At 66.9% G+C, this 53,991-nt stretch carries 59 protein-coding genes and 1 tRNA gene (2 of these 60 running past the window's edge); 19 read left to right on the forward strand and 41 right to left on the reverse strand.

Annotated elements, in window-relative coordinates:
* The 3 genes from MHA02_RS09410 to MHA02_RS09420 all read right to left on the reverse strand — a co-directional run.
* On the reverse strand, nucleotides 1-268 hold the 5' end (the start) of the coding sequence (locus tag MHA02_RS09410) for a ligase-associated DNA damage response DEXH box helicase (protein ID WP_147078383.1). Its footprint begins 2,417 nt before the window's first position; only the first 268 of its 2,685 coding nucleotides appear in the window; it begins with the start codon at nucleotides 266-268; the stop codon falls past the left edge of the window.
* A gap of 149 nt (nucleotides 269-417) precedes the next feature.
* Nucleotides 418-1,581: a methyl-accepting chemotaxis protein gene (locus tag MHA02_RS09415; RefSeq protein WP_238180356.1), complete on the reverse strand. Its 1,164-nt coding sequence runs from the start codon at nucleotides 1,579-1,581 to the stop codon at nucleotides 418-420.
* Between the two features lie 261 nt (nucleotides 1,582-1,842).
* A complete protein-coding gene (locus MHA02_RS09420; RefSeq protein ID WP_147078385.1) occupies nucleotides 1,843-2,805 on the reverse strand; it encodes an alpha/beta hydrolase in 963 nt (320 codons plus the stop codon).
* 250 nt (nucleotides 2,806-3,055) lie between these two features.
* Here MHA02_RS09420 and MHA02_RS09425 point away from each other — a divergent pair, with 250 nt between their 5' ends.
* The 3 genes from MHA02_RS09425 (at nucleotide 3,056) to MHA02_RS09435 (ending at nucleotide 4,131) form a co-directional block, all read left to right on the forward strand.
* The gene (locus tag MHA02_RS09425) at nucleotides 3,056-3,406 is read left to right on the forward strand and encodes a DUF6460 domain-containing protein (protein WP_147078386.1); all 351 of its coding nucleotides are present in this window, start codon (nucleotides 3,056-3,058) and stop codon (nucleotides 3,404-3,406) included.
* 243 nt (nucleotides 3,407-3,649) lie between these two features.
* Nucleotides 3,650-3,724, forward strand: a tRNA-Gly gene (locus MHA02_RS09430).
* A 164-nt stretch (nucleotides 3,725-3,888) separates the two neighbouring features.
* Nucleotides 3,889-4,131 carry a hypothetical protein gene (locus tag MHA02_RS09435; protein WP_147078387.1) on the forward strand — a complete coding sequence of 81 codons (243 nt, stop codon included), beginning with the start codon at nucleotides 3,889-3,891 and terminating at the stop codon, nucleotides 4,129-4,131.
* A gap of 78 nt (nucleotides 4,132-4,209) precedes the next feature.
* On the opposite strand, the gene MHA02_RS09440 is transcribed toward MHA02_RS09435, so the two are convergent.
* Both MHA02_RS09440 and MHA02_RS22110 read right to left on the reverse strand, forming a co-directional pair.
* Entirely contained in the window at nucleotides 4,210-4,926 is a 717-nt protein-coding gene (locus MHA02_RS09440) for a hypothetical protein (protein WP_147078388.1), read from the reverse strand.
* A 7-nt stretch (nucleotides 4,927-4,933) separates the two neighbouring features.
* Nucleotides 4,934-5,077 (reverse strand): hypothetical protein, encoded by a 144-nt coding sequence (locus MHA02_RS22110; RefSeq protein ID WP_170249142.1) that lies wholly within the window; start codon nucleotides 5,075-5,077, stop codon nucleotides 4,934-4,936.
* A gap of 197 nt (nucleotides 5,078-5,274) precedes the next feature.
* Here MHA02_RS22110 and MHA02_RS09445 point away from each other — a divergent pair, with 197 nt between their 5' ends.
* The 3 genes from MHA02_RS09445 (at nucleotide 5,275) to MHA02_RS22115 (ending at nucleotide 8,148) form a co-directional block, all read left to right on the forward strand.
* The gene (locus tag MHA02_RS09445) at nucleotides 5,275-7,038 is read left to right on the forward strand and encodes a site-specific DNA-methyltransferase (protein WP_147078389.1); all 1,764 of its coding nucleotides are present in this window, start codon (nucleotides 5,275-5,277) and stop codon (nucleotides 7,036-7,038) included.
* Between the two features lie 383 nt (nucleotides 7,039-7,421).
* Nucleotides 7,422-7,622: a hypothetical protein gene (locus MHA02_RS09450; RefSeq protein ID WP_147078390.1), complete on the forward strand. Its 201-nt coding sequence runs from the start codon at nucleotides 7,422-7,424 to the stop codon at nucleotides 7,620-7,622.
* Nucleotides 7,623-7,977: 355 nt separating this feature from the next.
* Entirely contained in the window at nucleotides 7,978-8,148 is a 171-nt protein-coding gene (locus MHA02_RS22115) for a hypothetical protein (protein ID WP_170249144.1), read from the forward strand.
* Between the two features lie 54 nt (nucleotides 8,149-8,202).
* Here the strand turns inward: MHA02_RS22115 and MHA02_RS09455 are convergent, their stop codons facing one another.
* From MHA02_RS09455 to MHA02_RS09530, 16 genes are all read right to left on the reverse strand, one after another.
* Nucleotides 8,203-8,904: a hypothetical protein gene (locus MHA02_RS09455; protein ID WP_147078391.1), complete on the reverse strand. Its 702-nt coding sequence runs from the start codon at nucleotides 8,902-8,904 to the stop codon at nucleotides 8,203-8,205.
* Nucleotides 8,905-8,982: 78 nt separating this feature from the next.
* Entirely contained in the window at nucleotides 8,983-10,638 is a 1,656-nt protein-coding gene (locus MHA02_RS09460; protein WP_147078392.1) for a phage tail tape measure protein, read from the reverse strand.
* A 139-nt stretch (nucleotides 10,639-10,777) separates the two neighbouring features.
* Entirely contained in the window at nucleotides 10,778-11,101 is a 324-nt protein-coding gene (locus MHA02_RS09465) for a hypothetical protein (protein ID WP_147078393.1), read from the reverse strand.
* A gap of 354 nt (nucleotides 11,102-11,455) precedes the next feature.
* The gene (locus MHA02_RS09470) at nucleotides 11,456-11,863 is read right to left on the reverse strand and encodes a hypothetical protein (RefSeq protein ID WP_147078394.1); all 408 of its coding nucleotides are present in this window, start codon (nucleotides 11,861-11,863) and stop codon (nucleotides 11,456-11,458) included.
* 18 nt (nucleotides 11,864-11,881) lie between these two features.
* Nucleotides 11,882-12,136, reverse strand: coding sequence for a hypothetical protein (locus MHA02_RS09475; protein WP_147078395.1), 255 nt, complete (start codon nucleotides 12,134-12,136; stop codon nucleotides 11,882-11,884).
* Entirely contained in the window at nucleotides 12,133-13,203 is a 1,071-nt protein-coding gene (locus MHA02_RS09480) for a hypothetical protein (protein ID WP_147078396.1), read from the reverse strand. Before MHA02_RS09480 ends, MHA02_RS09475 begins: the two co-directional genes overlap by 4 nt.
* A 23-nt stretch (nucleotides 13,204-13,226) precedes the next feature.
* Nucleotides 13,227-13,679 (reverse strand): DNA packaging protein, encoded by a 453-nt coding sequence (locus tag MHA02_RS09485; RefSeq protein WP_147078397.1) that lies wholly within the window; start codon nucleotides 13,677-13,679, stop codon nucleotides 13,227-13,229.
* Between the two features lie 133 nt (nucleotides 13,680-13,812).
* Complete coding sequence (locus MHA02_RS09490) at nucleotides 13,813-14,046, reverse strand: hypothetical protein (RefSeq protein WP_147078398.1); 234 nt, start codon at nucleotides 14,044-14,046, stop codon at nucleotides 13,813-13,815.
* Between the two features lie 247 nt (nucleotides 14,047-14,293).
* Nucleotides 14,294-15,697, reverse strand: coding sequence for a phage/plasmid primase, P4 family (locus MHA02_RS09495; protein WP_147078399.1), 1,404 nt, complete (start codon nucleotides 15,695-15,697; stop codon nucleotides 14,294-14,296).
* Nucleotides 15,681-16,547 carry a bifunctional DNA primase/polymerase gene (locus tag MHA02_RS09500; protein ID WP_147078400.1) on the reverse strand — a complete coding sequence of 289 codons (867 nt, stop codon included), beginning with the start codon at nucleotides 16,545-16,547 and terminating at the stop codon, nucleotides 15,681-15,683. The genes MHA02_RS09495 and MHA02_RS09500 overlap by 17 nt, the downstream gene beginning before the upstream one ends.
* Nucleotides 16,544-16,924, reverse strand: coding sequence for a hypothetical protein (locus tag MHA02_RS09505; protein ID WP_147078401.1), 381 nt, complete (start codon nucleotides 16,922-16,924; stop codon nucleotides 16,544-16,546). The genes MHA02_RS09500 and MHA02_RS09505 overlap by 4 nt, the downstream gene beginning before the upstream one ends.
* 159 nt (nucleotides 16,925-17,083) lie before the next feature.
* Complete coding sequence (locus MHA02_RS09510; RefSeq protein ID WP_238180278.1) at nucleotides 17,084-17,368, reverse strand: hypothetical protein; 285 nt, start codon at nucleotides 17,366-17,368, stop codon at nucleotides 17,084-17,086.
* Nucleotides 17,369-17,429: 61 nt separating this feature from the next.
* On the reverse strand, nucleotides 17,430-17,936 hold the full coding sequence (locus tag MHA02_RS09515) for a hypothetical protein (protein WP_147078402.1): 507 nt from the start codon (nucleotides 17,934-17,936) through the stop codon (nucleotides 17,430-17,432).
* 163 nt (nucleotides 17,937-18,099) lie between these two features.
* Complete coding sequence (locus MHA02_RS09520) at nucleotides 18,100-18,351, reverse strand: hypothetical protein (protein WP_147078403.1); 252 nt, start codon at nucleotides 18,349-18,351, stop codon at nucleotides 18,100-18,102.
* A gap of 3 nt (nucleotides 18,352-18,354) precedes the next feature.
* Nucleotides 18,355-19,254, reverse strand: coding sequence for a hypothetical protein (locus MHA02_RS09525; protein WP_147078404.1), 900 nt, complete (start codon nucleotides 19,252-19,254; stop codon nucleotides 18,355-18,357).
* A gap of 12 nt (nucleotides 19,255-19,266) precedes the next feature.
* Nucleotides 19,267-19,449 carry a hypothetical protein gene (locus MHA02_RS09530; protein ID WP_244612413.1) on the reverse strand — a complete coding sequence of 61 codons (183 nt, stop codon included), beginning with the start codon at nucleotides 19,447-19,449 and terminating at the stop codon, nucleotides 19,267-19,269.
* 229 nt (nucleotides 19,450-19,678) lie between these two features.
* On the opposite strand from MHA02_RS09530, the gene MHA02_RS22970 reads away from it, so the two are divergent.
* Nucleotides 19,679-19,915: a helix-turn-helix domain-containing protein gene (locus MHA02_RS22970; RefSeq protein WP_147078406.1), complete on the forward strand. Its 237-nt coding sequence runs from the start codon at nucleotides 19,679-19,681 to the stop codon at nucleotides 19,913-19,915.
* Nucleotides 19,916-19,988: 73 nt separating this feature from the next.
* On the forward strand, nucleotides 19,989-21,473 hold the full coding sequence (locus MHA02_RS09540; protein WP_210245061.1) for an ATP-binding protein: 1,485 nt from the start codon (nucleotides 19,989-19,991) through the stop codon (nucleotides 21,471-21,473).
* A gap of 247 nt (nucleotides 21,474-21,720) precedes the next feature.
* Here the strand turns inward: MHA02_RS09540 and MHA02_RS09545 are convergent, their stop codons facing one another.
* A complete protein-coding gene (locus MHA02_RS09545) occupies nucleotides 21,721-22,911 on the reverse strand; it encodes a tyrosine-type recombinase/integrase (protein WP_147078407.1) in 1,191 nt (396 codons plus the stop codon).
* A gap of 332 nt (nucleotides 22,912-23,243) precedes the next feature.
* Here MHA02_RS09545 and MHA02_RS09550 point away from each other — a divergent pair, with 332 nt between their 5' ends.
* Entirely contained in the window at nucleotides 23,244-23,486 is a 243-nt protein-coding gene (locus tag MHA02_RS09550; RefSeq protein WP_147078387.1) for a hypothetical protein, read from the forward strand.
* A gap of 58 nt (nucleotides 23,487-23,544) precedes the next feature.
* Here MHA02_RS09550 and MHA02_RS09555 read toward each other — a convergent pair whose 3' ends face one another.
* Nucleotides 23,545-25,923 carry a hybrid sensor histidine kinase/response regulator gene (locus MHA02_RS09555; protein WP_147078408.1) on the reverse strand — a complete coding sequence of 793 codons (2,379 nt, stop codon included), beginning with the start codon at nucleotides 25,921-25,923 and terminating at the stop codon, nucleotides 23,545-23,547.
* Between the two features lie 31 nt (nucleotides 25,924-25,954).
* On the reverse strand, nucleotides 25,955-27,328 hold the full coding sequence (locus MHA02_RS09560; RefSeq protein ID WP_147078446.1) for a pentapeptide repeat-containing protein: 1,374 nt from the start codon (nucleotides 27,326-27,328) through the stop codon (nucleotides 25,955-25,957).
* A 182-nt stretch (nucleotides 27,329-27,510) separates the two neighbouring features.
* Here MHA02_RS09560 and MHA02_RS09565 point away from each other — a divergent pair, with 182 nt between their 5' ends.
* The 6 genes from MHA02_RS09565 (at nucleotide 27,511) to MHA02_RS09590 (ending at nucleotide 34,524) form a co-directional block, all read left to right on the forward strand.
* Nucleotides 27,511-27,885 carry a response regulator gene (locus tag MHA02_RS09565; protein ID WP_147078409.1) on the forward strand — a complete coding sequence of 125 codons (375 nt, stop codon included), beginning with the start codon at nucleotides 27,511-27,513 and terminating at the stop codon, nucleotides 27,883-27,885.
* 244 nt (nucleotides 27,886-28,129) lie between these two features.
* Entirely contained in the window at nucleotides 28,130-30,064 is a 1,935-nt protein-coding gene (locus MHA02_RS09570; RefSeq protein ID WP_147078410.1) for an AI-2E family transporter, read from the forward strand.
* A gap of 120 nt (nucleotides 30,065-30,184) precedes the next feature.
* Nucleotides 30,185-30,589, forward strand: a complete 405-nt coding sequence (locus MHA02_RS09575) for a PRC-barrel domain-containing protein (RefSeq protein WP_147078411.1) — start codon at nucleotides 30,185-30,187, stop codon at nucleotides 30,587-30,589.
* A 169-nt stretch (nucleotides 30,590-30,758) separates the two neighbouring features.
* Nucleotides 30,759-31,085 carry a hypothetical protein gene (locus tag MHA02_RS09580; protein WP_147078447.1) on the forward strand — a complete coding sequence of 109 codons (327 nt, stop codon included), beginning with the start codon at nucleotides 30,759-30,761 and terminating at the stop codon, nucleotides 31,083-31,085.
* The gene (locus MHA02_RS09585; protein WP_147078412.1) at nucleotides 31,082-31,552 is read left to right on the forward strand and encodes a tellurite resistance TerB family protein; all 471 of its coding nucleotides are present in this window, start codon (nucleotides 31,082-31,084) and stop codon (nucleotides 31,550-31,552) included. The genes MHA02_RS09580 and MHA02_RS09585 overlap by 4 nt, the downstream gene beginning before the upstream one ends.
* A 323-nt stretch (nucleotides 31,553-31,875) precedes the next feature.
* Nucleotides 31,876-34,524 (forward strand): MGH1-like glycoside hydrolase domain-containing protein, encoded by a 2,649-nt coding sequence (locus MHA02_RS09590; protein ID WP_147078413.1) that lies wholly within the window; start codon nucleotides 31,876-31,878, stop codon nucleotides 34,522-34,524.
* A 3-nt stretch (nucleotides 34,525-34,527) separates the two neighbouring features.
* Here the strand turns inward: MHA02_RS09590 and MHA02_RS09595 are convergent, their stop codons facing one another.
* The 7 genes from MHA02_RS09595 to mdcA form a co-directional block, all read right to left on the reverse strand.
* Entirely contained in the window at nucleotides 34,528-35,460 is a 933-nt protein-coding gene (locus MHA02_RS09595) for an acyltransferase domain-containing protein (RefSeq protein ID WP_147078414.1), read from the reverse strand.
* A gap of 24 nt (nucleotides 35,461-35,484) precedes the next feature.
* Nucleotides 35,485-36,339: a triphosphoribosyl-dephospho-CoA synthase MdcB gene (gene mdcB / locus MHA02_RS09600; RefSeq protein ID WP_147078415.1), complete on the reverse strand. Its 855-nt coding sequence runs from the start codon at nucleotides 36,337-36,339 to the stop codon at nucleotides 35,485-35,487.
* Complete coding sequence (gene mdcG, locus MHA02_RS09605) at nucleotides 36,336-37,010, reverse strand: malonate decarboxylase holo-[acyl-carrier-protein] synthase (protein WP_280177979.1); 675 nt, start codon at nucleotides 37,008-37,010, stop codon at nucleotides 36,336-36,338. Before mdcG ends, mdcB begins: the two co-directional genes overlap by 4 nt.
* A complete protein-coding gene (mdcE, locus tag MHA02_RS09610; protein ID WP_147078416.1) occupies nucleotides 37,000-37,716 on the reverse strand; it encodes a biotin-independent malonate decarboxylase subunit gamma in 717 nt (238 codons plus the stop codon). Before mdcE ends, mdcG begins: the two co-directional genes overlap by 11 nt.
* Nucleotides 37,703-38,620, reverse strand: coding sequence for a biotin-independent malonate decarboxylase subunit beta (locus MHA02_RS09615; protein WP_147078417.1), 918 nt, complete (start codon nucleotides 38,618-38,620; stop codon nucleotides 37,703-37,705). Before MHA02_RS09615 ends, mdcE begins: the two co-directional genes overlap by 14 nt.
* Before the next feature lie 3 nt (nucleotides 38,621-38,623).
* On the reverse strand, nucleotides 38,624-38,932 hold the full coding sequence (gene mdcC / locus MHA02_RS09620) for a malonate decarboxylase acyl carrier protein (protein WP_147078418.1): 309 nt from the start codon (nucleotides 38,930-38,932) through the stop codon (nucleotides 38,624-38,626).
* Between the two features lie 89 nt (nucleotides 38,933-39,021).
* Entirely contained in the window at nucleotides 39,022-40,668 is a 1,647-nt protein-coding gene (mdcA, locus tag MHA02_RS09625) for a malonate decarboxylase subunit alpha (RefSeq protein WP_147078419.1), read from the reverse strand.
* Between the two features lie 253 nt (nucleotides 40,669-40,921).
* On the opposite strand from mdcA, the gene madL reads away from it, so the two are divergent.
* Complete coding sequence (gene madL / locus MHA02_RS09630) at nucleotides 40,922-41,395, forward strand: malonate transporter subunit MadL (RefSeq protein WP_147078420.1); 474 nt, start codon at nucleotides 40,922-40,924, stop codon at nucleotides 41,393-41,395.
* Nucleotides 41,396-41,400: 5 nt separating this feature from the next.
* Nucleotides 41,401-42,168 (forward strand): malonate transporter subunit MadM, encoded by a 768-nt coding sequence (gene madM, locus MHA02_RS09635; RefSeq protein WP_147078421.1) that lies wholly within the window; start codon nucleotides 41,401-41,403, stop codon nucleotides 42,166-42,168.
* A 14-nt stretch (nucleotides 42,169-42,182) separates the two neighbouring features.
* Here madM and MHA02_RS09640 read toward each other — a convergent pair whose 3' ends face one another.
* From MHA02_RS09640 to dctP, 4 genes are all read right to left on the reverse strand, one after another.
* Nucleotides 42,183-42,467 (reverse strand): hypothetical protein, encoded by a 285-nt coding sequence (locus MHA02_RS09640; protein ID WP_147078422.1) that lies wholly within the window; start codon nucleotides 42,465-42,467, stop codon nucleotides 42,183-42,185.
* 134 nt (nucleotides 42,468-42,601) lie between these two features.
* Entirely contained in the window at nucleotides 42,602-43,954 is a 1,353-nt protein-coding gene (locus MHA02_RS09645) for a TRAP transporter large permease (protein ID WP_147078423.1), read from the reverse strand.
* A complete protein-coding gene (locus MHA02_RS09650; protein ID WP_147078424.1) occupies nucleotides 43,951-44,634 on the reverse strand; it encodes a TRAP transporter small permease in 684 nt (227 codons plus the stop codon). The genes MHA02_RS09645 and MHA02_RS09650 overlap by 4 nt, the downstream gene beginning before the upstream one ends.
* Nucleotides 44,635-44,785: 151 nt before the next feature.
* Nucleotides 44,786-45,808, reverse strand: a complete 1,023-nt coding sequence (gene dctP, locus MHA02_RS09655) for a TRAP transporter substrate-binding protein DctP (protein ID WP_147078425.1) — start codon at nucleotides 45,806-45,808, stop codon at nucleotides 44,786-44,788.
* 330 nt (nucleotides 45,809-46,138) lie between these two features.
* Between dctP and MHA02_RS09660 the strand changes: the two genes are divergently transcribed.
* Nucleotides 46,139-46,810: a GntR family transcriptional regulator gene (locus MHA02_RS09660; RefSeq protein WP_147078426.1), complete on the forward strand. Its 672-nt coding sequence runs from the start codon at nucleotides 46,139-46,141 to the stop codon at nucleotides 46,808-46,810.
* Here the strand turns inward: MHA02_RS09660 and MHA02_RS09665 are convergent.
* The 5 genes from MHA02_RS09665 to MHA02_RS09685 all read right to left on the reverse strand — a co-directional run bounded on the left by MHA02_RS09665 (nucleotide 46,807) and on the right by MHA02_RS09685 (nucleotide 52,523).
* A complete protein-coding gene (locus MHA02_RS09665; RefSeq protein WP_147078427.1) occupies nucleotides 46,807-47,661 on the reverse strand; it encodes a CheR family methyltransferase in 855 nt (284 codons plus the stop codon). The two genes, MHA02_RS09660 and MHA02_RS09665, sit on opposite strands and share 4 nt — an antisense overlap.
* Entirely contained in the window at nucleotides 47,658-48,806 is a 1,149-nt protein-coding gene (locus MHA02_RS09670; protein WP_147078428.1) for a protein-glutamate methylesterase/protein-glutamine glutaminase, read from the reverse strand. Before MHA02_RS09670 ends, MHA02_RS09665 begins: the two co-directional genes overlap by 4 nt.
* Nucleotides 48,807-48,909: 103 nt before the next feature.
* Nucleotides 48,910-49,293 (reverse strand): response regulator, encoded by a 384-nt coding sequence (locus MHA02_RS09675; RefSeq protein ID WP_147078429.1) that lies wholly within the window; start codon nucleotides 49,291-49,293, stop codon nucleotides 48,910-48,912.
* Between the two features lie 30 nt (nucleotides 49,294-49,323).
* Complete coding sequence (locus tag MHA02_RS09680) at nucleotides 49,324-49,806, reverse strand: chemotaxis protein CheW (protein ID WP_147078449.1); 483 nt, start codon at nucleotides 49,804-49,806, stop codon at nucleotides 49,324-49,326.
* 26 nt (nucleotides 49,807-49,832) lie between these two features.
* Nucleotides 49,833-52,523 carry a hybrid sensor histidine kinase/response regulator gene (locus tag MHA02_RS09685; RefSeq protein ID WP_147078430.1) on the reverse strand — a complete coding sequence of 897 codons (2,691 nt, stop codon included), beginning with the start codon at nucleotides 52,521-52,523 and terminating at the stop codon, nucleotides 49,833-49,835.
* A gap of 296 nt (nucleotides 52,524-52,819) precedes the next feature.
* On the opposite strand from MHA02_RS09685, the gene MHA02_RS09690 reads away from it, so the two are divergent.
* Nucleotides 52,820-53,362: a PilZ domain-containing protein gene (locus MHA02_RS09690; protein WP_170249146.1), complete on the forward strand. Its 543-nt coding sequence runs from the start codon at nucleotides 52,820-52,822 to the stop codon at nucleotides 53,360-53,362.
* A 145-nt stretch (nucleotides 53,363-53,507) separates the two neighbouring features.
* Here MHA02_RS09690 and chpT read toward each other — a convergent pair whose 3' ends face one another.
* Nucleotides 53,508-53,991: the 3' portion of a histidine phosphotransferase ChpT gene (chpT, locus tag MHA02_RS09695; protein ID WP_147078432.1), read on the reverse strand. The gene runs 248 nt beyond the window's last position; the window shows 484 of its 732 coding nt (coding positions 249-732); its start codon lies beyond the right edge, outside the window; it ends in the stop codon at nucleotides 53,508-53,510.

Here is a 53,991-nt window from a genome sequence, read left to right on the forward strand (position 1 = left end):
GCGTGTGCAGCCGGGGCTTCTTGCGCGGTCCCGCCTCGGAGAGGCCGACGAGCGACGGCAGGAAGCCCGCGAGCGTCTTGCCGGCCCCGGTGGGGGCGACGAGCAGGGCCGAGCGGCCGGCCCGCGCAGTGCCCAGGAGGTCGAGCTGATGCGCGCGGGGCTGCCAGCCCCGGCCCGCGAACCACGCCGCGAAGGCGGCGGGCAGCGGGCCGGCGGCCTCGCGCCGTGGCGTCCCGGAAGTCGTTGGCGACGTGGACGAACTCGGCATGCTCTCCGGCCATGGGCATGCGGTGCAGGCCGATCGGCCTGAGCAGACCCGCGTTGGCAGGCCAACGCTTCGTCCGCTCGGCCTTTCGTGTTCGACGCAGGGTTTGGTGGGAAAACCGCAGGGTCCCTTCCCGAACCCCGCCAACGCTATCAGATCTTCCGGACTTCCGTCAGGAACACCGAGACCGCACCCACGATATCGTTCATCTGCCGCTCGAGCCGATCGATGGCCGACAGCGACGTTTCCGCCGATTGCGAGGATTGGACCGCCGAGGCCGCGACGGCTGCGATACTGCTGCCCACCGACTCTGTCAGGCTGGCGGCCACCCGTGCGCTCTGCCCGATCTCCCCCGCGGCAGCGGCCTGCTCTTCCGCCGTGCTCGCGACTGCGATCGCGGTCTGGTTGATCCCGTCGATGACGGTGCCGATCCGGTCCATCACTGTCGAGGTCTGGTTCGTCGCATCCTGGATCAGGCCGATCTGATGCGCGATGTCGTCGGTGGCCTTGGCGGTCTGGCCGGCCAGCACCTTGACCTCGGAGGCGACGACCGCGAAGCCCCGCCCCGCCTCGCCGGCCCGCGCCGCCTCGATGGTGGCGTTGAGCGCGAGGAGGTTGGTCTGCGCGGCGATCTTGCTGATGATGCCGACGACGTCGCCGATGGTCTTCGATGCGGTCGAAAGGGCCGTGACCCGCTCGCGTGCCCGCCGTGCCTCGTCGACGGCCTCGCTGGTGGCGCGGTTGCTGGCGCTCATCTGCCGTTTGATCTCGGCGTTCGAGGCGTTCAGCTCCTCCACGGCGGCGGCAACCGACTGCACCGTCGAAACGGTGTCGGTGGCGCCGACGGTCGCCGCAGAGGCCGAACCCGCCGTCTGGCGCGTCGTGTCGAGGACCGCGTCGGCCGCGCTGCGCAGGGAACTGGTGGCCTGCTCGGCCTCTGCGACGGCCGCAGTCATCACGGCATCGAAACGCCCGATGGCGTCCGCCAGCGAGGTGACGTCGGCCCATGTCAGCAAGGCCGCGAGATACTCGCCCGATGTGGAGCGGACCGCCGTGACGTGCAGATCGAGGGTCTTCGGACCGAGCCGTATCTTCGTACGCCAGGGCAGACGGTCGGGGTTGCCGACGATCGCGCGTTGATGAGCCGGATTCTTGTGAAACACGTCCATGGACGACCCGACCATCGCCATCGGATCGACGGAAGCGGGCAGATGCTCGCGCAATCCCTGGAGCGTGTGAACGCTGTGGCGGTTCGCGTAGGTGATCTCGGCGGTGACCGGATCGAGCAACAGGACGTTGACGGGCAGAAAGTCCATCACGGCTGTGTAGTCTATCGCGCGCGCTGCGGCCGGCGAGGTCGAACGAGGCTTTGTCTGAAGAATTCGCGAGAGCGCCATGGTTGAACCTTTCGTAAAGCTCACGGCGTTTATGCGAAAACTATGGTTACGAATTTATTAATAGTCTTCGTCAGACTAGATTTTATTTTTTACTAAACTCATGATTTCATTGAGTTTGGAGCGGTTGTGGCGAAGCTCTGCCGGGCTCGGCGACGGCGCCTGCCTCGTTCGTAACGCCCGTCACGCCAGCGCCATCAAGAACCGTTCGCTCAGCTCCTGCGCCCGCTCGGTGAGCGGACCGGGATGGCGGATGAAGACGTGGCAGCCGCCGGGGTAGATCGCGGTGTGGCCGCCATTGCCCGCCGCGGCCCAGCGGGCGGACATGTAGAGCGTGTCGTCGAGGAGTGGGTCGCAGGTGCCGACCGAGAACAGCGCCGGCGGCAGGCCCTTGAGGTCCGCATAGAGCGGCGAGATTTCGGGCTGGCGGCGGTCGACCGCGCCGCCGCAGAAGCCGTCGGCGAAGGTTTTCAGGTCGCGGGTGTTGTTGACGAGGCGCTCCTCGCCCCAGGCGCGCACGCTCGGCGTCAGGCCGAGATCGAAGAACCCGCAATTCAGGTTGGCGCCGCGGAAGGCGCGGGGCTGATCGTGGTGGTCGCGCAGGCGCAGCAGCGTCGAGACGGCGAGATGGGCCCCGACCGACTCGCCGCCGATCGTCAGCGCGGTGACGTTCAGCGTCGCTTTGCCGGGGCCGGCGAGCCAGAGGGCGGCGGCCTCGCAATCCTCCAGGGCGGCCGGATAGGGATGCTCGGGCGCGAGCCGGTAGCCCACCGAGAGGCAGACGAAGCCGCAGGTGTCGGCGATGCGCTCCAACCAGGGATCCTGTTCGTCGGAGGCGCCGAAGACCCAGCCCCCGCTGTGCAGATGGAGATAGGCGCCGCGCGGCTTGCCGGCCGCCTTGCCCTGCGGGCGGATGACCCGCAGGTCGATGGGGCCGCCCGGCCCGTCGATGGTGATGGTCTCGGCGCGCGAGGAGCGCGGCAGCAGCGGAAACGCCTTCGAGCCCTTCGCCCGGAGCGCCCGCGCCTCGGCGACCGGCATCGACCACGGATCGGGCTGCGCGGCCTGATCCTTGCGGATCTCGTCGTTGATCCGCTTGGTCTCCGGGTCGATCGACGCCGGGTCGAACAGGGCGTGATCGATCATGGACTTTCCCCGGTCGAGACTGGCGCGCGGGCCGCGCGTCTCGATCGCATCAGATTGGACCCGCCCGATCCGGGTTGCATCTCGTACGGGTCCGCGAAAAGTCGTAACGCTCTGTCCTGCGCGCGGTTTCCCGGCGCTGTGTCGTGCGCGCCACGCTCATCGCGACCCCGCGCCCGCGATCCGGCGCCGTTGTGAATTGCGGCCGGGCGCATACCTCTTCGCTGTCGGGGCACGAGACGGGACACGAGGCATGATCGGCGATCAGGATCGACGGAGCCGGGCCACGCCCTACCAGGATCTGCCCGAGGTCGGCGACCCGCGCGCCTACGGGCAGCAACGCTCCGGCCTGCGTCGCTTCCTCGGCGGCTCGCCGCTGGCCGTCTTCGTGAAGCTGCTGTTCCTCTCGGTCCTCGTCGGCGCGGCGATGGCCATGCTCGGCCTCACCCCGGGCCTGCTGTTCTGGCGCCTCTACGACGCCGGCCGCGCGCTGATCGATCTCGGCCTCGAGACCTTCCACGATTTCGGCCGCTGGATCCTGGCCGGCGCCGTCGTGGTGGTGCCGCTCTGGCTGCTCTCGCGCTTTCTCGCGATGGGGAAGTGATCCTTGTCGTCGGTCCATGAAGCCGGCTCCTCACGGGCGGGCCGCCGCACGAGCGTCCGTGCGCCGCCGCTCGCCGACGGGCCGATCGCGGTCGAGTCGGCACGATTTTGCACCCCGGCCGGTGCGGTTGTGCCGCCCGAAAAGAATGATCCGAAGCCGTCGAAGCGAGGCTTGCAACGCCCCGCGGAATGGTGTTTAGAGAGCGCCGTTCGGGTCCGGCGGTCAGCCGCGGACCTGCTGCGAGCGGGTGTAGCTCAGGGGTAGAGCACAACCTTGCCAAGGTTGGGGTCGAGGGTTCGAATCCCTTCGCCCGCTCCAGTTTATCTTATGGGACGAACGACTTAGAGGCTGCCTTCGGGTGGCCTTTTTAGTTTCCAGGGATGTGCCGGAACCACTACGGAACCAGTCGGCGTCTAAAGCTGTCTATCGCACGGCGACGGCGTGTCGCACCGCTCTTCATTCCTGAAACGCAGGATTACGGCATGCCGATCAAAGCGCTCAACGACCGCAAGAAGCTGTCGAGCGATTTCAACGAGGCCAATGATGCCTTCATCGACGAGGTGCTCGGCGCGCTCCAGGCGGGCCGGATTCCCGTCGATCTCGCCCGGGCCTATCTCGCGCATCCGGTGGCGATGATGCACTCGGAGGGCGCACAGGCGGTCGCCGGCTATTTCGACCGGATGCTGGCGCAGCGCCCGAACATCGACTGGACGCCGGGGGAGTAGGCGGCCTGGTCTACCGAAGGCCATCTGTAGCGATTGCAGGGCGCTCTGGCCTCACGGCGCGGCGGTTGTCGGACACGTTTACTCAGCGGCCGAAGAAATGAAGCGTAGGAAGGCTTTTCCTGCAGGCTTCAGGGTTGAGGCCGACTTTGAACCCTGAGCAACAGTGACCGCAAAGGTTTCTGCCGTCATTCCTGCGTTTTCTAAGTCGTCAAGGACGCGGTCCAGAGCCTCCTGCGAGGCGATCCCCGGCACGAGCTTTTTTCCTATCAAACCCTTGATCGGCCCTTGAAGTGTGGCGTTCGCTCCAGCCAACGAAGCCAAGCGTGAAGGGTCATCAAATATTCGTAGAACTTCTATGTGTAGCGCGCTAAATGTTTCCACATAGCCCATGAAAGCGCCGCGCAATACCTCGTCTAATTTGAGACCGGCGGCGATATTTAATACTACATTACAGAGCGCGTCGCGTTGAGTCTCTGAGGATGATCGCATCGCAGCTTGTGTTGCCGCAAAAACCGCTGCAACAAAATCCTCATTATTTTCGAGGCTATTCGGATCGAAGTTTTCGAATTTTGCTTCTAAACGAGCAAGCCCTTCGGCGATCCTCGTGTGAAAGTCGGCCCTCTTTCGCTCAAGAGGCCCACGTACGTAACGGTCCAGCATCCTTTCCTTGAGGTAGCCTACTACTGGCAGGCCATCACCAATTATCTCAACGACCGTTGCGGCGCCGTCTGCAAAAGCCGGCGCCTCGCTTTCCGCGGGATACTTCGGGATCGGCTTAGGCTTCTGATCGGACATTCGACGACTATGCTGCCAACTTCGCCTTCTTAAAAGCCCCCGCCCCCCGCCGCCGCAACTCGGCCAGCGTATATTCGGCGCCGGTGCGGTCCACAAACCGATCGATGGCGAGCCCAGCCTCACGGAACAGCTTGCCCTTCGTCGCGGCCAAATGTCGTCCTGTGGGGCGGGGGCATCCGTGCTTGAGGCAAGCCCAAATCCGCAAAACCGAGGGTGTCTGTGGGAATCCGGCTCGACCCGACGGCGGTTTAACTATAATCGCGTCTCTAAATTGACTCGATCTCACGCGCACAAACTGAGCAAGGGCGAATCATATCACTAACCGCCCAGATTTATGGGGCGGCGGCTATGACGAATTCGCTATATTTTGGCGACAACCTCCACGTTTTGCGAAAGTATGTGCAAGACGAGACAGTCGATCTTATCTATCTCGATCCCCCCTTTAATTCGAATGCCGATTATAGCGTTCTCTTCACTGCCAAGAGCGCTCGGGGACATCGAGCACAGATCCAAGCTTTTGAGGATTTTTGGCGCTGGGGTGATGAAGCTGAGGAGGCCCTGGACGAGATAAGAGCGCGCGGCGGTTCATGTGCGGCAATCGTACGAGCACTGAGGGAGGCTCTCGGGCCGACTGATATGATGGCCTATATCGTGATGATGGCTGTGCGGTTGATTGAAATGCATCGTGTTTTACGCGCGACAGGCTCGCTGTACCTGCACTGTGATCCAACAGCTAGTCATTACCTAAAACTTATACTTGATTCAATATTTGGAAAACACAACTATATTAATGAAATAAGTTGGCGGCGGACAACAGCAAAAGCTGATTATCAGCAAGGAGCCAAACATTTTCCCCGAACAAGGGATATAATTTATAGATATTGCAAAGATTCTTCATCGGAATACATATACAATCAGACTTTCCGTCCATACGATGCCTCTTATATTGCCAGCAAATATCGACATCGCGATTTAGACGGCAGGCTGTATAGGTTAGATAATCTTACAGGACCTGGCGGAGCATCAAAGGGTAACGCCTTTTACTCAGTCATGGGAGTGGAGCGTCACTGGCGATATAGTAGAGATAAAATGCAATCATTGATTGAAGATGGGCGTATTATTCAAACCAGGCCGGGTACTGTGCCCCAATACAAGCGCTATCTAGATGAAATGCCGGGTGTTCCTGTGAGTGATGACTGGGATGACATCCGGCCCGTCAATTCTCAGGCTCATGAACGGTTGGGCTATCCAACACAGAAGCCCGTTGCTCTTCTGGAGCGCATAATCGAGACTTCGTCTAATCCCGGGGACGTTGTGTTAGACCCCTTCTGCGGCTGCGGCACGGCTGTTCACGCCGCGCAGAAGCTTCAACGAAAATGGATCGGCGTAGACATCACTCATCTAGCAATCCACGTGATCGCAGACCGACTGTCGCGATGGATGCCCCTGGCGCGCTTCAAGATTTATGGGCAGCCGCGCGACGTTGCCGGTGCTCAAGCTTTGGCTGACCTCGACAAGTATCAGTTTCAGTGGTGGGCGACCTGGCTCGCTGGTGGTCAACCGCACGGTGGCGGAAAAAAGGGTGCCGACGGAGGGATCGACGGTACGCTGGAATTCGCAACGGGCCGAGGCGAGCAGAACTGGGGTGTGGTTTCTGTGAAAGGCGGGAAGAACGTCGGAGTCGATATGGTTCGACAACTCGACGCCGTGATCAGAAATGAAGGCGCAGCCATGGGCGTTCTTGTCACCATGGCTGAGCCGACGAGAGAGATGGAACGCTGGGCGGTCACAGCCGGCCATGTCGTCCTAGGCAACGTTCGCTACCGTCGGATCCAGATCAGGACGATTGAGCAGCTACTGGCCGGCCAGGCGATCGACGCTCCGCATCTCTTGACCACGGTCCAAGAAGCGCCTGCGAAATCGACACGCGGGGCCGGCAACAAGGTTGCGCTTTCGCCAGCCGATGCCCTCGCCCAGCGTAATATGCTTTTGGCCATCACGGGTGGCAAAGCAGCGGGGCGCCAGGGAGCGCTTGACCTCGATGAGCCTGCCTTGGTTTCTCCGCGGGCCCTTGATGCCGTGAAGTTAAGCAGAACTCGGCGCAGCGCCTGAGGGCCCCCTATTACTAGGCCGGTGCTTTGACAGCTAAAGTCTCAGCGATTTGCCTAGCTACCCAGTCGGCCTCGGCGGCCTGGGTTGGCATCTTCGATACGTGGATCTGCAATTCCCGGCTCGCAAGAATCGTCTGTCGCTGCACTTTTACGTCGCGCATGCTCTGCCCTTTAGCGTCCGGTCGCCGCGCGAAAAACCGGCGGTCGGCCTCCGTTACCGCCTCGAAGTCATCGCAGGCGACGGACGGAGGCGCTGAATTGGCCGCCCGTTGGCGGCGTCGTTGTCTCGGCATAGCTCGTCCCGAAGGTCTGCGTACGGCGCGCTTGGCCTCCGACGCTGCGGTCCATAGGGTCCAGTGCCCGTCACACGAAAGGGCCGCCGTCATGGCTGATTATACGTGCGAAGAATGCGGTACGCCGCACGATGCAGATTACGACAAGCAACCTTACGGCTTCGAAAAGCACGACGTGGATTGTCTCAAATGCGGCAATCGAATGGGTACTGACAGTGTCTTTGGTATGAGCCTGCGCATCCATCGCGAAGGCAAAAAGCCGAGAGAATGGGTTCGGTTGGTGCCGCGCTAATCTAGAGTTTATATGCAGATACTAGGCTTGGCCATCGCTCGTTCGTTCCGGGTGATGGTGGCCCTGAAGGCGGCAGCGGCTGGCGAGCCCGGATCGACGCTGGCGAGTGCGGCGCGCAGCCGTTCAATTGCGGCGCGCGGGTCCGCATCCGCCCGGCATGGTGCCTCCGGTTGTCACGGTCGGGTCGCTGCGATCGGCGCGAGGGTCACGGGCGAGCTCGCCGTTCGCCGTGCCGCCGAACCAGTACTGCCGTCCCGCAGTCGTAGGACTGACGACAGGGCTGGGATCGAGTAGGGTGCGCTGTCGGCGAGCCCTTGATCTGATTTGAGATGCGCCGCTATGCAGGGAGAACGGCATGTCCGTTGAGCAGAACTTTCGCGAGCTTGAGTCCAATATTCAGAGATACATTACAACTGAGAGTGCAGATCATGAGAAAAAGGCGCTGCTGGCGTGTCTGGTCGCAATAGCAAAGGATATGGCAGAGCGCGCCAACAAAGAGCGCGAAGAAAAGCTCACGAAGCCCTAAGTCAGCCCCTCACCCCGCACCCGCCAGCCGCCGGGCCGGAGCAGTGAGTTTTAGCTAATCCCGCCCGCCCTTGCCGGCGTCGGGGCTGCTCTTGCCCGTGGAGCCGGGGCCGTTTGAGCCGATCGACGAGACCTTCCCCGAGAGCTGCATGATCTGCTGCTTGATCCCATCGAAGGTGGCGGTGAACAGCGGCGACGGTGCGATCGTGAAGCTGCCGGTGAGCGTCGCCTGTCCGGTCACATCTCCGGAGACCGAGACGGGCACCGGGCTTTCCACCTTCGCCGTCACCGGACCTGAAGGACCAGCACCGGGGCGGCCGGCATTCGGGCCGAGCACGTCGTGGATGGATTCGATCTCTCTCGGCATGCTGGCCGGGCGCTGCGGCGGTAGCGGAACCACCCTCGGCTTGGCCCGCCGGGTCAGGTCGATCGGATAGGCCTGCTGGAAGCTCGTGACACCGGGGCCGACCTCGCCCGGCACGCCCTGGATCGGCGCCAGCGGATTCACGCCCATCATCAGCGGCTTCTTCTCGGCCAGGGCCGGATCCGCCTTGGCTTTCTCGACGGCGCCCTGCCGGCGACGCGCCCGGTCGACGTCGCGCTGGCGCAACTGCATGGTCTTCTCGATCGCCGCCGGGGACTGGCCTTCCTTCTCCAGCTTCTCCCGGAAGCGCTTGTTGTCCGCCTCCAGCTCGGCGACGCGGCCGGTCTCCTGCTTGCCACGCTCGTCGAGCCAGGCCTTCTGGTTCTCCTTCATGTGCTCGGAGGCGTCGCCGGCCGCCTGGCTGATCGCACCGGAGAGACCGCCCTCGGCATAGGCCTTGTTGATCCGCTCCTACGCGATGGCGATGCTCTCGAATTCCTTGCCGGCGCCCCCGAGCCCGGAGCTGATCCCACCTGCATCGGCCAGCCGTGATAGGGCCTGCGTGAAGCGGGCGGTGGAGTTTGAGAGCCGGTCGAGGGAGGCCTGCGCATCCTTCGTCACCTGGACGAGGTCGCGCATCACCGTGCCGCCGGAGTTATCGCGCAGGGAGGCCGAGAGCTTCTGCCACTCGCCACGGTAGCTCATCAGGGCCTGGACGCCGCGCTTGAACTCCATGTCGTCGATCAGCTCGCCGAGCCGGGAGCGGTCGCCCTTCAGGCCCTTCTGGACGAGCTCTTCGAACACCTCGACGAGGTTTCTGCCCTCCTTGCGTGCCTTCTTGAACGCGGCCTCGGCGTCGATCCCGAGCGCCTTGAACCCCTTGATCGTCTTGTCCGACTCCATCTTGGCGAGGATGTTGTTCATCGACGCCACGGCTTCCTCGGCCGTGCCGGAGCCCTTGCGCATGGTCTGAAGCATGGCGACGAGATCGGAGAGGCCCTTCTCGCCCTTGAAGCCGATCGCGGATGCCGCCGGTCCAAGGCTCGGCAGGTAGCGGGCCATGTCCTTCAGCTCGAACTGCCCGGCCTTGCCGCCGGCCGCCATGATGTCGAACGCCTTCTGCATCTGCTTGCCGGCGATCTCGAAGTTCGTCCCGACCGAGTCCGCCGTCTTGGCGATGTCGTCGACCTCGGATCCGCTGGCCGCAGCCGTGCGGGCGACCGACGGCAGGAAGTCGAGGGATTCCTTCAGGCTGCGGCCCTGCGCGACCAGCGCCTCAAGGCCACCGGCGAGCTTGTCGACCGGCGTGGCGGTCTGCTGGGCCAGCTCGTGAACGCTGGAGCCGAGCCCGTCGATCTGCTCGCGCGTCGCGTCCGCAGTCTGGCCGATCATCGTCAGCCGACGATCGAAGGCGGCCGCCTTCCTGTACTGGTCCGCAGCCTCATAGGCGCCGATCGCACCTGCCAGCGGACCGAGCGAGCGCTCGCCGCGTTCCATGCGTCGTGTCGGTGTCGGGATCGGCCGAGGCCGGCTCGGCATGGCGGCTTCCAGGGCTTCCTGCCGCCGCTGCAGCTTCAGCGCCTTGGCCTCGGCAAAGCGCTCGCGGTCCCGCTGGGCCAGGGACTGCTTGCGGATCGCGGCCGTGGTCTGGTCGACGGAGGCCCGAAGTGCCCGCTCGTGCGCGACGAGGTTTTCGACCGGCACGCCGAAGCCGGCGAAGGCGCGGCGGGCATCAGCGACCGCGCTGGTCTGACGTTCAACGGCACTCGTGGCCTGGGCCACGGCACGCTGGGCCACACGGTTGCGGGCCGTCAGCTCAGCCACCGCCTTCACGTCCTTGACCTGCTTGGCAGTCGCCAGGGCCGAGCCGATGCGATCGGCCTCTGCGCGGGCGCCGGTGAGACCAAGCCGGGCCGACGAGAGCCGAGACTGCGCCGCGTTGATCCGGTCGAGCGCTTCGAGCTGGCGCTTTGTGCCGCTGAGGGACTTGTTCAGCCGGTCGACGTCGGCCGAGACCTTCGCGCCCTTGCCGACGTCGCGCAGCTTCTTGTTGACGCCGTCCAGGACTTTCGAGAGCCGATCCTCGCCGCTGATGACGGCTTTGGCTTCAATGACGCGACCGGCCATGCCGTTCTCCGCTTGCTCTAGTCACGCCGGTTCGACCAAGCGACCGCCCGAGAGTGCCAGTGATAGATTTCGCCGATCGTCAGATCGCTAAGGCCGCCGGGCTCCCAGCCGAGGACGAAGACGAGCTCGTCTGCGATGTCTACGAGTCCCCGCCCACCGGCCCTCCGGGCACGAAAAAATCCCGGATCACCTCTTTCGCCTTGATCGTATCGGCAGGGCCGACCTGGGACTCGACCAGCGAGTATTCCTTCGGCTCGACGAGGCAGACTTCGAGATAGTGGGCAAAGCTCTCGGGGTTGTCGGCGAAGAACACGACGCCGTCGGCCGAGCGGTGAACGGTGAAGGGCTCGCCGCCCACCTTCAAGATGTCCCGCCAGACCGGCGGCCGGAACACGAGCTGCGTGATGGGCGTGCCGTGGCCCTCGATCGGGGCGCTGAGGGTGATGGTGACGTTCTGAGGCATGGCGGCGGCTCCGGTCAGTTCAGGTGGATGCGGGACGGGACGAGGGATGGCTCCTCAAATCTGAGGAGACCGGCTTGGCGCTGGCTTCGGGCTCCAAAGTCGCCGAAAGCCGCGGATCATGTCGGAGCGCCAAGCGGTCGAAGGGGCTCGGCAGTGCCAGAGCGCGGTCGAGGAACTTGGCCTGGCGGGCCGTGGCTGATGCGATGGCTGCGGATCGGTCGAACATTCCTGGCCTCATGGTGCTGGTTGAAGGGTGCGGCCGTCCAAGCCTTGACCGGGGATGCCTCGGGGGCCGGAGACTCAGTTCCCGTTGTTCGGCGGGCCGCGGCGCCGTCGAGGAGTTCCCCCCGAAGATCAGCGAGCGCCGCGGGCGAGCTGCCGCGCCATGTTCGCCTGCATAGGCGAGAGCCCGGCGCCGGGGTCGTCGCGCGGAGTCATGCCGGAAGCGCGGAGTTGCTGGCGCATACTTGCTTGGCCGATCGCAGGGTTTGCGGGGTCCGGGCGCGGCTTGAGGCGCACGGTTTCCACCTGCTGCTCTTCGGCCTCGCCGCCCCCGCTGGTCGCATCGGCTTTTGCGGTTCGGGGTGCCCCCGGCAGGAACGTGTCGATCTGCGCGTTCAGATCATCACGCTTGGCGGCAGCGGCATCGAACCTGCGCTGCTCGTCATCCGTCATGGATCGGCCGCGCGCCGCTTGATAGATGTCCTCCACTTCGTTGCCGGCGGCTCGCTCAGCGGCGACAAGATCAACCAATTTCGCCATGACTCGTCTCCGTCTGTGTCAGTGAATGGACTGGGCGCAGTCCTTGAGGGCGATTGAGCCGACCCACGCGAATGCCGTTGCAACCGCCGTAGCGGTCGAAGGGGCTGCGTCGAGCAACATGCGCGCGTCGTCTTCGGTGAGGTCGGGACGGAGGATGGCGATGCAGAAGCCGACGTTGCCGCGGTCGCGATCCGACGCCATGCGCAGGATCGCGTGACCACGCTGCAGGCGCGGGGTCCGGATCTCGATGTGCTGGGCCTCGACGTGGATCATCCGGCGAGCCTGTCAGCGGCCATGATCTTGGAAGGCGTATGCTGCGCCCTTGTCTCGCGCGCGCTTGGCGTACGAGGCGCCGGATCCGGCTCACGCTTCGGGAACGGGACAACGGCTTCGCGCTCGGCCGGCGGCTCCGGGATCAGCTCGAAGCGCTCGACCACCGGCCTCGCGATGACGGGATCGGCCGGGCGTTCCCGCGACAGGTGGGCGAGGGCCGTATCCGGACTGCGCCACGTCTCGGATGTGACGTAATGCTCGGCGAGATGGTGCAGGCCCGGCAGATGGACGGCTTGTAGAAGGCTGTCGGCCGTCGAGGAGCGCGACGCCTCCCGGACCACGACCCGACGATACTGGCGCTGCGTGCATTCCCATTGCCCAGCAGTCGGCGAGCACTGGCCGCTAGCAGTCGACGGCAGCAGACCGCGGTGGAGTTCGCTGTTCCCCCGCGGGCGCACGTCCCGCTGTTTGTCGGCCGGCAGCGGCTCGGTTCGGCCATCCATGCACCACAGGGTGACGACCTCCGAACTGACGATCTCCTCCGGCTCCCACTGCGCGCCGCGGATCGCGTCTTCGACCGGCTCGATGCGCCCGAACTCCTGCTGAAGCGGGTTGGCCTGCAGGCGGGCCGTCTCGGCCTCCGCGAGGTCGCGCAACAGATTGCGGATCGCGCCGGCGTGGTGGCGATACTCGTCGGCGAACCGCGCCTTGATCGCATCAGCCTTGGCGACGGCGTCGCGGTGGACGGCCTCGCGCTCGGCCCGGCTCTCGGCTGCGCGGGCTTCGGCAAGCCGGTTTTCCAGGGCCTTCACCAGCGCCGCTGCGCGGTCGCGCTCGATCACTGCCGATGCCTTGCGGTCGAGTAGCTTGGCGAGCGCTGCCGCGGACTCGTCGAGCAGGCCGCTCTCATAGGCGCGTTCAGCGGCGTCGTGCTCGCGGTTGGCGCTGGCCACCTGTTCGCGGGCCTCGATCAACGCAGCCTCGACCTTCGAGACCGTGGTCTCCTTGGCGCGCGCAACACCGACGAGTGCGGCGAGGGTCGACGCCAACTTCGCAGTGGCTTTCATGGCAGATCCCTTTCTGATGTCCGTCATGCGTCACCGTCGGCGACGGCCGTCATCGCGTCGCGCAGGACGCGGTCGATCTCGTAGACGTCGTGTTTCGTCAGGTGCGGCAGCACGAGGGAGACGTCGCCGGGCACCGCGAGAAGCCGGCTGCGCAGCTTCACCATCTCGCCGGCCCAGCGGGAGCCGGCCTCGGTCGCGTCGAGCATGCTTCCGCGGATGGTCGCGTTCTTCAGCGCATGCCCATCGGCCTGCTCCTTCGCCAGACGGGCGCGCTCAGCCGTCAGATCCGGAGCACCCTCGCCGCGACCGGCAGCAACCTCGCGGAGGTGGCGGATGTAGTTCAGGGTCGACGCATCAAGGTCGAAACGGCCACGGCCGACCCGAACCACGATGCCCTTCTCGGCAAGCTGCGAGACCCGGCGCGACGACAGGTCGAAGGCCGCCGCGATGCGCTCCATGGTGACCGGCTCAGTCACGGCCGCCCCCAAAAGGAAACGGAAGCCCCAACAAAAAGTCTGCAGCGATCGGAGGGCCGGGGTGTCTCCCCCGCAACAGGTCGGACGGGGTTGCAGGACCCGCTGCGCCTGCCCGGGGCTCTGGCCATCCCCATCACGCTGCGATCCGTGCTGCGGCTGCGGGTGCAGGGGTGTGATCGTCGGGGCCGTCGAGCGGCGGCAGGTTCACCCCGTCCGCGACAAGCTGAGCGCGCAGGGCACGCCTCAGATACTCGCCGGCGCTCGTGCGCTGCTGGCGGGCTGCGCCGACGATGGCTCCGGTGAGACCGGGCTCAGCACGGAAGCGGACGATCTCCGGGAAGTTCTTGGCGCGACGATATGCCGACACGATCAATCTCCGGTGAAGGCGACGCACGTTGCCGTTGCGTGTCACTAGCATTGGATCAGTCCGGTCGAGCGAGCAATATTTCGCGTTATTGCTCGTGCGTGCTTGTCGTTGTTTGCCCGCGATTACGGCTTTGGGCCACCGCCGCGCTGATGACGCATGACGCTTGATGACGCGTCATTGCCAATAGGCGTCTTACGGGTGCGCGCACGCGTGTACGGGTAGAACGAGGATGACGTGTCATAATCCGTCATGCGTCATTCGATCCGTATGGCTCATCGAGGCGCAGGCGCAGACCCGAGAAGCCGCGGGCATGCATGGTCCGGCGCGGCATGAACCCCTTCCGCCGCATCGCCGGGCCGAACGCCTTCACCGTGCCCGGCGTGTCGCCGGCGGCCTTGGCGTAGGTGCTCCACGACTCGAACAGGTCGGTCGTTCGATCCCAGACGTTGGGCTCGCCAGTCCGCACATCGCACTTCTCAGCGAGCCATTGGGCCATCAGGTCCTGCTCGGAGAAATAGGCGTCGGTCGCGTCCACCACGCTCTCAGGCCTGACCAGACCGTTCTGCTGCCAGTCCAGCCCGCCTTCGATCATCCATCGCAGGATCGCCGGCCACTCGGCCTTCAGCTTGTCCTCAAGCTCGCGGTCCGGGCGCTCGGGCTTCCGGATAAAGGGGATGATGTTGAACCGGCGACGGGCGGCGTCGTCGACGTTCCGGAGCATCGGCTGATGGTTGCCGACGATCGTCAGCTTGAAGGTCGGCGTGAAGGTGAAGAAGTCTTGGCGCATGAACCGCGCGGTGACGGGGTCGCCGCCGGTGAGCGATTTGATCCGCGCCTCGGCCCAGGATCGATCCTCCTCGGTTTCCGAAGCGGTGACGAGCCGAGCTCCCCGAAGCATCGCCATGTCGGTCGGATGCTTATCGGCCTTGGACGCGGTGAACGTGTCCATCGCCGCGGTCTTGGCATAGGCGCTCAGGATCGCGGTGAGCACGTTCAGGAACACGCTCTTGCCGTTGCCGCCCGGCCCGTAGACGAACACCAGGGCATGTTCCCGGGTGAGCCCGGTCAGCGCGTAGCCACACCATTGGCGCAGGAACCGGATCAGGCCTGCATCACTGCCGGTGGCCTGATCCAGGAACGCGAGCCAGAGGGGGCATTCCGGTGTCGCGGCGGGCGCGACGGCCGTCAGTTTCGTGATGCGTTCCCCTCGGTTAGCCGCGCGCAGCTCGCCGGTCCTCAAGTCGACCGTCCCGCCGGGCGTCCCGAGCAACCAAGGATCCGGATCCCAAACCTCGGCTGTCACCGCGAAAATGGGATCGGCCCTGCAGAACCGTTCGACGCCGCTGGCAAAGCTGGTCTTGCTGGCGATGAACCGGGTCTTCGGATCTTCGTGTGCGCAGAGCTCCCGGGCCAACTCCCGCGCCCAGTGGAAGGCTACCTGCACCCGGTTGGGTATCCAGGCTGCACCGTCCCATCCGAACCACCCGCCGGTGTCGTGGCAGAACAGGAGCTTGCCCTCATGCCGCTCCGCAAAGGTGCGAGCCGCCCAATCCTCGGTGAGTAGGTCGCCGTTCCGCTTTGGTCTGTCCTGAGACTGACCGTCCTCTTGGAACGCTAACAGTCGATGGATGTCTTCAACGCCGGCTGCCATCGCGAGCCTCCCTGCGCCGCAGTTCCTTTCGCGCGATCGATCCGACCGTCTTCGTGACCTCCTCCGGCTTCAGCGGCGGACGGCACCGTGCCTGGTTCCAAGCCTGGACGAGTTCGTGAGCTACGCCGGGATCAACGTACCGGCGCAGTAGGTGACCGGTGAGCTGCGCCACGGAATGATTGCGGGCGCCGTCACCGACCCCTTCAATGACGAGACGCCGCCATTCCGATGTCTGACGGCCGCCGCCAGCTCGGTCTCGGGTGAGCGCCTGGACGAGCCACAGCGGCATCTCCGCCGGCACTACGTCGTCGGGGTGATGGTCCACCGACCACGCATACGACCGCCCCGAGGCGTGCAGGCTCGGCGGGGCGACGACGTACCCGCCTGCGCCGCGGATATCGAGACCGGGGGCGAGACCGCCTTTGTCGCCGGCGCTGTTCCGGATCTCGATGCCGGCGGGAGGCCGGAAGAAGATGTGCTGGCCTCCGCCACCGGTGAGCGCTCGCGTGGTCTCGGGCAGCGGACCGTGCTCGGCCTCCAGAGCGTCCAAGCTGGCGTCGCCGCCGTGTCGCGGGTCGACGTCGAGCACGACGGCCGGGCCAGTCGCCAAACCGATGTTCGCGAACGGCGCCGTGGTGAACCAGTGCCGGACGATGCCCTCGTTGCTGGTCGCGTTGGTAAGACCGCGCGGCGCGAGCTTCGCCATGGGATGCTTGCCTGCATCTTCGCAAGTCGGGTTGCCGCAGGTGCAGACGAGGCGGCCGGACGCACCTTCCCGTATCCCATGAAGCGGGAAGACCTTGGCCCCGCGCTTGATCAGGTAGAGGGCGGCGTCGAGGCGATCCGTCATGCCGCCCCCTTGGTCATCGCCCGAGCAAAATCACGCTCGATCTGCAGCCCACGGTCGGTCTGCTGGCGTTCGTAAACCTCGCGGCAGACGTCTTCAGGCTGATCGCAGTCGAGGTCGGGTAGGCCGCAGGCGAAGACCCGGAAGCGAACACCCGGCGCGAGCTGCCGCACGGCCACGTACCAGCGGAGCGTCGTCATCCGCGGCCGCCCCGTGAGGTGATGGATCTCGACCTCGGCTCGGGACGCCTGCCGAACTCGATGGTTGCGATCCGGCCGGCGCTCGAAGAACCGGGCATCCGCGGCGATCGTCAGCTCGTTCTCATGCGTGAGCCGCTGAAGCCGACGGCGGTCGGCGCGCGCCAGGGGCTGGGGGCTCATGCGTAGGCTCCCCGGAGAAAGGCACGCGCCGCCACACGACTGGCGACGATGCCAAGGACGGTGCCTTCCCGATCGATCACCGCAACACAGGTCGTGGCGGCGTTCGAGGATGAACGGACCGGATTGCGAGGCTGTGGGACCGACCGTCCGCTCTGAGCTTCAGGCATGCCCGTCCTCCGAGGTCGATCGCACCACCTTTCCCAGCCGGGCCACCGCCCATTCGTCGAGCAAATCGGTCGGGTAGAGCGGCACGCGGCCGTTCTTCTGGAACGGGGGGCCGCCGCCGAGACAGGCTAGCTTGGCGAGCGTCGCAATCGCCATCTCGATCCCGTAGCGGTCGAGCAGATAGCGGCTGGCTTCCCAGCGACGCAGCCGGGGCTTTCCGGCCTTCGGCGGGCAAGGCTCCGCCGGTCCCCTCGAAAGGGGCTGCTGCAGATCTGTCATCTTCGATGCTCCTGAGACGCCCGCGTGAGCCTACGACCTGAGGCCGGAGCGGGTCGGGCTGCTATTCGCCGTCGTCTTCCGCAGGCGCCGGCACTTCGGTTTCGTCGGTCACGTCGAGCACACGGAAGAGCGAGCGCGGCGCGAGCATGATGACGTTCGGTGCCGAAGCGACCACGCCCTCGCTATACGATTTTTGTTTCGTCAGCTTGCCGCCCCAGATCTCGCCGTCTTCCGTAAAATACAGAAATAGACGCCAATCTCGGTCGCCAGTATTGTATGCCTTGACGACTTCTTTGATACGGGTGCCGTTTTGAAGGCACGCGTTTACTGTTTTAAGTTGCGGTCCGGTCATTCCCAGCATTGTGAGGAAGCCATAGATCTGCGCCATCACAAGGTGATGTTCTTCGAAGATTTGCGCTGCTGTCCGACCTGAGCCACGGACGCCAGCGTCGGGGAACAGATCAGCCTGCGCCCACCCCCGGATCTGCCGGGCAATGTAGGCGGCAGACAGCGACGGCTTAGCCACCGACAGCCGTTCTGCCATCTGCCCGACCGTGAACGTCGTCATGCCTACTCTCCGCTATACGTAGAGCTACTATGGTGGCCTCTACGTCTTACGTCAAGCGGAATTCGGAGCGACTGGGCATAATAGGGGTGGGAACACTGGTCCCACCCCTGAGGGGCCACGCCCAAAAAGCGGACCCTCTTGTAGCGAGCGGCGGGGTCGCCGCTCACTCGGCCTCAAGGTCCCGATCCCCGCCCCGCATCCAGAAGACCTGAGAGCCCTGGTTCTCCAAGGCTGCCAGCGAAGGCTCGGCGTCGCCACCGTCTTCGCGGTCCGGATCGCCGTCGATGTCGTCCAGGGCGGCGACGAGCTGGTCAACGGCGTCAAGGGCGAGGGCCAGGGCGCCCTCGATGCGGGTTCGGGTATCTGGCGCAGGTGGCGGAGGCTGCCGCGGTCGGAAGGGTATGATGTCGGCCATGGCTCAGCCCGGGCGCTTGCGCGAGCGGATGCCGACCACCGTGCCGATTAGCTTCTCCTGAAGCAGGTCGACCGTGTAGGGGCCGTCGCTGGCGTAGAGGAGGCGGCTGCGCTTCTGTCGCAATTCCATCATGCCCGGACCTTGCGGTCGGTTGATCGGGTCGACCCACCAGCGCGGACCGATGCCGCCGATGTCGCGATAGTTCGTCTGCAGGATCGAGCAGGCGCCGCTGTTCCACTTCAGCAGAACGAGAGCGCCCTTCATCAGCTCGGTCTTGGTTATGTCGACGAGGGCGATGTCACCGGGACGAAGGACCGGCCAGTTCGTGGCATCCTCGACGACATGCTCCAGGCAGCCTTCCGGATTGTCCGATAGCAACGGCAGATCCGCAGGGGCCGGCCCGAACTCCTCCAGAACGTCGATCGGGACCGTGACGCCGTGGACACGATGCAGCTTCTCGATCTTCCGGCAATCGACGAAGCCTCGGCGCCCGTCGATCGGATCGAACAGCTCGATCATAGGGAACACTTCGCTACCCTCGCCGGCCTGCAGGAACGCCGGATCGAAGCTCTCGCCGATCTGCCAGATGCTAGGTCCCCTGCCGTTCACGAAGTAGGCGACGCAGAAATCCCGGCCGCGGGGTGGGATCGGCTCGACGAGCACGCTGGATCCCGGCGGCATCTTCACGCCGGCGCCGTTCTCATCGACGCGCAGGCCGTAGCTGTTCGGATGGACGCCCGGCGGCCGCAGCATGTAGCCGAGCTTGGGTCGCTGGGCCTTTGAGGTGTCGGCGTCTCGCTTGGTGAAACGCCCGGCGGCATCCCTGAGCAGGGTGGCTCGATGGCACAGGGATGCGCCCGTGTCGGGCTTGGGGGCAGTGAGCTGAGTGGTGCGCTTCGACATCTCGTCCTCCCCTCACAGACCGCGGGCGATGCCGTAGGCGAAGACGCCCCCGGCGATGATCAGGACGCCGGAGACAAGGTCTCCACCGAGGTCGAGGAAGCGCAGGGCTCGGACGTGGGGCGTGTCGGGCCGGACCGGAGCGATGGCCTCCCAGGGCTCGACGGTGCCGGGTACGTGCTCGTTAATGTCCAGCATGGGTGCAGGACGGGCGTAGACAGTTGCAGTGGTCCGGCGCTTGGCCGGCGAATGGGCGAGCGGGGGCATTGCCATAACCGGGATCTCCGGGGCTGAAGGGATCGGGATGTGTTTGAGGCTGCGCTTTCGCGCAGGCGTCAGGCGCCGGCTGCGTTGCTCCTGCATGCCGCGTCTGATACCATTCGTATTAATGCACGACTGCCTGGGTCGTCAATACCGAAAGTATCAAATGCCGATAACGACGCGTCAGGCTAAGGCGGCTCGCGCACTACTCGCGTGGTCCCAGGACGATCTGGCTAAGGCGTCTGGCGTCTCAATCCCGACGGTAAAGCGCCTGGAGGCAGACGACGGCCCGATTGGCGGCCGAGCAGACACTGGCGCAAAGCTGCAGGCCGCCCTTGAGGCTGCCGGCGTCATCTTCATCGAAGAGAATGGTGAGGGGCCGGGGGTAAGGCTGAAGAAGTAGGAACTGCCTCAAGCTTCAATGCTGCCTCGGCTATATTGTGTAAGTTACACACTGAGTCGAACAAGAAAAATCCTTGGCCAGCAGTGGCCGCACCAACCTAGTGGCCAGGATGTTTGAAGATCGATTGCAGGCGCTCGTGGAAGATTTGCGGAATCTTCCTGCCGAAACGACGTGGGTCGAGTTCAAGAAAAATAACTACACACATCAACTGATAGGAAAATCAATATCAGCTCTCGCAAACTCCGCACGTTTATCCGACAAAGAAGTTGCCTATCTCGTGTGGGGTATTCAGGATGAGACTCACGACATAATTGGAACTGATTTCGAGCCATCTAGAGAAGTCGTCAGTCGAGAGCCGCTGGAGATGTGGCTCGCCAAAATGATAGATCCGTGTCCACACTTCACATTCTACATTCTTGCAACAGACGCTGGCCGAGTAGTTCTTCTCGAAATTCCAGCCGCTAGTCATGCCCCCGTGACCTTTAACCGCCAGGCTTATATTCGTGTAGGAAGCGCCACAACTTTGCTATCTGATCATCGAGACAAAGAAAGTGCTCTTTGGTCAAAAATTCAGGCTTTTGCTTGGGAGAAAGGCATTGCTAAGCATTTTCAGTCTTCGGATGAAGTTCTCGATTTGCTTGACTTTAGATCTTATTTCGAGTTGACTAGGCAGCCTGTACCTGGTGATGCAGCTGGCATTTTGCAGAGACTTTCCGACGATCTGCTTACTTCACCTGATGTAGGGGGAAGATGGAAAATCACCAATCTTGGTGCAATTCTTTTTGCAACTGCGTTGGATAAGTTTGAGGGTATCGATCGCAAGGCCGTCCGCGTCATCGAATACGAAGGCAAGGACCGTATTCGCACGAAGCGTCGAAGCACCGGCAACCGAGGATATGCCTCAGGCTTCGAAGGCCTCATGCTCTACATCAACCGGTTACTGCCACTAAATGAGCATATTGGACAGGCGTTCCGCGAAGAGAGGCGCATCTACCCAGAGATTGCCGTGCGTGAACTTGTTGCTAACGCCGTGATCCATCAGGACATGACCATCCGGGGATCGAGTCCAATGATCGAGATTTTTGAGGATCGGATGGAGATCACAAACCCTGGTCCCAGTCTGAATGATCCTCAGCGCATCATCGATCTTCCGCCCCGGTCTCGGAACGAGAGCCTAGCTGCCCTCATGCGACGGATGAATATCTGCGAGGAACAAGGAACCGGTATCGACAAGGCCGTCAACGCGGCCGAGTTTTTTCAGCTGCCCCCACCGGATTTCCGAATTGAGGCAGACAATATGAAGGCCGTTCTGCTGGCGCCGCGCCAGTTCGGCGATATGACCCAGGTCGAGAGGGTTCGAGCGGCCTACCAGCATGCGTCGCTCAAGGTGCTCGCGAACTCCAAAATGACGAACAGCTCGTTGTGTCAGCGACTCGGAATTGCGAAGCAGAACGCGGCTCAGGCTTCGCGGATCATCAAAGATGCTCTGGCGGCAGGCTTGATCCGCCCTGCGGATCCGGATGCACCTCGGGCCGGATATGTCCCTCACTGGGCTTAGTTCTTGATCGTGTTTTGATCGGGATCCGATCCCAAACGCCAACCCCCTGTTCCTGAAGCCGTTTTGACGGTGTTAGTGCCGATTTTCCCCTTGATCGTGTTTTGATCCGAGGTGAAGGCTTTGGATACGTCCACAACATGCTGTGGTAGGATCGGCGGAAAGCGAGCTGCCCGTGTATGCCGTCAAGTGGCTGCGATGACCCCTGGGTCTGCGGCTGCCTCGGATGTGCATGACCTTGTCCCTGTATCTAGGCAGCCAGCCTCTCAGCAATCCTAGCAGACACCTTTTCCGCCGCAGCGACGAGCGCCGGATCCGGCATGTGTGCGTACCGCACGGTGACGCCGGAAAGCTTGTGGCCCAGCAAGCCCCCGATCATCAGTTCGGAGTATCCCATCTCAGCTGCGGTCGCTGCGAAGGTATGCCGCAGGACGTGAATGGTCACGCCTTCCAGGCCAGCACGCGCGCACATCCTGGCCAGCACCTTCGGCAGGCCTACGAAATGGTTCTTGCCTCTGTCGCCGGGGAACACCCACTCCGAGGCCTTGGGCTTAGGAAGTCCTTCGAAGGCGACCGTACCGATAGCGCGGAGCTGTCGACCGCCCTTGGTGTCTACGAACCGGATGCAGTTGCATCGCACGTCCAGGGATTTGCGAGGTAGAGATGCTGCTTCGACCCGACGGAGACCGGTGAGTAAAAGAAATTTCAGCGTGGCGATCCCCGTCGCCGTCTCGCCATCGTCTAGCGCGTCGCGCAAGGCTTGGCCGAATCGTGCGATCTCGGCAGGGTCCAGGAAGCGATCCTGCTTACCATCCGGCTTGCGCCACACTCCGCGGGCTGGGTTCGTCACGATGAACTTCTTCCGGATCGCGAACTCCATGATGGTGCCCAGCATGCCGATCGTTCGGGATGCCACGCCTGCGCCGCCAGTCGTGACACCTCCGTTTCCCATCCTGGGCTTGGCGGTCTTCCCGGCCTCGATGTCCGTTCGCATTTTTTCGACGTCGTCTGACGTGAGAGCCGGGATCTTACGGGCGCCAATGAGCGGCTTCACGTGGCATTCGATTCGGCTACGGTCCATCGCGAGTGTGGAGGCTTTGATCCGAACAGCAGCATCCGCGAGGTAGAGGTCACACAACTCGGTGACTGTCGGCGCGTGGCGGATTCGATTGCGGTCCGCAGATGGGTCCTCACCTTTGGCCGCCGCGCCCAATTTTTCGGCGGCCGTCTTCCTGGCCTCGTCGGGGGTGACGGTGCCGACACGAGCGAAAGCTAGCCTCCGCTGTCGTCCCTCGGCGGTTCGGTACTTGACGATGTAGCTTGCCACGCCGGAGGGCATGACGCGCACACCGAAGCCCTTGATCTCGGTGTCCCAGGTGAACACCTCACCGGCTGGATCGGGCTTCAACCCGTCCACGACGCGCTTTGTGATCTTCGGCAAGGCGCCCTCCCCTAATGAGGCGCCGGAACCATCGCGGAACCAAATGGGCGAAAATCGAGGTCAACCGGCGCAACCCGTAGAAAACTCGGGTTTCGGCATTCCACAAGGCCGCTCAAGGCTTTAGCAATCACGCGAAAGCCCGGGGAATGACGGGAAAAGGTCTGAGCCTAATCTTGCCAAGGTTGGGGTCGAGGGTTCGAATCCCTTCGCCCGCTCCAGTTTCTCTTCGGCGAGACGAACGATGAGGAGGTCGCCGCTGGGCGGCCTTTTTCGTTTCTGCCGTGTCGTGAACCACCCGGCACCGATTTCGTCTCCACGCAGAGGATCACGGCATGCCGATCAAGGCGCTCAACGACCGCAAGAAGCTGTCGAGCGATTTCAACGAGGCCAACGATGCCTTCATCGACGAGGTGCTGGGCGCGCTTCAGGCGGGCCGCATTCCCGTCGATCTCGCCCGGGCCTACCTCGCGCATCCCGTCGCGATGATGCATTCGGAAGGCGCACAGGCGGTCGCCGGCTATTTCGACCGGATGCTCGCGCAGCGGCCGAACATCGATTGGACGCCGGGGGAGTAGTCAGCCGGGATCGCCCCCGTTCGAGACCGCTTGCCGGCGTCGGGTGGTTGGCCTGCCGTCACGGCACGATCCGGTCCAGCACCCCCTTCAACGCCTCCGACACCGGCTGGCTGCCCTGGCGATCGTAGAGGTCGCGGAGCTGGCGGCCCATCTCGGCGAGGCTGAGGGAGCCCTTGATGATGAGGCGGTCGGCCTGATCGTCGAGGCTGGCCTTCTCCGCCGTGGTGATCTCCTTGGCCGTCAACACCACCACGGGGACATCGCCGTCGGGGCGGCCGCGCAGCGCCCGCAGGAAGGCGAAGCCGTCCATCACCGGCATCATCAGGTCGAGCAGGATCAGGCTCGGGCGCGCCTCGTCGAGGCGCTCCAGGGCAACCGAGCCGTTCTCGGCCTCGCGCACCTGCCAGCCCTCGCGGCTGAGGGTCCGCCGCAGGCGCTCGCGGGCGTCGGAATCGTCGTCGACGAGGAGCACGCTGCCGTCGCGGCCGGTGGGCCGGTAGCGCTCCATCGTCTCCTTGAGGGCGTTCCAGTTGATTGGCTTCACGAGATAGTCCGTGGCGCCGAGGACGTGGGCGAGGCTCATCTCGTTGACGACGCTGGTAATGATCACCGGCGTGTCGGCGATCTCCGGGTCGGTGCGGATGGCGTGGAGCACCGCCCAGCCGTCCATGCGCGGCATCTCGATGTCGAGCAGGATCGCGCGGGGCTTGAGAGCGCGGGCCAGCGTCAGCCCGGCGCGGCCATCGTTGGCGGTGCGCACGCGAAACCCCTCGCGTTCGAGGAAGCGCTGCAACAGGTCGCGCGCGGCCGGGTCGTCGTCGACCAGAAGCACCACGTCCTGCCGGACGCTGTCCTCGGCGGTGATCCGCCGCACCTGTTCGGTGACGCTCGCGGCCTGGGCGTCCTCCTCCTCGGCGGCCAGCGTCGCGGGCACGCGGATCGTGAAGGTCGCGCCCTGCCCAAAGATGCTCTCGACGCCGATATCGCCGCCCATGCGCTCACAAAAGGCGCGGGTGATGGCGAGGCCGAGGCCCGAGCCGCCGAACTGGCGCGTCGTCGATTCATCGGCCTGCGAAAATCGCTCGAACAGCCGGCCGGCCTGTTCCGGCGTCAGCCCGATGCCGGTGTCGATCACCGAAAAACGCAGCCAGTCGGCGCCGTCGACGGTGGTGCGCTCGGCCCGCAGGGTGATCTCGCCGTCCTGCGTAAATTTCGCGGCGTTGCCGATCAGGTTGATCAGCGCCTGGCGCAGCTTCAGCTGGTCCTGGTGCATCGCGCCGAGATCGGGGGCGAGGTCGAGGCTGAAGGCGTTGCGCTTCTTCGCCGTGAGGGACTGCGTCGCGGCGGTGACGTCCTCGATCAGGTCGGCGACGGCGAAGGTTTCGGCCGAGAGCGTCATGCGCCCGGCCTCGATCTTCGAGATGTCGAGCACGTCGTTGATCAGGCCGAGGAGATGGCGCGCCGAGGCTTCGATCTTACGCAGGTCCGGCAGCAGGCGGGCCTCGTCGATATCCTCGAGCTCCTCCGCCAGCATCTCGGAATAGCCGATCACGGCCGAGAGCGGCGTGCGCAACTCGTGGCTCATGTTGGCCAGAAACTGGCTCTTGGCGAGGTTGGCGGCCTCCGCCGCGGCGCGGGCGCGCTCCGACTCGGCCTCGGCTTCCTTGCGGGCGGTGATGTCGATGTTGATGCCGACCCATTCGCGGATGCTGCCATCCTCGGCGAGGACCGGCACGCCGCGCACCTCCGTGTCGCGCCATTCGCCGTCGTGGCGCAGCAGGCGGTAGTCGATCTCGTAGGGCTTGGCCGCCTCGACGCTGCGCGCCCAGACCTCGGCGGCCTGCGCCCGGTCGTCCGGGTGCACGGCGTCGACCCAGCCCCAGCCCTGATACGCTTCCTCGCTCTGGCCGGTATAGGCGGCCCAGCGCGGTTGCGGCGGCAGCAGCTCGCCCTCGGCGTTGGTGTTCCAGATGACCGCGGCCGAGGCGTCGATCAGGGCACGGAAGCGCTCTTCTGAATGGCGCAGGCGCTCCTCCGCTTCCCGGGTCTCGGTGATATCGGTGTTGGTGCCGTACCAGCGCCGGATGTTGCCCTCTGCGTCGCGCACGGGCACGGCGAGGGACAGGAACCAGCGGTAGCGCCCGTCCGCGGCACGCAGCGGAAAGGTGTCCTCCCACGGCTCGCCGCGCGCGATCGACTGCGCGAAGGTGTTCGCGGCGCGCTCCAGGTGATCGGGATGGTGGACCTTGCGCCAGCCCGAGCCCTGCATCGCTTCCGGCGTGGTGCCCGTGTAGTCGTACCAGCGCCGGTTGTACCAGATGAGGGCGCCATCGGCTTCCGCGATCCAGGCGAACTGCGGCATCGCGTCGGCGAGGTTGCGGAAGTCTGCCTCGCTCGGCGCGAAGGGGGCCGCCGGGTCGTTCGATCGCGCCGTCATGGACAGGTCCTTGTCTCCGCGAGCCCGATACTCACCGCCGCAGCCGGTTGCCGAGCACGAACCCGAACAGGCCGAGCAGCACGATGCCGAGCGCGCCTTCGATGCCGACGAGGAGGTTCGTCACCCGCCCGACCGGCTTCAGGCCGATCTCGGGCGGGTTGGCCGTCAGCATGTTGAGGGCGCTGTAACTCACGAGGTCGACCACATTGTAGGTCGGCCGGTGCTCCGGCCCTTCCAGCAGCAGGCCTCCCGTGAGCCAATAGCCCGCCGCGAACAGGCCGATGGTGAGGGCGAAGGCCCGCGCGATCCGCGAGAGGCTCTCGCCGTAATCGCAGAGCCACTCGACGAAGCGGTCGGCGAGCCAGCGGTAGCCGAAGCGCAGGAGCCCGCTTCCGTCGCGGCGCTTCCAGGCCGCACGGGCCTGCGCGCCGGCATGGCGCCGGCCCATGCGGCGCCCGCGCTTGTAGGCCCAGCTCGCGCCGTCATGGCTGCCGATGCTCTTGAGGTTGCGCTCGATCGCCAGATAACTCGACTGTGCCCCCTCGTACTCCCCTGCGATCTCTTCGCCGACCGCTCCGCCGAGCTGCTCGATCCGAAAGCGGGTGCCCTCCAGCCACGCCCCGGCGAAGCGGGCGTGGCGCAGCTTGCAGGTGGAGAGGTCGAGCCGCACCAGGGTCGTGTCCGAGAGATCGGCTTCGGAGAGGTCCGCGCCGTCGAGCTTGGACCCCGAAAAGTTGGCGCCGCGCAGCCGGGAGCCGACGAACCGGGTCTTCTTCAGGCTCGCGCCCTCGAAGTCGGCATGGGTGAGGTTCACGTCGCTGAAATCGGCCTCGTCGAGCCGGGCGCCACGAAACACGGTGTAGTCCGCGTCGGCCCCGGTCAGGTCGGCACCCCAGAGGTCGGCTTCGACGAAGCGGGCACCGTCGAGGAGCGCCCGGTGCAGCTTGGCGAAGCGCATGGTCGCGCCGCCGAAATCGGCGTCTTCCAGCATCGCGTCGCAGAAGCTCGCCTGCCCGGCCGCGATGCCCACGAAGCGTGCGCCGCTGAGATCGGCTCCCGACAGGTCGGCCTCTTCGAGGTTCACACCCTCGAACCGCGCCGAGCGCCCGAGCGCGCCCTTCAGCGAAGCCTCCTTGAGGGTCGCGCCCGACAGGTCGGTCGCTTCGAGATCGGCTTCCGCGAGGCTGGCGCCGGTGAGATCGAGGCCGCCGCCGGCCGTCGCCCACCAGCCCGGCGCGGCCGTGGCGGGGTCGAGCCGAGCCGCGAGTGCGTCCTTGCCGAGGGACAGCCGTGCCAGGGCCGGCGGCTCGGCGGGGCTGAAGGGTGCGCCGCCGAGGTCGCCGATCAGCGACAGAAACGCCGCGACGCGGTCTTCTCGGCCCTCCGGGGCGTCATCCTGTTGCACCGCCACACCCAACGCCATATCGCGACACGTCGCTCCCGTCCGTCTGCCACATGTCGCGCGAAGGTGCCGGATCGAACCGGGCCTGCCAACCGATACAGCCGCAACGCGATGGATGGCGAGCCCATTGCGACCGGAATGCCGTGGCGCGCGTTGGGCCGGTGCATGAGAAGGGGGACTGGACGGTGTCGGGCAAGATCTTGCTGGTGGAAGACCACGAGGAGATCTGGGATTTCCTGTCCCGGCGTCTGAGGCGCCGGGGCTACGAGGTGATCCTGTCTCACGACGGAGAGGCCGGGGTGCAGCAGGCGCGGGCCTCGCAGCCCGACGTGATCCTGCTCGACATGAACCTGCCGGTGCTGGACGGCTGGTCGGCGGCCCGCGCCCTCAAGGCCGCGGCGGATACGCGCGGCATCCCGATCATCGCCCTGACCGCGCACGCCATGTCCGGCGACCGCGACAAGGCGATCCAGGCCGGCTGCGACGACTACCACCCGAAGCCCATCGATTTTTCGAAGTTGCTCAGCCAGATCGCTGCTGCTGTCGGCACGTCCGCTTGAGCGCCGCGGGCGGGATGCCGGGAGGCAGGGCATTGCTCGGGCATATCTCTGCTCAGGGCCGCAACACCCTCCCCCGTCATTCCGGGGCTCGCCGCAGGCGAGAACCCGGAACCCACTCGATACGCTGCGGCCAGTCGTGGGTTTCACGCTTTGCGCGCCCTTCGGGTCCGGGTTCGGCTGCGCGACCCCGGAATGACGGCGTTAGGGTCGAAATCGATCAGGACAGGCCAGACAGGCTACCGGCATGACCGACGATCCCGTCACGACGCGCCTGCTGAGGCGGGCGCTTCCGACGATCATCATGCTGGCCTCGCTGCTGACCGTGGTGACGCTGGCGAGCGCGCTCTATCTCGGCCGCACCATCCTGGTGCCGATCGCGCTGGCGATCTTGCTCAGCTTCGTGCTGCTGCCGGCGGTGCGCGGCCTGCGGGCGTTGCGCGTGCCGCGGGCGCCGGCGGTGCTGATCGTCGTGCTGCTGACCTTCGGCCTCCTCGGCGCGGTCGGCTCGCTGATCGCGCGCGAGGCCGGGCAGCTCGCTGCCGACCTGCCGCGCTACTCGATGACGCTGCGCGAGAAGGTCACGGCGCTCCGTACCGCCACCGGCCAGGAGAACGGGCTGTCTGCTACCTTCTCGGGCCTGTTCGACATGGCCGACGACATCGGCAAGGCGCTTCAACCCGCCGCGACGACGGCCCCGGCAGATGCCGAGATCGGTTCGCTTCAGCGCCCGATGCAGGTGGAGATCCAGCCCGCCCGGACCAGCGTGGTCACCACGCTGACGAGCGTCGCCGGCGACATCCTGCATCCCCTGGCCACCACCGGCCTGATCCTGCTCTTCACCGTATTCATCCTGCTCCAACGCGAAGACCTGCGGAACCGGGCGATCCGCCTCGCCGGCTCGAGCGACCTGCGCCGCACCACCGCCGCCATCGACGACGCGACGGCGCGTCTCAGCCGGTTCTTCCTCGCCCAGCTCGCCCTCAACGTCGCCTTCGGCGTCGTGATCGGGATCGGGCTCTGGCTGATCGGCCTGCCGAGCCCGATCCTGTTCGGCGTCATCGCCGGCCTGCTGCGCTTCGTGCCGTATATCGGCGCGGCGATCGGGGCCGTGCTGCCGCTCGGCGTGGCGGTGGCGATCGATCCGGGCTGGTCGATGGTGATCGCGGTGGCGGTGCTGTTCGTCGTCGTCGAGCCGATCGCCGGCCATGTGCTCGAACCGCTGCTCTACGGTCACTCGACCGGGCTCTCGCCGATCGCCGTCATCATGGCGGCGACGATCTGGACCTTCCTGTGGGGGCCGATCGGGCTGGTGCTGGCGACGCCGCTCACCGTCTGCCTCGTCGTGCTCGGGCGGCACGTCGAACGGCTTTGGTTCCTCGACGTGCTCCTGGGCGACGGGCCGGCCCTGGACCCCCAGGAGACGTTCTACCAGCGCATGCTGGCGAGCGACCCGGCGGAGGCGATCGAGCAGGGCCGCCAGTTCCTGAAGGAGCGGGCGCTGATCACCTATTACGACGAGGTCGTGCTGGCCGGCCTGCGGCTGGCGGAGGCCGATCTCGCCCGCGGCAGCCTCGACCGCTCACGGCAGATGAAGCTCGGCGAGAGCTTCCGCACCGTCGTCGACCGCCTCGGCCAGCCGAAGCGCAGCTGGACCCGCAGCACCGTCGGCGCCGAGGCGGCCGCCACCCTTGCCTTGGTCGGACCCGACCCCAAGGCGGCGATGGTCGTGCTGAAGCCCGACGATCTTGCCGCGAACTGGCGCGGCGAGGCCCCCGTGCTCTGCGTATCGAGCCGCGGCGTGTTCGACGAGACGGCAACGCTGATGCTGAGCCAGATCCTCAGCCGGCACGGGATCGGCGCATGCGCCCGGCCGTCGAAGGGGCTGACCGAGGCGGATGTACGCGACCAGAGCATCGCCATGGTCTGCTTCTCCTATCTCGATCCGATCAGCCTGTCGCAGATCCGCCTGACCATCCGCCAGACCCGCCGCGCCATCCCCGGGGTGACGATCCTCGTCGGCTTCTGGCGCGAGCGCGATCCGGCCTCCCTGGAGCGCCTGCGCCGCGCCACCTCGGCCGACCTGCTCGTGACCTCGCTGAGCGACGCGCTGCAGGCGGCTCTCGATCTGGCCCAGGCCGCTTCGCCGGAGCCGCCGGTGGCGAAGGCCGCCGCCGAATAGGCGCAGCCGGCCTTGAGTGCGACCGATGTTGCGTGAATTAACATTTTTCCCGTCCTCAGCGGAACGATGCCGGTGCCTCGGCTCTTCCTTGCCGCCCATCACGGGCTGAGGAGACAAACCATGCGTTCCATTGCTTTCGCCGTCATGGCTGCGACCCTGTTCGCCGCGCCCGCTTTCGCCGAGAGCGCCAAGCCCGTCGCGCCGCCGGCCGCGGTCAAGTTCGCGCCCGTCGCCCCCACCGCTGTGCTCAGCTACAACCTGATCGGCCTGACCGTCGTTGACGGCTCGAACAGCACCGTCGGCGAGATCAAGGATCTCATCATCAACGACGGCAAGCTCACGGGCTACATCCTGTCTGTCGGCGGCTTCCTCGGCATGGGCGAGCATTACGTCGCCGTCGAGCCCTCCTCGGTCGGCCTGACCTACGACGAGAGCGCCAAGAAGTGGGTCGCCTCGGTCAATGCCACCAAGGACCAGCTCAAAGCGGCTCCCCAGTTCAAGTACGAGGGCAAGTTCAAGCACTGACGCCCGACACGCCTTTACCCGGGAGCGCCCCGGCGCTTCCGGCCCTGAACGCATTGCCGCACCATGACGTTGCGCGCCTCTCGTTTACCCTCTGGAAACCATAAGCACCCGATGCTCTCCGCTTAATGAAACGTGGAGACCGCCCGTGACGACGATCCTGAACGAGGACATGTGTCCGGTCCCCCTGGAGCTGCTCGGTGCCCTCTACCGGGCCGACCCGGAACAGCTCGACGAGATCCTCGACGGGATCGCCGAGCCGACGCGCGCGCGCCTCGCGGTCTACCTCTACGGACGCAGCCACACCCACGGGCTCGGGCTGAAGGTTGCAGCGGGCTGCGAGGGCTCGACGCTGCGGCGCGCCTGCGGGCTGATCGGCAACGTGCTGTTCGAGCAGTCCCGCCGGAACCCGGTCATGCAGAGCTTCGGGAGCCGCATCCTGCCCTCGAAGCGCGTCAGTCTCGGCGGCTCGCGGAATGCGGTGGGCCTGCGGGCATGAGCCTGCTGCACAGCATGCTCAGCCGCTTCAACCTGAGCGTTGCGGCCTATGCCGGGGACGAGCCGCTGATGCAGGCCTCGGTCTCGGCAGCGGCCAACATCATCGTCGCCGACGGGGAGATGTCGGGCGACGAGTTCGACGCGGCGATCCTCGGCATGACCTCCAACCCCATCCTGGAAAAGGGCTACGATGCCCTGATGCTGGAGAGCGAACTCTACGACGGCATCGCCCGGGCCCGGACGCGAGCGGGGCGTGTGGAGAACCTGCGCCGCATCGCGGCCATTACCGAGCGCCCGCTTCAGCAGCGCCATGACGTCTTCCTGATCGCGGCCGACGTCGCCGACCAGGAGGGCATCAGCCCGATCGAGGACCGGGCGCTCGTCGAGATCGCCGCGGCGCTCGATGTCGACAAGGCGGCCCTGCTGCAGGTCGCCCTGGCCAAGCCGATGGCCGCCGCGCTGGCGTGATGCGCGTCCGTCGCCCGCGGGCAGATTGAGTCCACTCCTCATTTTCGACCGTCATTCCGGGGCTCGCCGCAGGCGAGAACCCGCAATCCACCCGTGAGGCCTCGCATTCCGTTGCGCCCAGTCGTGGGTTTCACGCTTTGCGCGCCCTTCGGGTCCGGGTTCCGCTGCGCGGCCCCGGAATGACGATGAGAGATTAACACCCCACCCCAGCTTGGCGCTGAAGATGCATGGCGCCCGGCGCGCCGCGGCGGTCCGGACGGGCGACGCATCCTGGCGCGAGAATCTGCCGGACGTGCGGACACGTGCCGGCTCATGAGGTGGATTTGAGCGACATCGACCGGTGGGCCGAGCGCCGCCGCATTGCCGAGCAGGGGCGCGGCGAGCGGGCCTGGTCGCTCTGGGGCCCGTATCTCAGCGAGCGGCAATGGGGGACGGTTCGCGAGGATTACAGCGCAGACGGCAACGCCTGGCGCTCGCTGACGCATGAGGATGCGCGCTCGCGGGCCTATCGCTGGGGCGAGGACGGCATCGCCGGCCTCAGCGACGACCACGGCCTGCTCAACCTGTCGCTCTGCCTCTGGAACGGGCGCGACCGCATCCTCAAGGAACGGCTCTATGGCGTCACCAACGAGGAGGGGAACCACGGCGAGGACGTCAAGGAGGTCTACCATTACCTCGATGCCGTCCCGAGCCATGCCTACCTCAAGTACCTCTACAAGTATCCCCACGGCCCCTTTCCCTACGACGACCTTCTGCAGGAGAGCTGGCGGCGGCGGCGCGACGAGCCGGAATACGAGATCGAGGACACGGCCGCCTTCGACCAGGACCGCTTCTTCGCGGTTACCGTCGAGTACGCGAAGGAGGATGCCGACGACATCCACATGACCGTGACCGCGGTGAACCGCGGCGCGGAGACGGCCGAACTGCACCTCGTGCCGCAGCTCTGGTTCCGCAACACCTGGGGCTGGCGCGACGGCGCCATCGCCTGGAAGCCCTGGCTCGAACGCGGGGCCGACGGGCGCGTCGCCTGCAACCATTCCCGGCTCGGCTCCTACCGCCTGTCCTTCGACGGCGAACCGGAGCTTCTGTTCTGCGAGAACGAGACGAACCTGCGCCTGCATGGCGGCCGGGCGGAGGCTCCGGGGCCGTTCAAGGACGGGCTCGACGCGGCCATCGTCCGGGGCGACCGAGCCGCCGTCTCGTCATCGAAGGGCACCAAGCTCGGCCTGCACTACCGCTTCACCCTGGAGCCCGGCGCGCGTGCCGTGGTGCGCCTGCGGCTCTATGCCGGCACGCGGCCCCGGCCGGTCGACGGTCAGGGCACGCTCACACGCCGGCGCGTCGAGGAGGCGGATGCCTTCTACGACATGCTGCAGGACGGCATCGTCTGCGCCGATCGCCAGCGCATCTTCCGCCAGGCGGCGGCCGGACTGATCTGGACGAAGCAGCTCTACCGCTACGACGTGCGCACCTGGCTGATGGGCGACCCGCTCCAGCCGGCCCCGCCCCCGGACCGCCGGCACGGGCGCAACGCCATCTGGAAGAATTTTGCCGCCGCCGACGTGCTCTCGATGCCGGACGCCTGGGAGTACCCCTGGTTCGCCGCCTGGGACCTCGCCTTCCACTGCCTGCCGCTGGCGTTGCTCGACCCGGACTTCGCCAAGAGCCAGCTGCTGCTGCTGACCCGCGAATGGTACATGCACCCGAACGGCCAGCTCCCCGCCTACGAATGGGAGTTCGGCGACACCAACCCGCCGGTTCATGCCTGGGCGACGTTCCGGGTCTTCGAGATCGACCGCGACCGGCGCGGCGGGCGGGGCGACATCGCCTTCTTGGAGGGCGTGTTTCACAAGCTCCTGATCAACTTCACCTGGTGGGTGAACCGCAAGGACGCCGACGGCCGCAACGTCTTTCAGGGTGGGTTCCTGGGCCTCGACAATGTCGGCGTGTTCGACCGGTCGCGCCCGCCCCCCGGCTTCGGCGTGGTGCACCAGGCCGACGGCACCGCCTGGATGGCGATGTACGCGTTGAACATGATGCGCATCGCCCTCGAACTCGCGCTCCACAACGACGTCTACGAGAGCACGGCCTCGAAGTTCTTCGAGCACTTCCTCGGCATCGCCGAGGCGATGACCGACATGGGCGGCGAGGGTTTCGGGCTCTGGGACGAGCAGGACGCGTTCTTCTACGACGAGGTCGACATGCCGGGCGGCGCGATGCTGCCGCTGCGCGTGCGCTCGATGGTCGGGCTGGTGCCGCTCTTCGCCGTCGAGGTGATCGACCCGACAATGCTGCAGCGGCTGCCGGATTTCGCCCGGCGCATGAATTGGGTGCTGGAAAACCGCCCGCACCTCGCCCGGCTCGTCTCGCGCTGGGACGAGGGCGGCGCCGGGGACCGCAAGCTGCTCTCGCTGCTGCGCGGCCACCGGATGAAGGCGCTCTTGAAGCGCATGCTCGACGAGGCCGAGTTTCTTTCGGACTACGGCATCCGCTCCCTGTCGAAGGCGCATAAGGAGGCACCCTTCCACCTGGACGCGTTCGGCGCGTCGTTCAGCGTGCGCTACGACCCGGCGGATTCCACCTCGAACATGTTCGGCGGCAACTCGAACTGGCGCGGGCCGGTCTGGATGCCGATGAACTACCTGATCGTCGAGGCCCTGCGCCGCTTCCACACCTATTACGGCGACGACTTTCTGGTGGAATATCCCACCGGATCGGGAGCGGAACTGACGCTGGAGGCCATCGCCGACGCCCTCGAAGACCGGCTGATCGCGCTGTTCACCAAGGGCGAGGACGGCCGCCGGCCGATCTTCGGCACTGCGGAGCGGCGCCACGCGGACAAGGATGAGGAAGAGGCCCTGCTCTTCCACGAGTTCTTCGACGGGGACACCGGCCGGGGCTTGGGCGCTTCCCACCAGACCGGCTGGACCGCGCTGATCCTGAACCTGCTGCACCACAAGGCGCGGCGGTAGGGGTCAGCGCCCACCCTCCCCGATCCAGGCGATGACGCCCTCGTCCGAGCGAAAGTCCTCCAGGGCGTGGATGCGCGCCTCGGGAAGCGCCGCGCGGGCCATGGTCGCAAGGGCGTGGCCCGGTCCGAGTTCGAGCACGGACGAGGCCCCGAACTCGCGGCAGGCTTCGAGGCAGGCGGCCCAGTCGATCGTCTGTGCAATCTGGCGCGCGAGCTTTTCCCGGCCGGTCCGCGCATCGAACACCGCCGCACCGTCGAGGCCGGAGAGCAGGCGTGGTGCGCCGGGCGGGGGACGCCGCAGTGTTTCCTTCGCCATGGCCTCCGCAAAAGTGTCGCTTGCAGCGTTGAGGAACGGCGTGTGCGAGGGCGTGTGGACCGGCAGCAGGACGGCGCGCTGAGCGCCCGCAGTCAGCGCCTCGGCGCAAAGCGCTTCCAGCCCATCGCGAAGACCGCCGACCACGGCGCTGTCGGCGGCGTTGCGGATCGCGAGGTGGCAGCCGAGACGCCCTGCCCGGCGCGCGATGTCGTCGAGGGTCAGGCCGCGGATGCCGGCAAGGCCGTAGCCCTCGCCCGAGGCTGCATCCATCGCCTCCGCCCTCGAGGCGGCGAGCCGCAGGACGGCCTCGGGGTCGAGGCGCCCCGCGCAGCCCCACGCGGCGAGGTCGCCGATGCTGTAGCCGGCGAGGATCGTTCGCGCAGGCCCCGCTTCCGCGACGATCGTCCAGGCCGCGAGCGCCGCGACGCAGCACAGGACCTGCCCGGTCCGGTTGCCGTGAAGCGCCGCGCCGTACCGGCGGACGAGGTCGCGCGGGTCGGTGCCGCCGAGCAGAGGCTTGGCCGCCGCAAAGATGCCTTGGGCCGCCGGACGCGCCGCCGTGAGCGCGAACATCTCGGGATGCTGGGCACCCTGCCCCGTGAGCAACACGGCCAACGTCATAGGCTGCTCTCGGCGTCCATTCCGTCAGCCTTCGAGGGCATCTACGAACAGCGTCATCGCCAGCAGATCCGCAGCCCCGCCGGGGCTGAGCCGCCGGGCGACGAAGTCGCGATGAAGTTTCTTCGCGTGGTCCCGCCAGCCTGGCTGCCCGACGCCGCCGGCGGCAATGAAAGCCGCAGCGGACTGCCGTGCGAACTCCAAGCCGTCCACCCCGCCCCTGTGAAGCAGGTTCGTATCCTCGGTGACGGCGATCAACGAAAGGCACGCCTCGACCCGCGCCGCCTCCGGCTCGTCGAGCCGTAACCGTGTCCCACGCAGCAGGGCCGGAAGCCCCACGCGATAGACCGTCGGAAATCCCGCCGCCGCCTCGGCGGGCGCTCCGCCGACCCCGTGCCGTCGCCGCGCCTGCGCCCCCGGCGCATGCAGCAGGACCGGGCCGGCCAGGATGCCCCTGGCATGCCGGTCGGCGACGTGGGCGCCGAGGGCACCGGCGGCAATCGGCACGGTTCCGGCTCCCAGGGCACCGGCCGCGGCGGCGAGCAGACCGAGCCCGAAGATCGCCCCGCGATGGGTGTTCACGCCCCCCGTCGCGTCCCGCATCGCAGCCTCGGCCTCGATCCCGATCCGCCTCAGGGCATCCATGCCGAGAGCGTCGTTCCCTGCCTGAGCCAACCGGCGAAAGAACGGTTCGAGCGCCGTGCAGCTCGCCGCGAACGTCGCCGCATCCATGTCGTCGTGGCTGCCGCTGTCGATCGGACTGACGAGGCCGGGCTTGGGGTAGGTGTCGAGTTCGCGCCGCAGCGCCTCTACTGCGCGCCGGGCGATGAAGGCGGCGTCGCATGGCGGCGGCGCGATCCGCAGAGCGCCGGCGGCGATCACGCGCGCGTCCTCGCGCGCAACGCCGCGACGGGGCGCATCTCCAGGCGATCGATGTGCTTGCCGAGCACTTCGCCGCCCTCCGGCGTCTCCAAAAGCTCGCGCCAGTGGATGCCGGCGCCGTCCGGCAGCAGGATTTCGCCGTCGAGGCGCATCGGTGCGGTGTCGGCGATGCGGGCGAGGCCGTCGAGCAGGCCGGTGGGCAGCGTCGAGGTGGTGAGCCGCCAGAGAATGTCGAGATCCGAAGCGTCCGACAGATAGGCAAGGCCCGTTGCCGCCTGCCAGAGCAGACCGCCGAAGGGGCGCGGAACGATGCCGTAGCGCACGCCGACGGCAATCAAGAGATCGATGGTCGCACACCACGATGCGGGGGCAGCCGTCCGCGCGTCCTGCAGCGTCGGCGTCGCGTATGGCGCGAAATCCCCCGCCAAAAACGCGAGTGAAATCCGACGCTTGCCGTCAGCCGGCGGCAACGGCAGGCCGAGCGGGACGCGGTCCCGGTCCTCGCCGGGTCCGAAGCGGCGGACGATCAGCGGCCGGCCCGCTTCCGCCCATTCCGCGACGTGAGGCACGCCGCCGAGATCCCGCCGCTCCGCCAGCATGGCGGCCCAAGCCACCGGCGCGACACGGACGAGGTCGTGCCGCCGAAAGTCCCAAGAAGGATCAACCGGCACGGGCCTGCCCCGCGACGCGCGCGGCGATGTCGCGTGCGACCGGCCGGCCGCCGCGCTCCTGGCCGAGCCGGTCGCGGACGTCGTGTGACGGCAGGTCGGCGATCAGGCCGAGGATCTGGGCATGCAGGGGTCTCTCCGGGTCGAGCACGACATGGACCGCGCCGGCGGCGACCATGTTGTCGAGGCCCGGTGCGAAAACCGGAGTGGATTTCGCCATCTGCTGGAGCTTCTCCAGCGGCAGCTTGGTGACGCGGGCGACCGAGGGCAGGTCCATCACGCTGGGGTTCGCTCCGGGCAGAGCCGCGAGCACCCGCGTCGCCAGGGCCGTAGCAATGAACGCGCCGGCCGCCGAGTGGCCGTAGATCAGGCCGATGGTCGGGTGGCCGGAGCGGTCGGCGAGCAGCAGCGCCTTGGCGAGATGCGCGAGGCACTCGTTGAGGCCCAGCAACTCGTCGCGGCGGCTCATGCGCTGGCTGTCGGAATCGATCGCGACGAGGATCGGCGCCTTGTCGGCGGCCCGCATCACGTCGAGCACGGCGGCGGAGAGCGTCAGCGCGCCGTCGACGCCGAGCGGCGTGTCGCCGTCGATGCCGACCACGTGCAACGTTCGGCCGTCGAGCGGGCCGTGCCCGGTGACGAGGCCGTCGGCGACGGTGACGCCATGCCCTTCCGGGAACAGCGAAGCGAGGATGTCAGCGAGCGTCATGCGAGGCCTCCGTCACGCCGGCTGCGATTTCCTGGAAGGCTGCGTCGGTCATCGCCGGCACGGCGTCGGGATCATTGATCCCGAGCTGTGCCCAGATTTCGGTGGCGTCCCGACATGCGCCGAAGCGGTGCAGGCGCGCTTCGAGCCGGCCCTGCTCGGCCTCCAGCATGGCGAGGTCGAAGCGCGGCGCCGTTTCGATGAGGTCGATGGCGGCCTGACGGAAGGCGGCGACGGTGTCTTCGCAATAGGCGTCGGCGCTCCCGGTGAGACGGCGATGCTTTCCGCCCATGGTGCGCCAGACCAGCGCCCGGTCGCGGGAATCGAACTCTTCCGCACCCTTGTTGGTCTCGATCACCTCCGGCCCCGATACGGAGATCCGCCCGCTCTCCGAGACCGCGAGCCGTGAGCAGGTACCTGCGATGAGGCCGCCGCCGCCGAAGCAGCCGGCACGGCCGCCGATCAGGCCGATCACCGAGATGCCGGCGGCCCGGGCGTCCGTGATGGCACGCATGGTTTCGGCGATGGCGGTCTCGCCGGCATTGGCCTCCTGCAGGCGCACGCCGCCGGTGTCGAACAGGATCAGCACGGCCGCGGGCTTCACGTCGAGCGCCGCCCGCAGCAGGCCGACGAGCTTGGCCCCGTGGATCTCGCCGAAGGCCCCGCCCATGAAGCGGCCTTCCTGCGCGGCGGCGAGCACGGATTTGCCGCCGAGGGTGCCACGGCCGACGACGATGCCGTCGTCGAAGGCGCGCGGCAGGTCGAACAGCGGCAGGTGCGGGCTCATCGCCCGCTCGGCCGGACCGACGAATTCTTCGAAGGTGCCGGCGTCGAGCAGGTTCGCCACGCGCTGGCGGGCGCTGGCCTCGTACCAGCTCAAGGTCTGGGGATCGGTCACGTCGGGCATGGTTCAGCCCTCCATCAGGCGCGCGCCCTGCAACAGGCGCAGGGAGACCGTATCGGGGCGGGCGCCGCCGTCGTTGATGCTGATGCGCAGGCCGCCGGGCTGCGCGCGGGCGACGAAGTCGGCCACCACCGCTTCCCAGACGTCGCCGTAGCCGCCGATCGGCGTCTCGACGGCGACCTCGCAGGCATTCGGCGGCAGCACCCGCTCCAGCAGGACTTCGAGGTTGCCGGAGGCGACCACCCCGGTGATGGCTAGGGGTTTTGCGCCGGCGAGCGGGGTCTTGGTGGTGTGGCGGAAGGTCAGGCTTTCCATCGACAGCTCCTGTCGGGCGTCTTTCGGTTCGAACGATCACACCGTCATTGCTTCGCTGCGCTCGCAATGACGGGAGATACGTCATGGGCTCACCAATTCCGGAACCGGGCCGGCGGCTCGTAGAGGCCACCCGACCAGTGGACGAGGTCCTTGATCGACTTCGCGGCGAGCAAGGAGCGGTCGGCGTCGAGCGGTTCGATGCCGAGATCTTCGGGCCTGCGAATGATGCCCCGCCCGCGCAGTTCGTCGACCTTCGCCCGGTCGCGCCCGCGCCCGACCTCGGTGTAGCCGGCGACGCCGCGGATCGCCTGCTCGCGGTCGTCCGCATCGCGGCAGAGCAGGAGGTTGGCGATGCCCTCCTCGGTGACGACGTGGGTGACGTCGTCGGCGTAGACCATGACCGGAGCGAGCTCCAGGCCGGTCTTCCTTGCGAGTTCCAGGGCGTCGAGTTTTTCGACGAAGGTCGGCACCAGCTTGTCGCCGAAGGTCTCGACGAGCTGCACCACGAGCTTGCGTCCGCGCCGCAGCGCCGGATCGCCGGTGCCGCCGGCCTCCCGCCCCGCCTTCATCCAGGTGTCGGAGGGGTGGCGGCGGCCATGCGGGTCGGAGCCCATGTTCGGGGCGCCCCCGAAGCCGGCCACCCGGTTCGTGGTGACGGTGGAGGAATTGCCCATCAGGTCGATCTGCAGCGTCGAGCCGATGAACAGGTCGCAAGCATAGAGCCCGGCCGTCTGGCAGAAGGCGCGGTTCGAGCGGAGCGACCCGTCGGCGCCGGTGAAGAAGATGTCCGGCCGCTCGCGGATGTAACGGTCCATGCCGACTTCCGAGCCGAAGCAATGCACCTGTTTCACCCAGCCCGACTCGATCGCCGGGATCAGGGTCGGGTGCGGGTTCAGCGCCCAGTGCGTGGCGATCTGCCCTTTCAGCCCGAGCCGTTCGCCGTAGGTCGGCAGCAGCAGCTCGATGGCGGCCGTGCCGAAGCCGATGCCGTGGTTGAGCCGGCGGATGGCGTACTCGGCATAGATGCCCTTGATCGCCATCATGGCCATCAGGATCTGAGTCTCGGTCATCGCCGCCGGGTCGCGGGTGAAGAGCGGCTCGACGTAGAACGGCTTGTCGGCCTCCACGACGAAGTCGACACGGTCGCCGGGGATGTCGACGCGGGGCACGCGCTCGACGAGTTCGTTGACCTGGGCGATCACCACGCCGTTCTTGAAGGCGGTCGCCTCGACCACCGTCGGCGTGTCCTCGGTGTTGGGCCCCGTATAGAGGTTGCCGTCGCGGTCGGCCGAGACGCCGGCAATCAGGGCGACGTGCGGCGTCAGGTCGACGAAGTAGCGGGCGAACAGCTCCAGGTAGGTGTGGACCGCCCCGAGTTCGATCTGTCCGCCATAGAGCATTTTCGCGATACGGCCGCCCTGCGGACCGGAATACGAATAGTCGAGCCGCTTCGCGATGCCGGTCTCGAACACGTCGAGATGCTCGGGCAGCACGATGCCCGACTGCACCATGTGCAGGTCGAGCACCTTGGCCGGATCGCAGGCGGCGAGGCCGCGGGCGAGGCAATCCGCCTGCTTCTGGTTGTCGCCCTCGAGGCAGACCCGGTCGCCGGGCTTCAGGACCGCTTCGAGCAGATCCACGACGGACGCCGCCGGCACGACCTTGCCCTCGGCATGGGCGCGGCCCGCTTCGATCCGGGCGTCGCGGGCCGTTCTCTCGCTGCGCCAGTTCGCCATGCGCTGCCTCCAGGGCCTGTTTGCGTGCACGGAACCGTCGGGATTCCGGGTTTCGGCATTCGGATGCCGGTATCTGCAATCAATATGTATCCCATCTTGCGAATCTGTCAATATCCTGCATACTATCGGGGCGCCATAAAATCATAAGAAATACGGTGAGGAGAAAAATGATGGCTTGTGTATACGTAAGGCCGCGCTTGCGGGTCGTGGACGCCCATGGATGCGATCCTGTCTCGGCCGGAGGGCAGCGCCCATGATCATCCTCGGCGTCGCCCTCCTCGCCGCCTGCACGCTGATCGGCGTCTTTCTCGGCGACCTCCTCGGAATCGCCCTAGGCGTGAAGGCCAATGTCGGCGGTGTCGGCTTGGCCATGATCCTTCTCATCGCCGCGCGCGCCTGGCTCAAGAGCCGCGGTCGTCTGGGCAAGGGCATCACCCTCGGCGTCGAATTCTGGGCCGCCCTCTACATTCCCATCGTCGTAGCCATGGCCGCGCAACAGAACGTGGTCGCCGCGGCGAGCGGCGGGCCGATCGTGTTGATCGCCGCCACCGGCTCGCTGGTGACCTGCTTCGCCGCGGTGGCGCTGCTCAGCCGGCTCAGCCCGGGTGACGCGACGAGCGAGGCGTTCGAGCGCGGCGGCTCCATCGTCGGCGGAAGCGCAGACGACGAGCTGCCGGCACGGCCGATCCCCGCCCCTGCCCCCACCGTGCCCGCAGCGAAGGAGTGAGCGCCATGCTCCACATGATCGAACACGTCTTCGTCGAGCAGAGCCTGGTCGCGGCCTTCGCCGTCGTCGGCGCGCTGATGCTGTTCTCGAACTTCGCCGCCAAGCGCCTCACGGCGGGGCGCGTGCACGGATCGGCCATCGCCATCGTCCTCGGACTGGTACTCGCGTATTTGGCCGGGCTCTACACCGGCGGCAAGAAGGGCGTCGCCGATATCCCGGCGCTCGCCGGAATCGGCCTGATGGGCGGGGCGATGCTGCGCGACTTCGCCATCGTCGCCACGGCCTTCGAGGTCGACGTGGCCGAGGCCAAGCGCGCCGGGCTCGTCGGCGTGGTGGCGCTCGGCCTCGGCACGCTGCTGCCCTTCGTCATCGGCGCATTGACGGCGGTGGCCTTTGGCTATCACGACGCGGTCTCGATCACGACGATCGGCGCGGGCGCGATCACCTACATCGTCGGCCCGGTCACCGGCGCTGCGATCGGCGCGGATTCGACGGTGATGGCGCTGTCCATCGCCACCGGCGTCACCAAGGCGGTGATGGTGATGGTCGGCACGCCGCTGGTGGCGAAGCTGATCGGCCTCAACAACCCGCGCTCGGCCATGGCGTATGGCGGCCTGATGGGCACGGTCAGCGGCGTCGCCGGAGGCCTCGCCGCCACCGACCCGCGCCTCGTCCCCTACGGCGCCCTGACCGCGACCTTCCACACCGGCATCGGGTGCCTGGTGGGGCCGTCGATCCTGTTCCTGACGGTGCGGGCGATCGTCGGCGGCTAACGGGGCGGTGGGGCTCAGCGTGCGCCGGCACCGCGTCCCAGCACGCCCCGGATGACGCTCCAGGTGGAAGGGCTGAGACCCTGATCGCCACGGAGCCGTCGGCCGTCGGCGCGGTCCAACGCCTCGATCTGCTCCGAACAGCTCCGGGCTGCCCTGGCCGCAACCGGCCCGCGCGATCCGCCTCCGTCGCTCAGCTCGAAGCGCAGGCATTCGGCGAGATTCTGCTTGAGATCGTCGAAGGCTGCGGCCCGCGCGGACGAGGTCAGGACAACGAACAGCAGGACGGTCCGGGCGAGCATCAGGCATTCCGTTGGAGGTCGGTCGATGCCACAACGCCCCGAAGCGGCATCGGTGGCCGTCCTTCTCGCTGGTCTCCAAGCGGCCGTTCCGAAGCTCGACAGCGCCCCCGGAAGGATGGCGCTGTCGAGAGAGGCTAGCGCGTCGACGGCAGCAGCATGTCGGGGAGCCAGAGGGCGACGCCCGGAGCGAGGCAGAGGATCAGGATCGCGATCGCCATCAGGATCACGAAGGGCAGCGTGCCCCAGATGATGTCCGAGAGCGGGATGTCGGGGGCGATGTTCTTGATGACGAAGATGTTGAGTCCCACCGGCGGGTGGATCAGCCCCATCTCCATGGTGATCGTCATCACCACGCCGAACCAGACGAGGTCGAAGCCGGCGGCCTTGAGCGGCGGCAGGATGATCGGCGCCGTCATCAGGATGATCGAGACCGGCGGCAGGAAGAAGCCGAGCAGGATCACCAGTCCCAGGATCGTCACCAGCAGCACCCAGGGCGAGAGCTGCATCGCCACGATCGCCGAGGCGGCCGATTGCGAGATGTGCAGGTAGCTCATCACGTAGGCGTAGAGCAGCGACATGCCGATGATCAGCATCAGCATGGTCGATTCGCGGAGTGTCGCCGTGAGGATCGGGCTGACGTCCTTGATCCGCCAGACGCCGTAGATCAGCGCGATCAGACCCAGCGCCAGCAGGCCGCCGAGGCCGGCCGTCTCCGAAGGCGTGGCATAGCCGCCGTAGAGGGCGACCATCACCCCGGTGAGCAGCACCACGAAGGGCAGCACCCGCGGCAGCGTCGAGAAGCGCTGGCTGAAGCTGAAGTTCTCGTCCTTCAGGATCGGCGAGACCGGCCCGCCGCCTTCCATGATTGCCTTGGCCGCCGCGTATTCGGAGCGGAACCGGTACATCGCCCAGGTCGAGAACAGGCCGACCAGCAGCAGGCCCGGCCCGATGCCGGCGAGGAACAGCCGTCCGAGGGATTGCTCGGCCGCGACCGCGTAGAGGATCATGGTGATCGAGGGCGGCAGCAGGATGCCCAGCGTGCCCCCGGCGGCGATGATCCCGGCCGCGAAGCCCGGCGAGTAGCCGCGCTTGCGCATCTCCGGGATGCCGGCCGAGCCGATGGCCGAGCAGGTCGCCGGGCTCGACCCCGCCATGGCGGCGAAGAGCGCGCAGGCGAAGACGTTGGCGATGCCGAGGCCTCCGGGGATGCGCTGCATCCAGGCATGCATCGCCGAGTAGAGGTCCTGTCCGGCGCGGCTCCGGCCGATCGCGGCGCCCTTCAGGATGAAGAGCGGGATCGAGAGCAGCGTGATCGAGGCCATCTCCTCGTAGACGTTCTGCGTCACCGTATCGAGCGAGGCGCCCGGCATGAAGATGTACATGAACAGCAGGGCGACGAAGCCCAGCGCGAAGGCGATGGGGATGCCGGCCAGCATCGCGCCGAGCGTCGCCCCGGCATAGAGGAAGCCGATCGCGGCGGTACTCATCGCTGGTCTCCGGTGGTGCTGCGCAGCGGGTCGGGGCCGGACGGCGTCAGGCCGGGCCGGTGGTTCATGTCCGCGTTGACGTCGGCGCCGACGCCGATCTTGGGCTTGGCCCATCCGGCCGCGCGCGGGCCGTAGAGGACCGCCTCGGCGATCTGCAGAACGAACTGCACGCTGAGCAGGGTCATGCCCGCCGCCATCAGCATGTAGGGGATCCAGAGCGGCGGCCCCCAGCTCGATTGCGAGGTCTGCCCGTCGACGAAGGCTTCGTGGAACAGCGACCAGCTCTTCCAGGTGAAGAAGGCCACGAAGGCGAGGCTGATCACGTCCGCGCAGAGCAAGCGAATGCGGTTCACGGTAGGCGACAGCAGGCCGGTCAGGGCCTCGATGGCGACGTGCCCGCGCTTGGCCTGCACGGCGGCGGCCGAGAAGAAGGTCGCCCCGACGATGAGGAACACCGCCATCTCGTCCTGCCAGTCGGTCGGCTCCCTGAAGAGATAACGGACCACGACGCTGTAGCTGAGGACCAGGCAGGCGCAGACCAGGGCGGCCCCGCCGGCGAGGAGAATGATCCGGTTCACCAGCTGCAGGGCGCGGTCGACACCGCCGAGGAGGCCGGGGACCCGCGGCTCCGCGGCGGGATTGTCCGGTGCGGCCGTGGCCGCGTCGAAGGCGTGGCTCATAACGGTTGCCCCTCCCGCTGACGCCTCCGGGGCAGTCCGCCGCAACAGACAAGTGTACGCAGTCTGCATACATTTGACTGCGTGCGGCGGCGCGCTTTCGCGCTTGCCCGGAGCCGATCGATGAAAGCGTCGGAATCTGCGGCCTTCGGTATCACGCGACCTGCTCCGCCAGCTTGAGGAGCTCCGCACAGGAGGCGTTCTTGTTGGCGAAGTCCTTCCAGGCCGTCTCGCGGGCGATGTCGCGCCACTTGCCGAGGGTCGCCTCGTCCATGTTCTGGACCTTGGCGCCGGCCTTCGCGAAGACCTGTTCCACCTTGGTATCGTCGGCCTTGGCGCCGTCCTGCCCGAAGGATTCGAGCTCTGCGCCGACGGCCATGATCAGATCCTGCTGGTCCTTCGGCAGGCCCGAGAACACGATCTTCGACATCATGATCGGCTCGAGCATGAACCAGTAGGAGCGCTCGCGGCCGGAGGTCAGCGCCTTCGAGATCTCCTCCAGGCGGAAGGAGATCAGGCTGGTCGAGGAGGTGATGACCGCGTCGCAGGCGCCGGTCTGCATCGCTGCATAGGATTCGTTCGAGGGGATCGAGAGGGTCGCGGCGCCGGCCTGCTTCATCATCAGGTCCATCTCGCGCGAACCGCCGCGGACCTTCAGGCCCTTGGCGTCCTCCGGCACGAGCAGCGGCCGTTCGCGGCTGGCGACGCCCCCCGACTGCCAGACCCAGGAGACGAGGACGATGCCCTTGGCCTCCAGGATCTCGATGAGCTTCTTGCCGACCGGCGCCGACTTCCAGGCCACCGCCTGGGCATAGGACGGCACCAGGGCCGGCATCAGGCCGATGTTCATCTCCGCGACTTCGCCGCCGGCATAGGGGCTCGGATAGAGCGAGAGGTCGAGGGCGCCCTTCCGCATCGCGCTGAACTGCGCGTTGGTCTTCATCAGCGACGAGCCGGGATAGACCTGGACCTCCAGGGCGCCCTTCGAGCGCTCGGCGACCGCAGCCGCGAACTTCCGGCACATCCGATCGCGGAAATCGCCCTCGTCGACGGTGCCGCCGGGGAACTGATGGGAGAGCTTCAGCGTGGTCGCGGCACGGGCGGCGCCGGTGCCGAACTTCAGGAGGGCCGGCGCAGCGAGGCCGGCCGCGACGAGATGGCGGCGTGTCAGGATCATGGCGTTGCTCTCCCGGTAGGGTCGTGCTGTCGTCTGCATCTCTGACGGATGCGAGTCGGCGTAATTTTGCATATTTTCGTATATTTACAAGCAGTATTATTCAGTATCGCATACGAGAATATGATTTTTGCGATGTTGCGTATGCAGTCAGGGGCTCTCGAGCCGGTTGGGGCTTGGGCGCCTGAGAGATGTCGCCTTCGATCCTCCCACGGCAGGAGGTCGACGCCACCCGAAAACGACCGGACGCGCGGGCCGACGCGACGTCGCATGCCTTGACGCCGCCATGCCCCGTCGGCTCAGGTTCGCCGCCGGGTGAAGAGGAACCGAGGAATGGACGGAGAGGCGATCGAGGAGCGCGAGCTGCTCTCGGACCGCATCCACAATGCGCTGACCGACGCGATCACCTCCGGCAGCCTCGCCGCCGGCACGGCGCTCGACGAGCAGGATCTCGCCTCACGCTTCGGCGCCTCGCGCACACCGGTCCGCGAGGCGCTGCGGCAGCTCGCCTTCAACGGCCTCGTGGAATTGCGCCCGCGCCGCGGTGCCGTCGTCACGCGGATGACGCCGGAGCGTATCGCCGACATGTTCGAGACCACCGCCGAGATCGAGGCGATGTGTACCCGGCTGGCGACCTACCGGATGACGCTGCTCGAACGCAGCCGCCTGATCGACCTGCACGATGCCTCGGCCGCGATCGTCGCGGCCGGCGACGTCGACGCCTACGACGCCTTCAACCGGGAATTCCACGAGACCCTGTACAAGGCGACCCACAACGCCTTCATGGCCGAGCAGGCGCTCGGCATCCGCTGGCGCCTCTCGGCCTTCCGCCGCACGCAACTTCGCCACGGCTCCCGCATCCGCTCCTCGCGGGAGGAGCACGGCGAGATCCTCGCCGCGATGGCGCAGGGCGACGGCGAGGCCGCGGCCCGGCGCATGCGCGCGCACATGCTCAACGCCGCGAGCGCGCTCGGCCGGTATATTGCCGAGCAGACCGAGGGTTAGACGGCGGCCCGCAAAGGCGCCATCTGGAACGACGGGCTCGCCACCGCGCCCTTGCGATAGAGCCCGCGATGGGCGCCGTCCGGCACCAGCGCGTCGGTCAGGCCGATCACGGTCTCGGCCGCACCGAGCAGCACGGCGCCGTCGGGGGCCAGCGATTTCGCGATCCGCCGCAGCACGTCGCTCTTCGTCGGCATGTCGAAATAGATCAGCACGTTGCGACAGAACACGATGTCGAACGCGCCGAGATGTTCGAAGGGCTGGAGCAGGTTGAGCGGCCGGAAATCGATCATGGCGCCGAGGCCGGGATCGATGCGCCAGCGGTCGCCGACCTGGGTGAAATACTTGACGAGGAGTTGTGCCGGCAGGCCGCGCTGCACCTCGAAATGGCTGTAGAAGCCGGCCTTGGCCTTCTCCAGGATCTCGGTCGAGAGGTCGGTGGCGACGATCTCGACATGCCAGCCCGCGAGCCGCGGCGCGGCCTCCCGCAGCAGCATGGCCAGCGAGTAGGGTTCCTGCCCGCTCGACGAGGCCGCGCTCCAGATGCGCAGGCGGCGTGTCGCGGCCCGTGCCGTGATCGCACCCGGCAGCAGCACGTCGCGGAACAGGTCGAACGGCAGCCGATCGCGGAAGAAGAAGGTCTCGTTAGTGGTCATCGCCTCGACCACCGCCTGCTCGACGCCGCTGCGCGAGGACCGCAGGGCCGTGCAGAGGTCGGCGAGCGTGGCGAGGCCGAACCGGCGGCAGACCGGGCCGAGCCGGCTCTCGATCAGGTAGCGCTTCTCCGGCCCGAGCGCGAGGCCGGAGCGGTCCTTCAGGTAGACCCGCAGATATTCGAAGGCGACGTCGCTCATCGTCCCTGACCCGTCAGCTGCGCCTTGAGGGCCGGCCCGATCTCGGGCAGCGGCAGGACGCCGTGGGCGAGCCCGGCCTTGGCGACGCTGCCGGGCATGCCCCAGACCGTACTCGTGGCCTCGTCCTGCGCCAGCATGATGCCCCCCGCCTCGACGAGCGCGCGCGCGCCGGCCGTGCCGTCGGCGCCCATGCCGGTCAGGACCACGCTCAGCGTTGCCGCCCCGAAGACGGTCGCGGCATCGAAGAACATCACGTCCACTGCCGGACGGCAGAAATTCACCACGGGGCCGTCGTCGAGCCGGATCACCGGCTCGCCGCGGGCGAGGCCCATGTGCCGGCCTCCCGGAGCGACGTAGATCCGTCCGGGCTGCAGGCGCTCGTCCGCCTTGGCCTCGGCCGCCGGCAGGCCGACGCGGGCACCGAGATGCTCGGCGAAGACCGCGGTGAAGACCGGCGGCATATGCTGTACGATCAGGACCGGAACGCTGCGCAGGGTCGCGGCGCCGATCTTCTCCAGCACGTCGCCGACCGCCCGGGGACCGCCGGTCGAGGCGCCGATCAGGAGGCAGCGCGGGGGGACCGTCGTCCGGGGCTTCGGCCGCAGCACGATCGGCGTGGCCGCGCGCGGCGCCGGCGCCGCGAGCGGAGCGGCGCCATGGCTCGACGGGACCACTGCGGCCCGGCGCGCACGCTTGCCGCCGAACAGGCGCACCCGTTCGATCAGGTCGCTCCGGAAGCTGTCGGAGCTGGTGACGCCGCGTGCGCTCTCAGGCTTCGGCAGGTAGTCGACCGCGCCGAGCGCGAGGCATTTCAGGGAGATGTCGGCATTGCGCTGGGTCAGGGTCGACATCATCACGACCTGGAGGCCGGGCACGCGCGCCAGCATCAGCGGCAGCGCCTGCGTCCCGTCCATCTCCGGCATGTCGATGTCGAGGAGCACCACGTCGGGGTCGTGGCGCGCCAGCGCGTCGAGAGCGATCCGGCCGTTCGCGGCGGTGCCGGCGACCTCGAAGCCGGCCTCCGCGAGCCAGCGCGCGACGAGGCCGCGCACCACCGCGGAGTCGTCGGCGATCAGCACCCGGATCGGCGCGGAGGCGGCCGGGAGCGGACCGGAATGGGAGGTGACGGCGAGGGCGGCCGGCATGGGCTGAGCGCTTCCAGGGCGGGGTCGAGGGAGTCGGGGGCGACGGACCTGCGAGCCGGAGGCGGCCAGCGCGGGATCGGAACGGCTGTCTCGGTCGAGAGCCTCAGGCGGCGTGCGCCTCTCTGGGGAATCCGACCTGTTCGAGCTTGGTGATCAGGATGTCCCGGTCGAAGGGCTTCATGATGTATTCGTCGGCGCCCCCATGGAGCGCGCGGGCGATGGCGCCGACGTCGTTCTCGGTGGTGCAGAACAGGACCTTCGGGTGCGCGCCGCCGGGCGAGGCGCGCAACGCCTTGAGGAACTCGTAGCCGTCCATCTTCGGCATGGTCCAATCGAGCAGGATCACGTCCGGCATGGCGGCCGTGCAGAGGGCGAGCGCGGTTTCGCCGTCCTCGGCATCCGAGACCGTGAGGTTCGCGGTCTCGAGGATGCGTCGGGCCACCTTCCGGATGACGGCGGAATCGTCGACGATCAGGGCGGTTCTCATGTCGGGGCTCGGTCTGGGGTCATGAGGATGTCAGGCTGCGAGCGACTCGCCGAAGGCGAGCAGCGCACCGATGTCGAGGATCACCAGCAGGCGTCCGTCGAGGCGGTGGACCGCGGTGGCGAGATCGCGCCAGCGTGCGTCGAGATTGATCGGCACCGGCTCGGAGGTGTCGGCACCGAGCTTGAGCACTTCGCCGACGCCGTCGGTCACGAGGGCGAAGGTCTCGGCTCCCTGCTCCAGGCCGATCGCCATGCAGGCGGCGCCGGGTGCGCGATCGGGCAGGCCGAGGCGGCGGCGCAGGCAGAGCGCCGTGACCACGCGGCCCCGCAGGTTGATCAGGCCGACGATTTCGCGCGGCGCCAGCGGGACGCCCGTCACGCCCGAAGGGACGAAGACGTCGTGGACGCGCTCGATGGCGAGGCCGAACATCGCCTCGCCCACGAGGACGGTGACGTATTCGCGCGGACCCACGGCGACGGCGGGCTCGGCGGCGTTGGTGTTGGCGGCCTGCATGGTGGCGGTTCCGGAGGACATGGGGATCAGGCAGCCTGGTCGAGAGGAGCAGCGTCGAGTTCGGCGAGCGCCGCGACGAGGCCGCTGCGGTCGAACTTCGCCACGAGATCGTTGATCGCCAGGGCCCGCGCCCGCGTGACCGCGTCGGGACCGATGGCACCCGACAGGGCGATCACGGGCAGCCCGGAGATCCGTCCGCCGCCCCTCCGCATCTCGGCGACGAGGTCGAAGCCGCTGCGGACCGGCATCTCCAGATCGGCCACCACCACGGAGATATCCGGATCGGCCTTCAGCCGGGCGATCGCCTCGTCGGCGCCCGCCGCCGTGGCGACGTCGTAGCCCGCGGCCTTCAGCACCGGCGTCAGCAGGTTGCGGAAGAAGGCGGAGTCGTCGACGAGCAGCAGCGTCGGGTTCTTGGCCTTCGCGGCGCGCGGTCCCCGTGCCCAGTCGTCGTAGGCGAGCGGCAGGAAGTGGGCGACGTCGACGATGTCGGTGGCCCGGCCGCGCAGAACGGCAGAGCCGATCAGGTCGGAGCGCTCGGCGACGATCTCGACGTTGAGGTGATCCTCGACGATGTCGACGATCTCGTCGACGACGAGGCCCATCGCGCGGTCGCCGTCCGAGAACACCACCAGCGCCTGGGTGCCCTGCGAGCGGATCACGATGGCGGGGTCGGCCGGCACCAGCGGCATCAGCTTGCCGCGGTACTGGATCAGCGGACGGCCGGCGAGCCACTCGATCTTGCTCGCATCGATCTCCTCGATGCGGGTGACGAGGGAGAGCGGCACGGCCTTGAAGCTGCCGCCGCCCTTGAAGACCAACAGCGTCGCCTTGTCCAAGGCGGCCTCGGCCGCCTCGTCGACCTGCGTCGCGCTATCGCTGGACACGGCACCCTGACCGACCTTGCGCGCGATGCCGTTGGGATCGACGATCAGCACCACGGCGCCGTCGCCGAGGATGGTGTTGCCGGCGAACAGCGGGATGTGACGCAGCTTCGAGGACATCGGCTTCACGACGATCTCTTCCGTGTGGAAGACTTCGTCGACGAGGATGCCGAAGCGCTGGCGCCCGACCTGGGCGACGACGACGAAGCCGGAGACCGGGCCACCCGCCTGGTCCGTGTCCGCCTTCATCAGGCCGGAGAGCGAGGTGATCGGCAGGAGCCGCTCGCGCAGGCGCAGCACGGGCGCGCCGTTGATGTGCTCGACCCGGTGGGTGCCCTCTGCTTCGATCCGCACGAGTTCGAGCACGGCGATCTGCGGCACGGCGTAGCGCTGGCCGCTCGCCTCGACGATCAGCGCCGAGATGATGGCGAGGGTCAGCGGGATCTTGATGGTGAAGGTGGTTCCGGCGCCACGCTGGGTGGCGATGTCGATCATGCCGCCGATCGACTCGATGTTCGTCTTGACGACGTCCATGCCGACGCCGCGGCCGGATACCGAGGTCACGGTCTGGGCCGTCGAGAAGCCGGCGTGGAAGATGAACTTCGCCACCTCGGAATCGCTCATGCGCTCGACGTCGGCCTGGCTGGCGATGCCGCGATCCACCGCCTTGCGGCGGATGGCGACGAGGTCGAGCCCGCGTCCGTCGTCGGCGATCTCGATCGAGATGGTGCCTCCCTCGTGATAGGCCGACAGGCGGATGGTGCCCCCGGCCGGCTTGCCGGCCCGGATGCGTTCGCCCGTCGACTCGATGCCGTGATCGGCCGAGTTGCGGACCATGTGGGTCAGCGGATCCTTGATGAGTTCGAGCACCTGCCGGTCGAGCTCGGTCTCGGCGCCGAGCATCACCAGCTCGATGCCCTTGGACAGTTCTGCCGAGAGGTCGCGCACCACGCGCGGCAGCTTCTGCCAGGCGTTGCCGATCGGCTGCATGCGGGTCTTCATCACGCCATCCTGCAACTCGGCGGTGACGTGGCTGAGCCGCTGCAGCGGAACCTTGTAGCTCGAATCCTCGTGGCGGCGGGCAATCTCGAGCAGCTGGTTGCGGGTCAGCACCAGCTCCGAGACCATGGTCATCAGGTGCTCGAGGGTCTCGACGTTGACCCGGATCGTGCGGTTCTTCTGCGCGGCCGCTTCGGCCTCCGGCGACATCTCGACGGGCTTGGCCTCGGCGGCCGGAGCCTGCGGGGCCGGTGCGGGAGCCGGCGCAGTGGCAGCGGCGGGAGCGGGCGCCTCGGCGACGGGAGTGGGCGCGGTGAGCGGCGGCAGCTCGTCCGGGCCTTCCGCTTCCATGAAGGCGCGCTCGAGATCCTCCAGCGAAACCTCGCCGGGTTTGAGCTCGCGCGCCAGCGCCTGGACCACCAGGGGCGCGGATGCGGGGGCCGCGGCCGGCGGGGTCGCCGGCTCCTGGGACATGGCGTCGAGGGCCTCGATGAGGTCCGCATCCGAGCCTGCCGGCTCGGTGCCGCCGGCTTCGAGGTCGGCCAGGATCGCCTTGAGGCGGTCGAGGGTCGCGAGAATCAGCGTGACGGAGGCGGAGCTGACCGGGAACCCGTCGCGGAACCGGCCCATCAGGTTCTCGGCCGCGTGCGCCAGGGCTTCGAGGCGCGGCAGGCCGAGGAACCCGCAGGTTCCCTTGATGGTGTGGACCAGGCGGAAGATGTTTCGCAGGATCGGCTGGTTGTTGGGATCCTGCTCGAATTTCACGAGCTCGGCATCGACGGTATCGAGATGCTCGGCGCTCTCGGTGAGGAACTCGCGAAGCAGATCGTCCATCGTCCAGTACTCGGTCTACGCGCAGGCATCTGCCGTGCAAAACGGACTGTGACCGAGTTGGGTTAGTGAAGTGTTGCGGGCAGGCGTCCACGGCCGTCCTGTCTTCGGCCATCTTCCCCTGGTTCTGATCAGTGACGGTAACGTACCGGTCACCATGAATGAAAACCGGTATTCGCTACACAAGCTGCACGTGCAACCGTAGCGGCAATCACGACTTGACCGTTCACTCGACTTTGGAGGACTGCGTCGTGCTTGCCTTCGGACCTCTACCTTTGGCGACGGAGGATCGGGTAACCGTGTCCGGACGCTGCACGATCGGCGAGGACAGGGAATTTCCCTGCGTCGTCCACCTCCCGGACAGCGAGACCGCAGAGGTGACCTGCGATTACCTCGCGTCGGACGACGACATCGGCCGCGAAGTGATCTGTTACGTCGACGGCATCGGACTGATCGCCGGAAGCATCCGCGAACTGACCGAGACCGGCTTCGTCATCGGCGTCGAGGTCAATGCGGGGCGACAGGCCCGGATCGAGGCACGCCTGACCTGGCTCCGCAGCAACGTCGACGGGCTGTCCGACCGGCGCGCCGGCGCCCGCATCGTGCCCAAGCAGCGCCGTACCACGGTGAAATGGCCGGACGGCCGGTCCCTCGCCGCCGAGATCGCCGACCTGTCGATGTCGGGCGCCGGGCTGGTGGTCGCCGAGAGGCCGAACGTCGGCGCCGTGGTCACCGTCGGCAAGCGCTACGCCACGGTCATCCGCCACAAGGACGACGGCATCGGTGTCGCCTTCCGGCTGCCGTTCAGCGTCGAGACGTTCAACGAGCAGGTGGTGCTGTAAAGATTACCCCGAACAATTCCGGAACCTTCGACCGTCGTTCCGAGCGCGGTGAAGCGATCCAGGGCCGCATCCCGAACGATGGGTTCGCGCCTCCGCGTCGCTTCGCTGCGCTCGCAATGACGAAGGCGGCGGCGATAGGCCGGTCCTACGCCAGCGCCGTATCCGAAGGCTCGCTGTCCGACGGGCGGTCGTCCTCGGAGGTCGGGGCATTGGCCGGAGCCGGCTCCACGGAGGCTTCGGTCGGGGCGGCGCGGATCGTGACCGCGTCGCCCTCGATCGCAAACGTCACCTTCATCGCGGCCGCGCGGGCGACGAGGCCGGCGTAGTAGGCCAGGATGCCGTGGGAATCGACGGCGCCGTCCTCGGGCGTGCCGGCGATCAACTCTTCGGCATGGGGCGGGATCCGGGCGTGCGAGCCCTTGGCCACGATCACGATCTCGGGTGCGTCGCCGGTGCCGGTGACCGTCACGTCGATCAGGCCGCCGCGCGGGATCGCGGTGTTGGAGATCACCACGAGGTTCAGCAGCAGCTTGACCTTGTTCTTCGGGAACAGGGCCACCGGCGCGCTCCAGGCGATGTCCGGCTTCTCATCCGCGAACATGTTGCGGGTCAGCTTCTCGGCGTCGGCT

Origin of the sequence: Methylobacterium haplocladii (assembly GCF_007992175.1) — a bacterium.
In the GTDB taxonomy this organism is placed as follows: Bacteria; Pseudomonadota; Alphaproteobacteria; order Rhizobiales; family Beijerinckiaceae; genus Methylobacterium; species Methylobacterium haplocladii.

Bases quoted from the DNA above. Each gene is read 5' to 3' on its own strand.
- MHA02_RS09450 (WP_147078390.1), top strand. From the start codon at position 7,422: ATGGCTGATTATACGTGCGAAGAATGCGGTACGCCGCACGATGCAGAT.
- MHA02_RS09640 (WP_147078422.1), bottom strand. From the start codon at position 42,467: ATGCTCGCCCGGACCGTCCTGCTGTTCGTTGTCCTGACCTCGTCCGCG.
- MHA02_RS09670 (WP_147078428.1), bottom strand. From the start codon at position 48,806: ATGCCGGCCGCCCTCGCCGTCACCTCCCATTCCGGTCCGCTCCCGGCC.
- MHA02_RS09425 (WP_147078386.1), top strand. From the start codon at position 3,056: ATGATCGGCGATCAGGATCGACGGAGCCGGGCCACGCCCTACCAGGAT.
- MHA02_RS09580 (WP_147078447.1), top strand. From the start codon at position 30,759: ATGTGTCCGGTCCCCCTGGAGCTGCTCGGTGCCCTCTACCGGGCCGAC.
- MHA02_RS09475 (WP_147078395.1), bottom strand. From the start codon at position 12,136: ATGATCCACGTCGAGGCCCAGCACATCGAGATCCGGACCCCGCGCCTG.
- MHA02_RS09480 (WP_147078396.1), bottom strand. From the start codon at position 13,203: ATGAAAGCCACTGCGAAGTTGGCGTCGACCCTCGCCGCACTCGTCGGT.
- MHA02_RS09505 (WP_147078401.1), bottom strand. From the start codon at position 16,924: ATGAGCCCCCAGCCCCTGGCGCGCGCCGACCGCCGTCGGCTTCAGCGG.
- mdcA (WP_147078419.1), bottom strand. From the start codon at position 40,668: ATGGCGAACTGGCGCAGCGAGAGAACGGCCCGCGACGCCCGGATCGAA.
- MHA02_RS09685 (WP_147078430.1), bottom strand. From the start codon at position 52,523: ATGGACGATCTGCTTCGCGAGTTCCTCACCGAGAGCGCCGAGCATCTC.
- MHA02_RS09495 (WP_147078399.1), bottom strand. From the start codon at position 15,697: ATGGCAGCCGGCGTTGAAGACATCCATCGACTGTTAGCGTTCCAAGAG.
- MHA02_RS09665 (WP_147078427.1), bottom strand. From the start codon at position 47,661: ATGAGCGACGTCGCCTTCGAATATCTGCGGGTCTACCTGAAGGACCGC.
- MHA02_RS09615 (WP_147078417.1), bottom strand. From the start codon at position 38,620: ATGCCCGACGTGACCGATCCCCAGACCTTGAGCTGGTACGAGGCCAGC.
- MHA02_RS09555 (WP_147078408.1), bottom strand. From the start codon at position 25,923: ATGACGGCGCGATCGAACGACCCGGCGGCCCCCTTCGCGCCGAGCGAG.
- dctP (WP_147078425.1), bottom strand. From the start codon at position 45,808: ATGATCCTGACACGCCGCCATCTCGTCGCGGCCGGCCTCGCTGCGCCG.
- MHA02_RS09575 (WP_147078411.1), top strand. From the start codon at position 30,185: ATGCGTTCCATTGCTTTCGCCGTCATGGCTGCGACCCTGTTCGCCGCG.
- MHA02_RS09435 (WP_147078387.1), top strand. From the start codon at position 3,889: ATGCCGATCAAAGCGCTCAACGACCGCAAGAAGCTGTCGAGCGATTTC.
- MHA02_RS09650 (WP_147078424.1), bottom strand. From the start codon at position 44,634: ATGAGCCACGCCTTCGACGCGGCCACGGCCGCACCGGACAATCCCGCC.
- MHA02_RS09585 (WP_147078412.1), top strand. From the start codon at position 31,082: ATGAGCCTGCTGCACAGCATGCTCAGCCGCTTCAACCTGAGCGTTGCG.
- MHA02_RS09515 (WP_147078402.1), bottom strand. From the start codon at position 17,936: ATGACGACGTTCACGGTCGGGCAGATGGCAGAACGGCTGTCGGTGGCT.
- madL (WP_147078420.1), top strand. From the start codon at position 40,922: ATGATCATCCTCGGCGTCGCCCTCCTCGCCGCCTGCACGCTGATCGGC.
- MHA02_RS09525 (WP_147078404.1), bottom strand. From the start codon at position 19,254: ATGTCGAAGCGCACCACTCAGCTCACTGCCCCCAAGCCCGACACGGGC.
- MHA02_RS09645 (WP_147078423.1), bottom strand. From the start codon at position 43,954: ATGAGTACCGCCGCGATCGGCTTCCTCTATGCCGGGGCGACGCTCGGC.
- MHA02_RS09460 (WP_147078392.1), bottom strand. From the start codon at position 10,638: ATGGCCGGTCGCGTCATTGAAGCCAAAGCCGTCATCAGCGGCGAGGAT.
- MHA02_RS09510 (WP_238180278.1), bottom strand. From the start codon at position 17,368: ATGACAGATCTGCAGCAGCCCCTTTCGAGGGGACCGGCGGAGCCTTGC.
- MHA02_RS09520 (WP_147078403.1), bottom strand. From the start codon at position 18,351: ATGGCCGACATCATACCCTTCCGACCGCGGCAGCCTCCGCCACCTGCG.
- MHA02_RS09415 (WP_238180356.1), bottom strand. From the start codon at position 1,581: ATGGACTTTCTGCCCGTCAACGTCCTGTTGCTCGATCCGGTCACCGCC.
- mdcC (WP_147078418.1), bottom strand. From the start codon at position 38,932: ATGGAAAGCCTGACCTTCCGCCACACCACCAAGACCCCGCTCGCCGGC.
- MHA02_RS22115 (WP_170249144.1), top strand. From the start codon at position 7,978: ATGTCCGTTGAGCAGAACTTTCGCGAGCTTGAGTCCAATATTCAGAGA.
- mdcE (WP_147078416.1), bottom strand. From the start codon at position 37,716: ATGACGCTCGCTGACATCCTCGCTTCGCTGTTCCCGGAAGGGCATGGC.
- MHA02_RS09550 (WP_147078387.1), top strand. From the start codon at position 23,244: ATGCCGATCAAGGCGCTCAACGACCGCAAGAAGCTGTCGAGCGATTTC.
- MHA02_RS09455 (WP_147078391.1), bottom strand. From the start codon at position 8,904: ATGAAGGAGAACCAGAAGGCCTGGCTCGACGAGCGTGGCAAGCAGGAG.
- MHA02_RS09660 (WP_147078426.1), top strand. From the start codon at position 46,139: ATGGACGGAGAGGCGATCGAGGAGCGCGAGCTGCTCTCGGACCGCATC.
- MHA02_RS09570 (WP_147078410.1), top strand. From the start codon at position 28,130: ATGACCGACGATCCCGTCACGACGCGCCTGCTGAGGCGGGCGCTTCCG.
- MHA02_RS09440 (WP_147078388.1), bottom strand. From the start codon at position 4,926: ATGTCCGATCAGAAGCCTAAGCCGATCCCGAAGTATCCCGCGGAAAGC.
- MHA02_RS09470 (WP_147078394.1), bottom strand. From the start codon at position 11,863: ATGGCGAAATTGGTTGATCTTGTCGCCGCTGAGCGAGCCGCCGGCAAC.
- MHA02_RS09445 (WP_147078389.1), top strand. From the start codon at position 5,275: ATGACGAATTCGCTATATTTTGGCGACAACCTCCACGTTTTGCGAAAG.
- MHA02_RS09530 (WP_244612413.1), bottom strand. From the start codon at position 19,449: ATGCTGGACATTAACGAGCACGTACCCGGCACCGTCGAGCCCTGGGAG.
- MHA02_RS09420 (WP_147078385.1), bottom strand. From the start codon at position 2,805: ATGATCGATCACGCCCTGTTCGACCCGGCGTCGATCGACCCGGAGACC.
- MHA02_RS09680 (WP_147078449.1), bottom strand. From the start codon at position 49,806: ATGCAGGCCGCCAACACCAACGCCGCCGAGCCCGCCGTCGCCGTGGGT.
- MHA02_RS09595 (WP_147078414.1), bottom strand. From the start codon at position 35,460: ATGACGTTGGCCGTGTTGCTCACGGGGCAGGGTGCCCAGCATCCCGAG.
- MHA02_RS09465 (WP_147078393.1), bottom strand. From the start codon at position 11,101: ATGCCTCAGAACGTCACCATCACCCTCAGCGCCCCGATCGAGGGCCAC.
- MHA02_RS09675 (WP_147078429.1), bottom strand. From the start codon at position 49,293: ATGAGAACCGCCCTGATCGTCGACGATTCCGCCGTCATCCGGAAGGTG.
- madM (WP_147078421.1), top strand. From the start codon at position 41,401: ATGCTCCACATGATCGAACACGTCTTCGTCGAGCAGAGCCTGGTCGCG.
- MHA02_RS22970 (WP_147078406.1), top strand. From the start codon at position 19,679: ATGCCGATAACGACGCGTCAGGCTAAGGCGGCTCGCGCACTACTCGCG.
- MHA02_RS09500 (WP_147078400.1), bottom strand. From the start codon at position 16,547: ATGACGGATCGCCTCGACGCCGCCCTCTACCTGATCAAGCGCGGGGCC.